General features: G+C 34.6%; 50 protein-coding genes (1 of these 50 running past the window's edge). 25 read left to right on the forward strand and 25 right to left on the reverse strand.

The window, feature by feature from the left end; genetic code table 11:
- Window positions 1-97: 97 nt before the first annotated feature.
- Together EKM79_RS00805 and EKM79_RS00810 are read right to left on the reverse strand one after the other, a co-directional pair.
- Window positions 98-1981 (reverse strand): LTA synthase family protein, encoded by a 1884-nt coding sequence (locus EKM79_RS00805; protein WP_125565234.1) that lies wholly within the window; start codon window positions 1979-1981, stop codon window positions 98-100.
- A gap of 83 nt (window positions 1982-2064) precedes the next feature.
- On the reverse strand, window positions 2065-2757 hold the full coding sequence (locus EKM79_RS00810) for a FadR/GntR family transcriptional regulator (RefSeq protein ID WP_164505963.1): 693 nt from the start codon (window positions 2755-2757) through the stop codon (window positions 2065-2067).
- A 166-nt stretch (window positions 2758-2923) separates the two neighbouring features.
- On the opposite strand from EKM79_RS00810, the gene EKM79_RS00815 reads away from it, so the two are divergent.
- The 3 genes from EKM79_RS00815 to EKM79_RS00825 are packed head-to-tail and all read left to right on the forward strand — an operon-like array spanning window position 2924 to window position 5882.
- Window positions 2924-4453 (forward strand): phytoene desaturase family protein, encoded by a 1530-nt coding sequence (locus EKM79_RS00815; RefSeq protein WP_125565236.1) that lies wholly within the window; start codon window positions 2924-2926, stop codon window positions 4451-4453.
- Window positions 4453-5652: an iron-sulfur cluster-binding domain-containing protein gene (locus tag EKM79_RS00820; RefSeq protein ID WP_125565237.1), complete on the forward strand. Its 1200-nt coding sequence runs from the start codon at window positions 4453-4455 to the stop codon at window positions 5650-5652. Before EKM79_RS00815 ends, EKM79_RS00820 begins: the two co-directional genes overlap by 1 nt.
- Before the next feature lie 23 nt (window positions 5653-5675).
- A complete protein-coding gene (locus EKM79_RS00825; RefSeq protein ID WP_125565238.1) occupies window positions 5676-5882 on the forward strand; it encodes a metal-sulfur cluster assembly factor in 207 nt (68 codons plus the stop codon).
- 122 nt (window positions 5883-6004) lie between these two features.
- On the opposite strand, the gene EKM79_RS00830 is transcribed toward EKM79_RS00825, so the two are convergent.
- The 4 genes from EKM79_RS00830 to EKM79_RS00845 all read right to left on the reverse strand — a co-directional run bounded on the left by EKM79_RS00830 (window position 6005) and on the right by EKM79_RS00845 (window position 10937).
- Window positions 6005-7114 (reverse strand): amidohydrolase/deacetylase family metallohydrolase, encoded by a 1110-nt coding sequence (locus tag EKM79_RS00830; protein WP_125565239.1) that lies wholly within the window; start codon window positions 7112-7114, stop codon window positions 6005-6007.
- Window positions 7115-8206, reverse strand: coding sequence for a DUF871 domain-containing protein (locus tag EKM79_RS00835; RefSeq protein WP_125565240.1), 1092 nt, complete (start codon window positions 8204-8206; stop codon window positions 7115-7117).
- Window positions 8207-8331: 125 nt separating this feature from the next.
- Window positions 8332-9024, reverse strand: coding sequence for a GntR family transcriptional regulator (locus EKM79_RS00840; protein ID WP_125565241.1), 693 nt, complete (start codon window positions 9022-9024; stop codon window positions 8332-8334).
- Window positions 9025-9152: 128 nt separating this feature from the next.
- Window positions 9153-10937: a heavy metal translocating P-type ATPase gene (locus EKM79_RS00845; protein WP_425454012.1), complete on the reverse strand. Its 1785-nt coding sequence runs from the start codon at window positions 10935-10937 to the stop codon at window positions 9153-9155.
- Window positions 10938-11184: 247 nt separating this feature from the next.
- On the opposite strand from EKM79_RS00845, the gene EKM79_RS00850 reads away from it, so the two are divergent.
- From EKM79_RS00850 to EKM79_RS00865, 4 genes are all read left to right on the forward strand, one after another.
- Window positions 11185-11544, forward strand: a complete 360-nt coding sequence (locus EKM79_RS00850) for an ArsR/SmtB family transcription factor (protein ID WP_125565243.1) — start codon at window positions 11185-11187, stop codon at window positions 11542-11544.
- A 163-nt stretch (window positions 11545-11707) separates the two neighbouring features.
- Window positions 11708-11977: a hypothetical protein gene (locus EKM79_RS00855; RefSeq protein WP_125565244.1), complete on the forward strand. Its 270-nt coding sequence runs from the start codon at window positions 11708-11710 to the stop codon at window positions 11975-11977.
- 112 nt (window positions 11978-12089) lie between these two features.
- On the forward strand, window positions 12090-12740 hold the full coding sequence (locus tag EKM79_RS00860; protein WP_125565245.1) for a TetR/AcrR family transcriptional regulator: 651 nt from the start codon (window positions 12090-12092) through the stop codon (window positions 12738-12740).
- A 203-nt stretch (window positions 12741-12943) separates the two neighbouring features.
- Window positions 12944-14662, forward strand: coding sequence for an SLAP domain-containing protein (locus tag EKM79_RS00865; RefSeq protein ID WP_125565246.1), 1719 nt, complete (start codon window positions 12944-12946; stop codon window positions 14660-14662).
- Between the two features lie 118 nt (window positions 14663-14780).
- On the opposite strand, the gene EKM79_RS00870 is transcribed toward EKM79_RS00865, so the two are convergent.
- A complete protein-coding gene (locus tag EKM79_RS00870; RefSeq protein ID WP_125565247.1) occupies window positions 14781-15734 on the reverse strand; it encodes a LysR family transcriptional regulator in 954 nt (317 codons plus the stop codon).
- A 155-nt stretch (window positions 15735-15889) separates the two neighbouring features.
- Between EKM79_RS00870 and EKM79_RS00875 the strand changes: the two genes are divergently transcribed.
- Window positions 15890-17905 (forward strand): FAD-dependent oxidoreductase, encoded by a 2016-nt coding sequence (locus EKM79_RS00875; RefSeq protein WP_125565248.1) that lies wholly within the window; start codon window positions 15890-15892, stop codon window positions 17903-17905.
- Between the two features lie 105 nt (window positions 17906-18010).
- On the opposite strand, the gene EKM79_RS00880 is transcribed toward EKM79_RS00875, so the two are convergent.
- The 8 genes from EKM79_RS00880 to EKM79_RS00915 form a co-directional block, all read right to left on the reverse strand.
- Window positions 18011-19708 carry a glycoside hydrolase family 13 protein gene (locus tag EKM79_RS00880; protein ID WP_164505967.1) on the reverse strand — a complete coding sequence of 566 codons (1698 nt, stop codon included), beginning with the start codon at window positions 19706-19708 and terminating at the stop codon, window positions 18011-18013.
- Window positions 19698-20111, reverse strand: coding sequence for a PTS sugar transporter subunit IIA (locus tag EKM79_RS00885; RefSeq protein WP_125565250.1), 414 nt, complete (start codon window positions 20109-20111; stop codon window positions 19698-19700). Before EKM79_RS00885 ends, EKM79_RS00880 begins: the two co-directional genes overlap by 11 nt.
- Before the next feature lie 11 nt (window positions 20112-20122).
- On the reverse strand, window positions 20123-20935 hold the full coding sequence (locus tag EKM79_RS00890) for a PTS system mannose/fructose/sorbose family transporter subunit IID (protein ID WP_164505968.1): 813 nt from the start codon (window positions 20933-20935) through the stop codon (window positions 20123-20125).
- On the reverse strand, window positions 20928-21734 hold the full coding sequence (locus tag EKM79_RS00895) for a PTS mannose/fructose/sorbose/N-acetylgalactosamine transporter subunit IIC (RefSeq protein WP_125565252.1): 807 nt from the start codon (window positions 21732-21734) through the stop codon (window positions 20928-20930). The genes EKM79_RS00890 and EKM79_RS00895 overlap by 8 nt, the downstream gene beginning before the upstream one ends.
- Before the next feature lie 14 nt (window positions 21735-21748).
- Window positions 21749-22216, reverse strand: coding sequence for a PTS sugar transporter subunit IIB (locus EKM79_RS00900; RefSeq protein ID WP_125565253.1), 468 nt, complete (start codon window positions 22214-22216; stop codon window positions 21749-21751).
- A gap of 73 nt (window positions 22217-22289) precedes the next feature.
- The gene (locus tag EKM79_RS00905) at window positions 22290-23294 is read right to left on the reverse strand and encodes a LacI family DNA-binding transcriptional regulator (RefSeq protein ID WP_125565254.1); all 1005 of its coding nucleotides are present in this window, start codon (window positions 23292-23294) and stop codon (window positions 22290-22292) included.
- 233 nt (window positions 23295-23527) lie between these two features.
- Window positions 23528-26593 (reverse strand): beta-galactosidase subunit alpha, encoded by a 3066-nt coding sequence (ebgA, locus tag EKM79_RS00910; protein WP_125565255.1) that lies wholly within the window; start codon window positions 26591-26593, stop codon window positions 23528-23530.
- A 2-nt stretch (window positions 26594-26595) separates the two neighbouring features.
- Complete coding sequence (locus tag EKM79_RS00915) at window positions 26596-28089, reverse strand: amino acid permease (protein WP_281273189.1); 1494 nt, start codon at window positions 28087-28089, stop codon at window positions 26596-26598.
- A gap of 146 nt (window positions 28090-28235) precedes the next feature.
- Between EKM79_RS00915 and EKM79_RS00920 the strand changes: the two genes are divergently transcribed.
- On the forward strand, window positions 28236-29066 hold the full coding sequence (locus EKM79_RS00920; RefSeq protein ID WP_125565257.1) for an AraC family transcriptional regulator: 831 nt from the start codon (window positions 28236-28238) through the stop codon (window positions 29064-29066).
- A gap of 38 nt (window positions 29067-29104) precedes the next feature.
- Here the strand turns inward: EKM79_RS00920 and EKM79_RS00925 are convergent, their stop codons facing one another.
- Window positions 29105-31342 carry an alpha-galactosidase gene (locus EKM79_RS00925; RefSeq protein ID WP_425454013.1) on the reverse strand — a complete coding sequence of 746 codons (2238 nt, stop codon included), beginning with the start codon at window positions 31340-31342 and terminating at the stop codon, window positions 29105-29107.
- 87 nt (window positions 31343-31429) lie between these two features.
- On the reverse strand, window positions 31430-32479 hold the full coding sequence (locus tag EKM79_RS00930) for a D-alanine--D-alanine ligase (protein ID WP_125565259.1): 1050 nt from the start codon (window positions 32477-32479) through the stop codon (window positions 31430-31432).
- A gap of 176 nt (window positions 32480-32655) precedes the next feature.
- On the opposite strand from EKM79_RS00930, the gene EKM79_RS00935 reads away from it, so the two are divergent.
- Both EKM79_RS00935 and EKM79_RS00940 read left to right on the forward strand, forming a co-directional pair.
- The gene (locus tag EKM79_RS00935) at window positions 32656-33606 is read left to right on the forward strand and encodes a DUF1002 domain-containing protein (RefSeq protein ID WP_125565260.1); all 951 of its coding nucleotides are present in this window, start codon (window positions 32656-32658) and stop codon (window positions 33604-33606) included.
- Between the two features lie 168 nt (window positions 33607-33774).
- Window positions 33775-35916: a mucin-binding protein gene (locus tag EKM79_RS00940; protein WP_125565261.1), complete on the forward strand. Its 2142-nt coding sequence runs from the start codon at window positions 33775-33777 to the stop codon at window positions 35914-35916.
- A gap of 274 nt (window positions 35917-36190) precedes the next feature.
- On the opposite strand, the gene EKM79_RS00945 is transcribed toward EKM79_RS00940, so the two are convergent.
- Window positions 36191-36871, reverse strand: coding sequence for a ribonuclease H family protein (locus EKM79_RS00945; protein WP_125565262.1), 681 nt, complete (start codon window positions 36869-36871; stop codon window positions 36191-36193).
- Between the two features lie 68 nt (window positions 36872-36939).
- On the opposite strand from EKM79_RS00945, the gene EKM79_RS00950 reads away from it, so the two are divergent.
- From EKM79_RS00950 to yaaA, 6 genes are all read left to right on the forward strand, one after another.
- Window positions 36940-37689: an alpha/beta hydrolase gene (locus EKM79_RS00950; RefSeq protein WP_125565263.1), complete on the forward strand. Its 750-nt coding sequence runs from the start codon at window positions 36940-36942 to the stop codon at window positions 37687-37689.
- Between the two features lie 99 nt (window positions 37690-37788).
- A complete protein-coding gene (locus EKM79_RS00955) occupies window positions 37789-40503 on the forward strand; it encodes a YhgE/Pip domain-containing protein (protein WP_281273192.1) in 2715 nt (904 codons plus the stop codon).
- The gene (locus tag EKM79_RS00960; RefSeq protein WP_125565265.1) at window positions 40503-40937 is read left to right on the forward strand and encodes a hypothetical protein; all 435 of its coding nucleotides are present in this window, start codon (window positions 40503-40505) and stop codon (window positions 40935-40937) included. The genes EKM79_RS00955 and EKM79_RS00960 overlap by 1 nt, the downstream gene beginning before the upstream one ends.
- 6 nt (window positions 40938-40943) lie before the next feature.
- A complete protein-coding gene (locus EKM79_RS00965; RefSeq protein ID WP_125565266.1) occupies window positions 40944-41645 on the forward strand; it encodes a zinc metallopeptidase in 702 nt (233 codons plus the stop codon).
- A 138-nt stretch (window positions 41646-41783) separates the two neighbouring features.
- Window positions 41784-43280, forward strand: coding sequence for a cardiolipin synthase (cls, locus tag EKM79_RS00970; RefSeq protein WP_125565267.1), 1497 nt, complete (start codon window positions 41784-41786; stop codon window positions 43278-43280).
- A 64-nt stretch (window positions 43281-43344) separates the two neighbouring features.
- Entirely contained in the window at window positions 43345-44094 is a 750-nt protein-coding gene (yaaA, locus tag EKM79_RS00975) for a peroxide stress protein YaaA (RefSeq protein WP_125565268.1), read from the forward strand.
- Window positions 44095-44142: 48 nt separating this feature from the next.
- On the opposite strand, the gene EKM79_RS00980 is transcribed toward yaaA, so the two are convergent.
- Both EKM79_RS00980 and EKM79_RS00985 read right to left on the reverse strand, forming a co-directional pair.
- Window positions 44143-44523 carry a VOC family protein gene (locus tag EKM79_RS00980; RefSeq protein WP_125565269.1) on the reverse strand — a complete coding sequence of 127 codons (381 nt, stop codon included), beginning with the start codon at window positions 44521-44523 and terminating at the stop codon, window positions 44143-44145.
- A gap of 326 nt (window positions 44524-44849) precedes the next feature.
- Entirely contained in the window at window positions 44850-45140 is a 291-nt protein-coding gene (locus tag EKM79_RS00985) for a hypothetical protein (RefSeq protein WP_125565270.1), read from the reverse strand.
- Window positions 45141-45423: 283 nt separating this feature from the next.
- Between EKM79_RS00985 and EKM79_RS00990 the strand changes: the two genes are divergently transcribed.
- Window positions 45424-47760 (forward strand): ABC transporter ATP-binding protein/permease, encoded by a 2337-nt coding sequence (locus tag EKM79_RS00990; RefSeq protein WP_125565271.1) that lies wholly within the window; start codon window positions 45424-45426, stop codon window positions 47758-47760.
- 48 nt (window positions 47761-47808) lie between these two features.
- Here EKM79_RS00990 and EKM79_RS00995 read toward each other — a convergent pair whose 3' ends face one another.
- Window positions 47809-48147, reverse strand: coding sequence for a DUF6483 family protein (locus EKM79_RS00995; RefSeq protein ID WP_125565272.1), 339 nt, complete (start codon window positions 48145-48147; stop codon window positions 47809-47811).
- A gap of 126 nt (window positions 48148-48273) precedes the next feature.
- On the opposite strand from EKM79_RS00995, the gene EKM79_RS01000 reads away from it, so the two are divergent.
- Together EKM79_RS01000 and EKM79_RS01005 are read left to right on the forward strand one after the other, a co-directional pair.
- Window positions 48274-48846: a helix-turn-helix transcriptional regulator gene (locus tag EKM79_RS01000; protein ID WP_125565273.1), complete on the forward strand. Its 573-nt coding sequence runs from the start codon at window positions 48274-48276 to the stop codon at window positions 48844-48846.
- A 73-nt stretch (window positions 48847-48919) separates the two neighbouring features.
- On the forward strand, window positions 48920-49579 hold the full coding sequence (locus tag EKM79_RS01005; protein WP_125565274.1) for an endonuclease III domain-containing protein: 660 nt from the start codon (window positions 48920-48922) through the stop codon (window positions 49577-49579).
- On the opposite strand, the gene EKM79_RS01010 is transcribed toward EKM79_RS01005, so the two are convergent.
- Window positions 49541-50143 (reverse strand): TetR/AcrR family transcriptional regulator, encoded by a 603-nt coding sequence (locus EKM79_RS01010; protein WP_125565275.1) that lies wholly within the window; start codon window positions 50141-50143, stop codon window positions 49541-49543. The genes EKM79_RS01005 and EKM79_RS01010 overlap by 39 nt on opposite strands.
- Window positions 50144-50376: 233 nt before the next feature.
- Here EKM79_RS01010 and EKM79_RS01015 point away from each other — a divergent pair, with 233 nt between their 5' ends.
- Together EKM79_RS01015 and EKM79_RS01020 are read left to right on the forward strand one after the other, a co-directional pair.
- The gene (locus EKM79_RS01015) at window positions 50377-51288 is read left to right on the forward strand and encodes an ABC transporter ATP-binding protein (protein WP_125565276.1); all 912 of its coding nucleotides are present in this window, start codon (window positions 50377-50379) and stop codon (window positions 51286-51288) included.
- A 5-nt stretch (window positions 51289-51293) separates the two neighbouring features.
- On the forward strand, window positions 51294-52916 hold the full coding sequence (locus EKM79_RS01020) for an ABC transporter permease (protein ID WP_125565277.1): 1623 nt from the start codon (window positions 51294-51296) through the stop codon (window positions 52914-52916).
- A gap of 42 nt (window positions 52917-52958) precedes the next feature.
- Here the strand turns inward: EKM79_RS01020 and EKM79_RS01025 are convergent, their stop codons facing one another.
- Complete coding sequence (locus EKM79_RS01025; protein WP_125565278.1) at window positions 52959-53426, reverse strand: hypothetical protein; 468 nt, start codon at window positions 53424-53426, stop codon at window positions 52959-52961.
- A gap of 187 nt (window positions 53427-53613) precedes the next feature.
- Here EKM79_RS01025 and EKM79_RS01030 point away from each other — a divergent pair, with 187 nt between their 5' ends.
- On the forward strand, window positions 53614-54978 hold the full coding sequence (locus EKM79_RS01030) for an Nramp family divalent metal transporter (RefSeq protein WP_125565279.1): 1365 nt from the start codon (window positions 53614-53616) through the stop codon (window positions 54976-54978).
- Window positions 54979-55229: 251 nt separating this feature from the next.
- A complete protein-coding gene (locus EKM79_RS01035) occupies window positions 55230-55973 on the forward strand; it encodes a TerC family protein (RefSeq protein ID WP_425454014.1) in 744 nt (247 codons plus the stop codon).
- A 62-nt stretch (window positions 55974-56035) separates the two neighbouring features.
- Here the strand turns inward: EKM79_RS01035 and EKM79_RS01040 are convergent, their stop codons facing one another.
- Window positions 56036-56875, reverse strand: a complete 840-nt coding sequence (locus tag EKM79_RS01040) for a helix-turn-helix transcriptional regulator (RefSeq protein WP_125565281.1) — start codon at window positions 56873-56875, stop codon at window positions 56036-56038.
- Window positions 56876-56938: 63 nt separating this feature from the next.
- Window positions 56939-57304 (reverse strand): DUF488 domain-containing protein, encoded by a 366-nt coding sequence (locus tag EKM79_RS01045; RefSeq protein WP_125565282.1) that lies wholly within the window; start codon window positions 57302-57304, stop codon window positions 56939-56941.
- Window positions 57305-57382: 78 nt separating this feature from the next.
- Between EKM79_RS01045 and EKM79_RS01050 the strand changes: the two genes are divergently transcribed.
- Window positions 57383-57671, forward strand: the beginning of a protein-coding gene (locus EKM79_RS01050) for a betaine/proline/choline family ABC transporter ATP-binding protein (RefSeq protein ID WP_125565283.1). 914 nt of this gene lie beyond the right edge of the window; the window shows 289 of its 1203 coding nt (coding positions 1-289); its start codon is at window positions 57383-57385; its stop codon lies beyond the right edge, outside the window.

The raw sequence follows: 57671 nt of genomic DNA on the forward strand, positions 1-57671 counted from the left end.
GTGCATAAAAATAGGCATCCTCATTGAGGATGCCCATAGGCCAAAAATCATTCATCAATACTATTTGACAAAGAGCCTTTTTTATTCGTGCGTTTTATCATTTAGTAAATCCAGCTTTGGTGCTGTATCCCTTACCGGCTGTTAAATCATATTGAATAAGCTTGTAATCACTTAGTAGATGTTTTTGCTTACTACTCAAGTTCTTATATTCAACTTGCTTACCGGTCTTCTTATCAACATAAAGACTCTCTGAACTACCAACCGTGCTCTTTGCCATAGCCGGAGTATCCTCTTGTATTTTCGTCAACATTGCATAGAACGGTGTAACTTTTTGTCCCATTTGTTTGTATGCCAAAGCTATAAACCCATTAGGATCAGTAATCTTTGTATTACTATTCAACTTCTTAGTGGCTTTATCATGCTCAACCGCATATTTATTACTGTAAACAAAATATTCCGTTTCGTGTTGTACGACATTATACTTTTGCATACTGTTGCCATCATAAATACCTGGTAAATGGTCACCATACCAAACAACTGTGATTGGTTTGTTTATCTTATCTAAACTATCCAAGAACGACTTGGTAGATACATCAGTCAAATTTAACCCCTTAGAGAAGTTAGCTACTTGTCCTGCATTCTTACCTGCTCCGCTGCCACTCGCCTTAAACTCATTACCTTTGTACTTATTAGTATAAGGCATATGATTTTGCATTGTGACCAAACTAATAAATTGGCCATCTTTTACATTATTTACTTGCCATAAAGCATCTTTATAAGCAGATTCATCACCAATGTATTGTCCACCATCTGCCGGTGCAGTATATTGAAGTGCCAAATTTCCAGATGTATCTATATTTCTAAAGGTTTGGAATCCAAACTTCTTATAAACACTAGCACGACTGTAAAAATTACCAATATACGGATGGATGGCAGCTTTAGTATTGAATTGATTAGTAATATTTTCAGGATTATCCTGTTTCTGAACTAGTTGAACATATGGCGATTGTAACGACTTAGAGAACTGATTGAATGCTAATCCAGTGAAAGTCATATACTCCATATTAGCTGTTCCACCACCGTATCCGGAACTTAACATTAAGCCAGAAGTATTATCTTTCATGGTTTGACGAATATTCGGAATGGCATCTTGATTGATTTTGACATTTGGAACCCGACTTGGATCAGCGAAACTTTCACTTAAAACAAAAATAAGAGTTTGTTTATTTATATCACTGTTAGGTCGGTCCTGATTAATATCATCCGCAACATTTTTATACTCTTTAACAATGGAATCAATCTTCGCTTCACTGTAACCTTTTGGCTGATCCATCACTTTGACACGAACATTAGTCAAAAAAGTAATCAATGGACCATTACTATTAGTTTCCCAAATCAAATTAGCGGTAAAGTCTGAACGACCAGCTTTTGCCAAAAGCTTATTTGTGAGTGAGCCTTCATCATTTGCCGAATAAAAACTTCCTAAACTTAAAATTGCTAATAACACAAAAATAACTCTCGTAGGCCATTTCATACGCAATAATGACTTACCAAATCTTCTTTCTAGGAAGATGCAAATTGCAATACCAATGAGTAATGCTACAACAATTTCAGCTACTAATTTCAAACTAACCATCGTTAATAATTCTTTTATATTACTCAAAAACATCAAATCACTTGGCAGTACTGGCTCTGTTCTATAGATAACTTTTAATCTATTTGCAACTGCATATATAAGGAAGAAAACATAAAAGACAGCTGTCGAATAAAAGAATCGATTTATTATCCCATACAAGCCAAGATAAATTAGCAACATAATTGCTGCTGTAACTAAGTACATACCTGGATATGTCTGTGTAATAGTGGAGAATGCATACTTAACACTGCCGATTTGTGAATAACTCAAAACAAATCCCATCAACAATGCTGATAGAATTATAAAAACAAATTGTAATATGTAAATTTTATTAAATCTTTTCATTGTTAATAACACCTTATTATTTCTTAATTAACACTTCTATATACTAACCTAAATTTTTTGAAAATGGGAACCAAAATTGATCATTAATAGTCAGAAAGTAATTCTGATAAGCAAAAATCAATCAATTTATCGTTACAATCTCTAGCTTTCGGAAAATCTCGTTCGTTCAAATAATACACAACGTAATCGCGAAGATTTTCAATTTTTTTGAGATTATGTGATTGAATCATCCATTTGCCTAAAGTTAAGTAGATAGACTTAAAGTTTAGGATTAGTAATGGATATACTAAATTACCTGAAGATACAGCCAGTTCATGATAAAAATCAAAACTCATTTCTGGTTTTTTGTTAAGATTAACTTCACTTTTGAATTTATCATAAAAAAGATTCAACTTAACAAAAGAAGTATCTGGATCGCATTCCATGATCATATCATCTTCAAATAGTTTACGGGTATGAAAAATCGATTTGAGTAACGATGGACGATAATTGCCACCATTAAAATTGATAATTATATTGAATGTTTCTAAATTACCATTTTCGTTGAACTTGGCGATGTAATTACCTTGTCTCGGAACCACTCGAATGAATCCTAAACGTGCCAATTCTTTAAGCCCATTGTTAACGACTGAGCGGCTAACTCCAAAATTCTGCGCCATGACACGTTCACTTGGTAATTTATCTCCAATTTTTAATTCTCCAGTCAAAATTTTCTTTTCGAAAAAATCAACTAATTGATCTACTTCTGACTTGGATTGGATTGTTTCAAACTTCACGATTATCCTCCTTTTGGTTCTGGATTAACCAGATACCACCAATAAGATACCTGCCCAATTCCAGTATATCGCTTGTGAATTTATTTACAAAATAATATTAATGTTCGATACTACAGTTAAGAATTTCATTGATCAATGAAAACTTAATTAATAAGGAGGCTTCATCGTGAAAACTGACTATGATGTTATTGTTGTCGGAGCAGGAAATGGTGGCTTAATTGCTGCTGCAAGTTCTGCAAAAATGGGACATTCTACACTGCTGATAGAAAGACATAATTTACCTGGTGGCGCTGCCACTAGTTTCACAAGAGGTAGATTTGAATTTGAACCATCACTACATGAATTGGCAAAATATGGCTCGGCAGACAATCCAGGTAATATTCGAAAAATATTTGATTGGTTAGGTATCGATATTGATTTCAAAGAAGTTCCCGACGCCTATCGCGTGATCAACACCGGCAAAGATGGATTCGATGTCTCAATGCCAACTGGTGTGCCAGAATTCATCAAAGCTATGGCACAGGCAGTACCAGGAAGTGGAGAAAGCATTGGTAAGTTCTTCAAAATAGCCGTCGAAACTGCTCAAGCCTTTTCTGAGATGACAACTAATCCTGAACAAATTGACATGAAGAAAATTGCAAAGAAGTATCCATCATTCATGAAATATGGAACTGTACCTTACCAAAAAGTACTCGATGAACTGCAGATACCAAAAAAAGCACAAGAGATTCTCATGGCATACTGGTGCTACATTGGTATTCCTGGTGATGAATTCGAATTCGGTTACATGGCAGAGATGGTCGTCTCCTATGTCGCCTTATCTGCTTATATTCCTGTAAATAGGTCACATGAAATTTCGACAGCTCTGATCAACTCTCTCCAAAAAAATGGTGGAAAGGTTTGGTTCAATACTGAAATAAATAAGCTTATTGTGGAAGATGGAGCGGTAGTTGGTGTTCGTACCGCCGACAAAGATATCTACGCCAAGCAAGTCATTATGAATGTTATTCCTGATATTGTTTACAGCAAAATGCTGGATTCTAAAGACATACCAGTTCAAGAAATCAAAAAGTCTAATGCTAGAAAAATCGGTACTAGTGGTCTATTAGTTTACTTGGGACTAAACAAATCAGCTGAAGAACTTGGAATCAAAGACTACAGTACTTTTATTGATGATAATTGGGATTCGCACTATCAGTTCGATCATATGAAAAATATCAAGGACAACGGATTCTTTATTATGAATTGTCTCAACGTGGCTAATCCTGGATGTTCACCAGTCGGCACATCAATTCTCTATGCAACGCAACTATTCTTTGGTGACTCATGGGACAACATTTCACCATCTGAGTATCCAAAACTAAAGGATAAGATTGCTGAAGAGTTGATTACACGTTACGAAAATGCCACAGGAATAAATATTCGTGACAATATCGAAGAAATTGAGATAGCTACCCCAGAAACATTTGCTCGCTATTTGCGCGGACCCGAAGGAGAAATATACGGATACTTTGGTCAACCTTGGGATCAAATGATTGCCCGTACAATGAGTTTTGTCAAAGAAGATGAGCCGATCAAAAATCTACACTTCTGTGGCGGACATGGGTACTTACTCGATGGATATAGTTCAGCATATCAATCCGGACTTTCAGCAGCCAAATTAGCTAACAAAAAACTATCAAAGGAGACAGTCTAATGGATAATTTTGAAAAGCAAATTGCTCCGTTCAATAAATTGCTCGATGAGCGTAAAGAAAAAATTAATTCTGGATCCACCAAACCACTTGCTAAAACCTTTCCCGTCAATCAATTAGCTGAAAGGCTTCATCCTGAAAAGCAATTCTTACAGATTTATAAAATAATCGAACATGGTAATGAATCTAAAAGTTTTTATTTCAAACCAAATAAAAATCTTGGAACTGAACACTTGGCTTACTTTCGTGCTGGTCAGTATCTATCATTACGCATGCACATTAACAATAGCTATGTAACTCGCCCATATGCGATCTGTTCTTCTCCTTCTGACGCAATGAATGATATATATGTACTTACTATCAAACTTGTTAAAAACGGATTCGCTACGCCTTACATTTGGAACAATTGGGAAGTTGGTACAAATGTCGAAGCTTCAGCTCCAGCAGGAAATTTGTATTATCAACCCCTACGTGATAGCAAGTATATCATTGCTATTGCTGGCGGTAGTGGCATAACACCGTTTTATTCGATGGCAAAGTCAATTCTTGAAGGTACTGAAGATACTAATTTAACAATTATTTACGGAAGCAGAACTCACGACAATATTCTATTAGGTGACGAGCTTGAAGATATTACCAAAAAAACAAATAAAGTAAAGCTTGTTAATGTTTTGAGTGACGAAAATATAACTGGTTATGAACATGGCTTTATTAGTGCTGAAATCATCAAAAAATATCAACCAGCTGATGATTATTCAATTTTTATTTGTGGTCCAGATGTAATGTACAAATTCGCCAACAAAGAGATTGCAACGCTGAACCTACCTGCTGGTAAGATTCGTCACGAACTGAGTGGGAACTTTGGTACGCCATATAACGAATTGGATTATCCTGAATATGCAAGAGATAAAACTTTTAACCTCACCGTCCAAGTTAGAGATGACAAGCGTATAATTAAAGCTAAAAGTAACGAATCATTATTGATTGCTCTGGAACGAGCGGGAATTGAAGCTCCGTCAATGTGTCGTAGCGGTGAATGTGGATTTTGTCGTTCACAATTAATTAGTGGCAAAGCATTCACACCTGATTCTATTGACGGACGCAGAATTGCTGACAAGGAGTTTGGTTATATACATACTTGTGCCGCCTATCCTTTAAGTGATTTGACTATCAATGTTCCAATTCATGATTTAGCCAATTAATTTAGTTAGAGAGAAAGTATAATATGGACGACAAAATCAAAACCATTAGAAAGCATCTATTTGATGTTATCGATCCAGATATGAAAATAGACATAATCAATCTTGGATTAATATACAATGTTGAATTAAATGATGGTATTTGTAACATCGAAATGACCATGCCAACTAGAAGCTGCCAATTTGGTGAATCTATGACGCAAAATGTCATTAATACAGTTGAAAAAAATTGATTTTGTAGATAAATGTAATCTAACAATGGTTTGGAGTCCCGTCTGGACTAAAGAACGTATGTCAAAATTAGCTAGAATGACTCTGGGAGTCTAAAAAAGTCACCTCGTAAGAGGTGGCTTTTTTAAACTGAATATACATTTCCATTAATAATACTGTACTTAGGTAAGATAAGTTCATCGGTAGTCTTTGTATTTCCATATGAATCTGTCAATTCTTTACTACCTTTTTTAATATCAAATATTGTAACATCAGCATCATATCCAACTTCTAATTTTCCTTTACTACTTAAGCCAAAATTCTTAGCCGGACGTACTGTTATCATAGGAATGATCTCAGAAATTCTGTATCCAATAACTAATAATTTTTCAATACATGTAGACATATCATAAACTGGTCCATTTTCACGATTTGAACGATGAATATCGGTACTCAAAGTTTCTGGCGATAACTTGTAATCCTTCGCTACTTCAGCTGTATGGAAATCAAAGCTGTCGGTACCATGACCCAGATCAAATACAATTCCATGCTCATATCCATCTTGAACGAAATCCTTTATGTCACCATTCTCATCAAGGATACCGTTACTCTTACCATTGAAGCAATGTGTTAGTATATCCCCACGATCCAACACCGCAATTACTTCCGATAAGTCTGGTGGATTGGAGCCAATATGCACCATCAACGGAAGACGCTGATGTAATTTCATTTGAATGTATTTAGCTTCCACTAACGGATTAACTCCATTGTTAACCACTACCGACTTACTTACTCTGGCTTTTATTCCCACAATGAACTCCGGATATTTATCAACTGCTGCTTGCAGATCCGAAAGGCTGATTTGATTCATGTCCTCTAACTCATTTTGAGAATTCATTCCTGATTTAGAAATATTGATCATCGCATACACATTGGTTATTTTATCTCGAGTTACCTCGTAAAAATCATCAATATCATTGGCACCAGTAGACCCTGCATCAATCACCGTTGTAACGCCGGTTTTGTATCCATCTTCATCAGGATCGTCGGAAAATCGCTCTAATTTTTCATAACAATGTGTATGATCGTCAATCCAACCAGCGGTTACGAATGACTTCTTTTCTAAGTCGATCGTCTTATCAGCGACTACATCGACTAGTTCAGCTCCTACCTGCTTAATCTTTCCATTCTCTATCAATAGTTCAACTGGCTCAGAGTGTTCATTCAAGCCATTCTTTATATACAAATCAGCCATTCAAATCGCCTCCAGTTTAAATTTTGACCATGGTGTCACGTAATCCAATAGGAATAATTCCTTCTCAGAAATCTCAGCAACTAAATTTTTTCGGGGATCAATATGAGGTTCTAATACTATTTGTAACTCATTCTTATATCTACCAAATTCATCATTTCCAATAACGATAGCCCCACGACGAAATTCATGAGTTCCTGAACTCTTAGGATTATCATTTGGACCGTATTTTCTACGCACTTCGGTCGATCTAATAGCCAAGTCCGCAATATCTCCACGTCGAAAATGTTGATTATCGAATAAGATTTCTTTCTCAACCTCGTTTATGTCCGATGACAATTTGACCCCCAGACTTATCTGATAACGATCTAATCTACCCAGTTCCATCAGCTCTTCATCCGACGCATGGGCGTTACCAATAATTACACAATCAATTAATCCTGTCGCAAACAAATGCTTGGTTTGAACCAAAATTGGTAAATCACGATGCATTTCTAACGTTGGCAATCCATCATTAACATTCCAAGGCCCCATATTTCCAGATTGCGAAGTTACAAAAGCAGCTGTTTCGATATTCTCATTTCTAAAACGTTTTGAACATGAAATGAAAAAGTCTAACGGTAATCCAGTACCTCTTTGCGGATAAAAATTGTGGCAACCGTAAATAAACGGTCTATTTGCGGAATATGACAAAATATTGTTCAAGTATGCAACGTCATTACTCATATTCAATTCTATATTTATAAGCTCAGGATTATATGAAATCATTGCTTCAGTTTGTCCATCAAATCCTGTATCTAATCTAATTGAATCAGTTCCCAATTGTGAAAAAAAACTTAGGTCGTGATACGAGATTCCCAGTTGTTCAAACATATCAGGCGCAACATCTAATGTAACGCTGTAACCTAATAATTTGGCATAAGATATTAAATTGTGATACTTGTGCATAACTTGTTCTTTGCCGGCATCAACTTCCAGCATACTCATGAAAACTCTAGTGAATCCTTGCAAAGCTGCCTTAGCTAAATATTCCTTATCCTTTTCAATGTCGCTATGATCTGGATATACCGAAACTCCCAAAGTGCGCTTGGTCATACTCTATTCCGCCTTTCAAATTTTGGATATGAGTAACTAATTCATCAAATTTTCTATTAAATATCTCTCAAATTTCACAAAGATTATAACATTATAATAATATAATGTAAACGCTTATACAAAGCCTAGACTTCGTATTCGATTTCATAAGGAAATTTATTAGTATCGTATCTCGCTAATGAATATTCAATAAGATGACCAAATCTATCAAACCCACGTCTGATACGATTTATTGCCAAAGTATCTGATTTGTTTAATAACTTTTGATCTTCATCATTCAGATTAACTGCTTTGAACTCATCTTTGAAACTAGCAACATCTTGTCCACTATCTTGCAAAATTTTATACAGGGACTTATGACGCAAATCTTTTAATTCACTCTTAATTCCCACATTTGGTAAATAGTGTTCAAAAATAATAAATGGTTGCTGATTCAACAAATAAAGTCGCTTAATATATAGTACTTCTTGATTTCCATCTTCTTTGAACGGTGTTCCATCCGGTGCAACTAACTTTATTTCCAGTATCTTCTTGTCCAGATCACCATTTTCATCAACAATTGAAGAAAAAGATCTGGCCTTGGACAACTTGTTAAATAAGCTATTACTAATAACTGTTGTACCTATACCACTCTTCTTAACTAAGTACCCTTCTCCAACCAATAATTGTACGGCCTTACGAATTGTTATCTTACTTACCTTATACATTTTTTCTAATTCATTTTCAGTTGGAATTAATTTACCAACTGGATACTTGCCAGACAAAATATTCTTCTTAATATCTTCGGCAATATTCTGATATAAAATTCCTGTCATCATAACGCTATCTCCGATAGTCTATATTATCTACTTATTAATATATTATAATATAAATTATCTTAAATATTCCTATATTGATTGTAAATTGGGTATTAAAAAAGAGAGTAGCATAATCTACTCTCCAATGATTATTTTAGAAACTGTAATCTAACAGCATTTAGAACCGCTATAACGGTCACGCCCACATCAGCAAATACTGCTTGCCACATACCGACAATACCGAATGCACCTAATATTAAGAATAATACTTTAATGCCAATAGCAAAACTGATATTTTCCATAACAATTTTTCTAGTTACCTGAGCAATTCTTATCGTCTTAGAGACCTTAGAAGGTTCATCACCCATAATAACTATATCAGCTGCTTCAACCGCAGCATCACTGCCAAGACCACCCATTGCAAAGCCGATATCAGCCGTTGTCAATACAGGTGTGTCATTAATACCATCACCAACAAAGGCTACTTTTTTATTATTTTTTCTAGATGATGCTAACAGTTCTTCTACAATATTTACCTTATCTTCAGGCAACAAACTAGTATATACCTGATCCAATTTTAACTTTTTAGCAATGGAGCGACCTACGACTTCATTATCACCAGTTAACATTGCACTCTTGATACCACGTTGATGCAATAATTCAATGGCATCACTAGCATCTGTTTTGGGTTCATCAGCGATTACAATACTACCCATAAAATCACCATCTGAACTTACGTAAACTACCGTACCAATGTCCCTATTCTCAACGAAATCAATCCCTGCCATGGCCTTGTTATTACCGACAATAATTTGTTTACCATTCACTACTGCACTTAAACCATGACCAGCATGTTCATTTGATTCAGAAATCTCAAATTTACTAATATCGCCGTTATAAGCTTGGACAATGGATTGTGCAATTGGATGAGTTGAGTTTTGTTCGGCAGCTGCCGCAACACCTAATAGTTCTTGTCTACTAATACCATTAACAGGCACTATCTTCACTACTTCAAATTGTCCTTTAGTCAAAGTACCAGTCTTATCAAATGCAACTGTATCTACATTATTCAATGCCTCTAGGTAACTGCTTCCCTTAACTAAAACACCTTGTTTAGAAGCCGCACCAATTCCACCAAAGAAGCTTAAAGGAACTGAAATGACTAATGCACATGGACAAGAAATAACTAAAAATACTAGTGCACGTGATATCCATTCACTCCAATTGCCAGTAAATAGTGGCGGAATAACAGCTAGAGCCGCTGCCATTGCGACAACGATAGGCGTATAAATTTTGGCAAAGCGAGTTATGAATTTTTCTGCCGGTGCTTTTTTGCTACTAGCATTTTGAACCATATCCAAGATCTTAGCAACAGTCGAATCACTATAGACTTTGGTTACTTTGATTTCCAAAGTACCGTTTTGATTAATGGAACCGCTCATTGCCATATCGTTTTCTTTAATACTACGTGGCATTGACTCACCGGTTAAAGCTGATGTATCAACCATAGATTTACCAGAAACAACCGTACCATCCAGTGGGATCTTCTCTCCAGGTTTAACAACAATTATCTGACCGACTTGAACTTTACTTGGATCTACTTTTTTTGTGCCTGCAGCAATTTTGATAGTCGCAAATACAGGCTTAACTTCTAATAATGCTGAAATAGATTTTTTAGAATTATTAGTAGCAATATCTTCAAATAAATTTCCCACCTCATAGAAGAACATAACCGCAACAGCTTCCGGATACTCCCCTAATATTAGAGCACCGACCGTAGCGATAGTCATTAAGAAGTTTTCATCAAAAATCTCACCGTGAAATATATTCTTAATTGCCTTAAAAACAATACTTCCACCAATCACAAAGTAACCAACGAAGTATAATGCAATATTAATTGATTCATCAAAAGATCCGACAAATCCAGTCACCATAAAAATGGCTGAAATCACTAATTTCCAAATTCGTACTCTGGACTCTTGATCCAGCCTCTTGGATGATTTCGTTTTCTTATTTTTAACTTGATATTCAGATTGGACATTGTATGATTTCATTTAGAACATCCTCCCTACAATTGTGTAAGTGTTTACATGAATATATGAGCATTCATTCATATTTCATCTATAATATAATATATCCAACAGGGAAATTCAATGATTTCTAAGAAAAAGGTGAAGTATTATGGTAGAAAAAGATTTTTCAGAGCAGGAACATCAAGATGCTCTCAATCATTTGAAGGAAAGCATTCCCGCTAATGAAGAACTAGAATCAATGGTCAACATTTTTAAGGCTTTTGGCGATATGACCCGGGTTAAGATCATTTTAGCATTGTCAAAAACACCTTTGAGTGTTGGTGAAATAGCTGATACCTTAGATATGAGTCAATCATCAATTTCCCATCAACTAAGTCTGTTGCGCCAACTTAATCTAGTTACTAGCGTGCGACATGGAAGAAATATTCATTATAGACTGAGCGACCAGCATATTATTACCATCTTTGGTCAAACAAAAGACCATATTATTGAAGACGAGAACGACTAATTATACTAACTTTCAAGCATTAACTTGCTTGGAAGTTTTTTTATTCAAAAAATAGATTCTTAGTGTTGACTTTAAATTTAGTAGAACTATAATGATCCATGTAATCAAGAAAGTGAGTACTCACTTTCTTGATAGAACAAAAGTTTTTAGAGGAGCTGATATTATGTTTACAACAATGTTTTGGATTCTAGCAATTTGGTTCGTAATTAACGTTATTTGGATGTACGTTAAAAGGGATGATCAGCAACTTCAAAAAGCCCTTGGCTGGGTTAACGTTATTGCTGTCATCGCGGGATTTTGGACATACTTTGGTGCAACTCAAGTAGCCGGTATTGATAATTGGTTCAATATTTTGAATTATGTAAACATTGTCCTTGCGGGAACACAGTTATACTTGGGTTACCGCAATGGTCATAGCGTAAAACACGCTTAATTTTAATATTTTAGATTCACCCCTGATTGAGCTGAGACAAAAGCAATTTTGTCCCAGCTTTTTCGATGCCATTGAATTACAATTGAGTTAATAATAATTTTGAGGAAAAAATATGAAAAGTCTAATTGAAATTTATAAAGAATCACCTGAAACATCAGGACTTACTGATAAGCAACTAAAAATTTTTCAAGCAGCGATAAATTTATTCGCAAAAAAAGGCTACAAAGATACTAGTACTAAGGAAATAGCAAGAGAAGCTGGAGTATCTGAGGGCAGTCTATTCAAACGATTCAATAATAAAGAAGAATTACTGTTATCTATTCTAAAGCCAATGTCTCGCGTTATTTTGCCAGAAATATTAAATGAATTCTCAGAAGAAACTATGAAATCAGGCTACCCCACCCTTCACGACTTCATAAACGTCATATTGCGTAATAGAATGGAATTTTTCAAAGCAAATATTGACGTATTGCGAATATTTATCGATGAATTTATCTATGATGAAAATATCAGACAAGACATGATCGACGAAATACCATATGAATACCTGAAGAATATCAATGAATCTTTTGACAAATTAAAATCGGATAATTTATTAATAGATTGGAATAACGTCGAAATATTTAGATTCATTTTCTCAACTATTTTTGGTTACCTTGCACAGCATTACTTCCTATTTAAGTCTCCTAATTGGGATGAGGAAGAAGAAATATCTCACCTTGTTGATTTCTTGGTTAAAGGATTAACTCCTGACGATAAATAGAATATTTTACGAGAGTGTGACAAAACACGTTTACGCTGCAAACTTAGTGAATTTTATCGTTGTGTCACAATCTTTTTTCTTGACTTCCAAAAAATGGCTTTCTGAAACTTTACACGAAATTTACATGAAATTTACAGGATATATACAATAATCCGATATCATTATCTCGTTCTTAAATTATTAGACCCTTGAGGAGAGATTTTATGAAAAAAAGTAAGTCCCTTGTAATTACGAGTTTATTATTTAGTACTATGATTTTGAACCCAAGTATGATTAATGCTGTTGTTGTTAATGCTGCTGCCAATAATGTAACAGCTGGAACAACTAACCCAAACCCCATTCCTACAGATACCATTCAAGGAACCCCTGATAAAACAACAACAACAATTACCGTTAAATTTTTAGATTCTACAAACAATCTTAAAAAATTTGATGAAAAAACAATAGAGGTACCTAACGGCACTAAAGAAGTCAAAGGTTCTACCATAACAGCACCTAATGGATATATTGTTACTGGACGTGAACTAATCGAAATAAAAAATAATGAAATATTAGTACATATTAAACCAGAAGATTCAAATACTGGACATGAGGTAAGTAAGTCTGACGTCATTGTGAAATATATTAATGATGGCAAGAAAAACGGTAAAATTCCTGATGGAGTTATTAAAGATTTAGAGGACAATGCCACATCCGTTGATAAATCACGTGTGCCAGTGCCATCTGGATATAAATTAGTCGAGAACCAAAACTTCAAAGTTAGTTACGGAATGGTTAAAGTTCATGTTATTCCTGTAGATAAAACAACGACAACAATTACCGTTAAATTTTTAGATTCTACAGACAATCTTAAAAAATTTGATAAAAAAACAATAGAGGTACCTAATGGTACTAAAAAGGTCAAAGGTTCTACCATAACAGCCCCTAATGGATATATTGTTACTGGACGTGAGCTAATCACAATACAAAATAATGAAATATTAGTACACATTAAACCAGAAGATTCAAATACTGGACATGAAGTAAGTAAGTCTGACGTCATTGTGAAATATATTAATGATGGCAAAGAAAATGTCAAAATTCCTGATGGAGTTATTAAAGATTTAGAGGACAATGCCACATCTGTTGATAAATCACGTGTGCCAGTGCCATCTGGATATAAATCAGTCGAGAACCAAGAATTTAAAGTTAGTTACGGAATGGTTAAAGTTCATGTTATTCCTGTAATAGATAAATCACCAACAGGTAAGCCATCAAAACCTAACAAAAAACCAGGTCATTCATCATCAACAGATACAACAACATACACAAACAAGGTACAATTCATTGATCAAGCTACAAACAAAGAAATTGGGGCAATGAAAGTCTCTGGTCTTAACGGATCAAAACATAAACTTGTTATTCCCGAAGGTTATGAATTAGTCAGGAATGAAGCTTCAGAAGTTAAAATCGATAAATCTCAAAAGGCATATCACGTAACTGTTATTAAGAAAAATGTAACAGTTGTAAAACCAACGGTAACTGCTCACAAGACTACCTTCAGAACAAACAAAACTACTCAACTATTTAACATTGAAGGTAAAGCTGTAAGAAATCGTGCCTTAATGGCTAATACTAGCTGGGCTGTCGATAAACAAATGACATTAAATGGTACAACTTATTACCGTGTTGCTACTAACGAATGGGTAAAAGTTTCCGATGGTGCAGAAATTACTATTACTGAAAGTGCAGTAGTAAATAGAACGGTTAGAACATCGGGTAACTCAGCAAAACGCTTATACACATCAACTGGTCAATTAGTTGGTAATCGTGCTCTTGCAGCCAACACTCCTTGGTTCTCAGACAAATCTGCTGTTATTAACGGTCAAAAAATGTATCGCGTTGCTACTAACGAATGGGTTTCAGCAAACGATCTAGCTTAATCAAACCTTATTATCTCCTTCCATACTCCCATATTTTTCCTCAAACTTAACAAAACCACTCAACATGAAAAACCGACGACTGTCCTCCAATCAGCCGTCGGTTTTTTGTATACAAGTTTTAAATCATTATTGGCTCAATATTCTCTCTAGTTAAATCAATAAGTAACTGTATAGGATCAGACATCCCTTGAAATTTTCTGTATGTAATCCCCACATCCGTTCTCAAAAGATCATTTGGTATTTTGAAAACATTTAAATTTCTTGTTGGAAAAGCAAAATTCTCACTTACTATCAATGATGATACAAAAGCACAGCCAACTTGCTCTTTCGCCAGCTGGGCAGCAATGTCCATATTAGCTACTTCTGTTACTACGTGTAAATTAACTCCATGATCAATAAAGAAATGATCTAGTACTTCCTGATAATGTGAATCCTGTCTAATACTAATAATATCCTCACCGTTTAACTCACTTATTGAATATGGAAACTCAGGTGGATAACTTCTTGAATCGTCGAACAATAATGAAGTTTTTGGAATTAAAGCATACACAGAATCAAATGATATTTTTTCATAATTTAGTTTTCGATTATAAATGGGCATTCCAATAAAAAAGTTTATTTCCCCGGTCAAAAGAAGCTTCTCAGCTTGTGTAGTTGGCAACTCTATTAATCGAGTCTTTATATCTGGATACTGTTCTCTAAACTTAGGCAATAATTTTGGGAAAAAGAATCTACCTAATGGTTGATTAGTTGCTATTACAATTTCACCGTGAGCATACTTTGCCAAACTATTCATTTCGCTCTTTAAAGTTGAATATTCATTCTTCTCCTTATGTAAATAATCTAATAATAATTTACCAGCGTATGTTAAACGAATAGGTTTGACATTTCTATCCAACAACTCTACTCCATATTTTTTCTCAGCTTGATGTATCGTTTGACTAATATAAGGTTGTGTAACAAATAGACTATTAGCAGCCTTAGAAATTCCACCATTACTAACTATTGCATCTAAAAACTTCATTAACTTATCGTCAGAAATAATAACCACCCCCCATACGTAATTAAGCATCTATATATTATTACTATTATGTTTATATCAACTATTGGAATATAACATTTTTGTTATATTAAACCTCTACAATACTAATACAATACTAATTGTACATACATTGTGACATGATACACAATATAAATGTAATAAATAATTGTTGGGAGGAGAATTTTATGGTTGTAGTTACAGATAATGTTGAAAAAAGAAATGTTTCTCGCCTCTTTGAATCCGCAAAAATAGGTTCATTAAAGATTAAGAATCGTACAGTTATGGCACCACTAGGATTAGTTGGATATTCAGATAGTGAGGGTGGCTTTTCTAAAAACGCTCAAGATATGTATATTCGTAGAGCCAAAGGTGGAGTCGGATTACTAACAGTCGGGCTAGTAGTTTGTAGTTATGATGACTTCGAAAAAGGTAGCGCTCCATGCCCTATAAATAATCCTTTTGATTTCATGAATACCTCTGCAGAAATGTTGCAGCAAATTCATTCTTACGGAACAAAAGCAATCTGTATGATAAGTGCTGGATCTGGACGTTCTTCATTTCCTAGAGCATCAAAGAAAAAATGGGCTCCTTCAGAAGCAACTAATAGATTTGACCCTAATCAAAAACATCGTGCAATGACACATGATGAAATTGAAAAAACAATAAGTGACTTTGTAAAAGGTGCAGCAATTTGTAAGGCAAGTGGATTTGATGGAGTAGAAATTCATGCTGTTCACGAGGGATACTTATTTGACCAATTCGCAATGAGTTTGTTTAACCACAGAGATGATGAATTTGGTGGAGACTTGGAGCACAGATTAAAGGTTGTTACAGATATAGTTAAAGGTATAAAAGCGCAATGTGGACAAGACTTCCCTGTATCAATTAGATACTCTCTAAAGAGCTTTATTAAAGAAATAAGAAATGGTGCTCTACCTGGTGAAAAATTCCAAGAAAAAGGTAGAGATATATCTGAAGGATTGGAAGCAGCCAAAATACTTGAGGCAGCTGGATACGACATGCTAAATGTAGATGCTGGAACATATGACGCATGGTTCTGGAATCATCCACCAATGTACTTCGATAAAAAAGGCATTTATAACACCTTCGGTGCACAAGTTAAATCTGCCGTAAAAATACCAGTAGCTGTTGCTGGTAGAATGGATGACCCAGAAGTAATTAATAATGCACTAGATCAAGGTATTGATTTAGTAGAGTTCGGACGGCCTTTATTAGCTGATCCAGATTTACCAAATAAAATTAAGGCTGATGACTGGGAAGACATAAGACCTTGCATCTCCTGCCAAGATGGTTGTCTGGCCAGACTTGAAAAAGGTTTACCTTTCTCATGTACTGTAAATCCCGCAACTGGTAGAGAATCAGCATACAAATTAACTGCTCCACTCAAAACTAAAAATGTTCTAGTAATTGGTGGCGGTCCCGCAGGACTTGAAACAGCTTGGATATGTGGAACAAGAGGACACAACGTTACATTATTAGAATCACATTCTGAATTAGGTGGAGAACTAGTTCCTGGATCAAAACCTAGTTTTAAGTCAAATGATCATGAACTTGTATTGTGGTATACTCGTCAATTATCAAAAATGAAAAATGTAACTGTTAAACTAAACACTTCTGCAACAAAGAAGGATTTTGACAGTAATGATTATGATGCCGTCGTTGTTGCTACCGGATCTAAACCAATAATTCCAGACTTCGGTAGCGATAAAATGGTTACTGCATCTGACGTATTAACTAACCATGACAAAGTAGGACAAAAAGTTACTGTTGTTGGTGGCGGACTTGTTGGATGTGAAACAGCATTGTGGCTAGAACGTAAAGGAAAAGATGTCACGATTGTAGAAATGTCAGATGATATTTGCGGTGGTCCGCATGCACAATCATTTGCTAACTATCAAATGGTGAAAGAACTATTACCTTATGAAGGTATTGATGTAAAATTAAATACCAAAGTTGAATCAATAGAAAATACAAATGTTAAAGTAACAAATTCAAATGGTAATGATGAAACGATCCCAGGTGATGACGTCGTTTGTACCCTAGGATATACACCTAATAATCCATTTATGCATTTACTGGCAACAACCGATAAAGAATCATATCTAATTGGTGATTCTCATAATGTTTCTAACATAATGGGAGCAATTTGGTCAGCTTATGCAGTAGCTAAAGACATATAAAATAATCCACAAAAAACGTCTGGCAAAAGTCAGGCGTTTTCGGTTTTATACTTTTTAGTATTGATGAATAATCAATACTAGTTTTTTTATTCATTTCTTGTATGGTTAAGTTTTACTACTGAACAAATAAACCACTGTACCATAAGGTGGTAAATCTAAATTATCACCATTGAATTTATTAGGTGCAGAGAAATTACTGATTATCTTTTCCCCATCATCATTAAACTTAGGCAATTTCACAGTTTGATTTTCGACAGTAAAATTACCAGCTACAAACAATGTTTCATTCTCGCCTTTTCTTAAATAACAATAAGTATCTGGATTATCTTTATCTAATAATTCATATTTTCCCGTAGTTACAATCGGTAAATCATGCCTTAGCTTAATTAGTTTTTGGTAATAATAAAATACCGAATCTTTGTCGTCTAATGCATTCTTAACATTTATTTCTTTATAATTTGGATTCATTTTTATCCAGGGCTTGGATTCTGAAAAACCAGCATTTTCACTTCCATCCCATGGCATAGGTGTACGTGCATTATCACGAGATTTTAAGTATATGCTACGCATTGTAAATTTTTTGGAAAGATTATACTGGTCAATAAATCTATGATATGTATTAAATGTCTCCAGATCAGTATAATCATCAATTGAATTATATTTAGCATTAGTCATTCCCAATTCTTCACCTTCAAAGACAAAAGGTGTTCCTTGTTGCATATGCAAAATAGTTCCTAGCATTTTAGCCGACTGAGTTCTATATTCCCCATCATCATCACCAAATCTTGTAACTGGTCGAGCTTGATCATGGTTACTCCAATATAAGCTATTCCAACCGTTATGCTCATACATTGCATTTTGCCATTCAGTAAGTACTCTCTTTAAATCCACCAATTTGAACCTTTTATCAGAATACTTACCATATTTACCGTAATCCAAATGCATATGATCAAAATGAAAAACCATATTCAATTCATTTCTAGAAGCATCCGCATATAGTACTCCTTCTTTTGAAGATGTGTGTGGAGTCTCACCAACAGTCATCACATTGTACTTACTTAAAACTTCACGATTCATTTCTTGCAAATATTCATGGACTTTTGGCCCATTAGCTGCACCTGCATAATAACTTCCTAATTTTCTGTTTTGTACAAGTGGACCGTCTGGATACTTAGGATCTTTGGAAATCAGAGAAATGACGTCCATTCTGAACCCATCGATTCCCTTATTAAGCCAAAATTTCATAATATCGTAAACATCTTTACGAACTTCGGGATTTTCCCAATTCAAGTCTGGCTGTTCTTTAGCAAACAAATGCAAATAATACTGACCTAATTTATCAACATACTCCCATGTCGTGCCGCCAAAAGATGATCCCCAATTATTGGGAAGTTCACCTTTTTTACCATTTTTCCATATATAGTAATCATGATACTTACTATCTTTACTTTTAATTGCATCTTTGAACCAAGGGTATTCACTTGAAGTATGGTTAACAACCAAATCTAAAATGATTTTAATACCTAATTTATGTGCACTCTTAAGAAGAGTATCGAATTCTTCATCTGTTCCAAGAATAGGATTAATTTTTCGATAATTACTAATATCGTATCCATTATCTATTTGTGGAGACATATAAATTGGATTCAACCAAATAATATCTACTCCCAGTTTTTTTAAATAATCTAACTTTTGATTAATACCCGGAATATCACCGATTCCATCATTATTAGAATCATTAAAACTTTTTGGATAAACTTGATAAACTACACTTTTTTGCCACCACTTAATATCATTCGTCATCATCATCAACCTCAACTTGCATGGTATTTACATAAACGATAGATTCTTTTGCTTGGCTAATTAATTTTTCAACTCTTTCTTGAGTTAAATATTTATCAGATGGCTCCATAGATATGGACAATGCTAATGGTAAATTCATACCGCTAATAATATGAGTATGTGGTCGAGTACGATAACTAAAGAATTTTTGATTAACACTACCAGCCGTCATATCAGTCAAAACTACGATTTCTGTATCAGATGATTCATCCATCATTTTACTTATTTTATCTTCAATTGGATCATTATCCATATAAGCAGATAAGACACTAAGTTCAACCAATCCACCTGTAATAAAGTTCAGTGTATCTGCCATGCCATCAGCCAATTTATGATGAGATGCTAATATAATTTTACGTTTCATTTTACATACTCCTAAGCTTTAAAAATACCTAAAAATGTTCCTACAAGTGATATTGCAATAACTAACAAAATAACTCTAGTTGGTGTCCATTTCTTATTGCCTAATAATTTAAAAATCAACAATGTTAATAATGCTGGTAGCAATGCAGGCATAATTTTATCAAATACGCCGGTTTGAAGATTAAGTGCGACTTTACCAAATTGGAATTTCACAGGTGCTGAAATTTTGACAACCGTAGCAATAAGGCCACCTACAACACTTAAGCCCATTATTGAGGCCGCTTCTGTAAAAATAGTTAATTTATTTCCTAAAGAAGTAATTAATCTTGTTCCTGATGTATAACCAACATCAAATAATTTTAATTTAACAAACCAGAAAATAATATTAGCGATAAACCAAACAATCGCACCTAACGGATTCCCCTGTAATGCCATATATCCAGAAATAGAACCCATAATTGTTGGCCATAATACCCAAACTAAAGTATCACCAACACCAGCTAGAGGACCCATCAAACTGGTTTTTAATGATTGAACAGCATCCTTAGCCTTTATTCCATCACGTTCTTCCATTGCTAATGTTGCACCAAGAATCATTGATGACATTACGGTTGTTGAATTATAGTAATTAAAATGATTATTCAATGCAGCTTTGTATTCATCATCATTCTTATAAATTTTGCGTAATACCGGAGCCATTGACCAAGCAACAGCTGGTCCCATTTGAGATTCATAATTAAATAAATTACAAGCCATAAAGTTATAGCGGACCGCTGCTCTACGTCTATCTTTTTTTGTAACTTTATATTTATCTGTATCACTCATCATAGTCGTCTCCCTCATCATCTGGTACCTCGCCTGATACTGGTGATGCCTCAGCATCAGTTGCCTTTTTAGATTCGCTAAAGAAGTACCAATATGCTGCTGCAAATCCAATTAGAGCTATACCCAATACTCCAACTTTTAAATAAGCGGCAAGTACAAAACCAACAATTATGTATGGTAAGAATTTTTTTACAGGCATGTAATGCAGCAACATACCAATACCTACAACTGGTAGCATTCCACCAGCAACAGTTAATCCGTCTGTAACCCATTTTGGAACAACCTTCAAAATGAAAGTTACTACTTCTGGGCCAAAGAATACGATCAATGCAGCCGGTAAAGCAGTTTGTAAACTAAATAGAATCGGTCCAAGCCATGCTTCAACGTTCATTTTCTTCCATGCATTCTTATTATTATCAGATTGCATTTTGTGTGCTAAAAAGTTCGCTATAATACGTGCAACAACTTCCAGTTGTATAGCTAATAATCCAACTGGTAAACCAACTGCAATCGCAGATTTGATACCTGTACCTGTACGCGTTGCAATAAATACACCGATAATAGTTGCTAATCCATAATTAGGAGCCGATGCACCACCTAAAGCCGCAACACCCAACATCATTAATTGAAAAGTACCAGCAATTGTTAATGCAGTTGTCAAATCTCCCATGATAATTCCGGCAATGGTTCCGACAATAACTGGGAACCATGACATAACAACAAGACCATTCTGATCAATTGTCATATAACCTGCTAATATAATAATCAATATATCCTGTAATAATTGAATACCCGACATGATCAAATTTCCTCCTATTCGTTATATGGTTCCTCTGTATCAGTTGGTACATATTGAATTACAATTGGAATATTTTTGTCCTTAATTGCCTTCAAGTCTGTACGTTCCTTATCATTTAATGCAACAAATTTTGTTACAGGTTCACGACCATCTTCATTGAATATAATTCCTAAATCAACTTTGGGAATATCCACTCCACCTTCAATAAGTCTTATTAAGGTTTCAGGTTCTTTAACTAATACAAACACTCTTTGTGTATCGTATTTACCACTATTGAAATTTGTAATTGCCTTATTAGTGTCAATAATTGACATTCCAGTACCAGCTGGTTTTGACATTCTCATACTTGCTTTGATATCTTCATTTTTACTTATTTCATCATCAACAACCATAAATCTTTTTACCTTTAATGATTGGGCCCATTGATTAACAATCAATCCATGTACTAAACGTTGGTCAATTCTTGCTAAAACTACTGTCATAATTTTATTCCTCCATTTTTGGTATCGATACCATTTTTAATCTTAAAAAAAGAATATATAATATATTCGATTTTTAGGCTGAATTCCTTGATATAACTTTTAAGTCTAATGGTTTTATATTTCTTTCAATATCACCATTTAATTCTGCAATCATGAGCTGAGCTGCTTTCACTCCCATCTCATTTACTGGCTGTCGAATTGTAGACAAAGGTATGTTCAACTTTGAGGACATAGGTTGATCATCAATTCCTAATACACCCAATTGAGAAGGTACCGAAATTCCATTATTTCTGGCTGCTTCAACTATTCCAGCTGCAACCTCATCACTACCAGCAATAATTGCATCTGGCTTATTTGTCATATTCTTGATTTCCATTAGTATTTCATTTCCATCTTCTTCAGTATGCGCATCGTAAAACAACCAATTAGAATTAAAGCTTAATTTGGCCTCTTGTAACGCATCTTGAAATCCATGAAATCTATCTGAATCAAAGTCACTGCCCAGGAGCGCAATTGACAACTTTTTTCTACCAGTTGCATACGCTATTCTACTAAATCCCTGTTTAAGTAAATACTCTGTTCCTGACTTTAATCCTTTATACTGGTTCGCATATATCATTGGAATAGGTAAATCTTTCAAATATTCATTAGCAAGTACAATTTTTCCATACTTTAAATATTCTTTGATAACCGACCATTGATTTTCTATTGAACAAAGAATTACTCCATCAACTTGCTGCTTTTTGAGAAGCTCAAGAGCACCTAACTCTTGATTCTTATTACCAAAAGTTTGAACGATAATCGTATTAAATTCCGCATTAATCAACGTTCTTTCAATTGAATCTATTAAATACGAGAAAAACGGATTTACAATTCTAGGTACAACAACTGCAAGTGACTTCGAGCTTGATCCTCTTAGTTGACGAGCTGCAGGCAAAGGAACATAACCCAGTTGATCCATTGCTCCCTTTACTAACGCTCTTTTCTTAGGAGAAACATGCGGACTATTATTTATTACCCTTGAAACGGTCGAAACAGACAATCCAGCTAATTTTGCAACGTCCGAAATAGTTGCCAATTGTATTTCCCTCCTTCGTTGAAACCGATATCACAACAATATGATAGCAACCGCTTACACAATTGTCAATACATTTTGGTATCGATTTCATAAAATTACATTTATAAATATAATTTAAAATACCTCAAAACAAAAAGCAGTAATTGTCATACAACAATTACTGTTTTTTGAATCTAAATATGGCATGCACTACATATCATATCTGGGGGAGTGATTTTAAATAAATAATCTCATTACTTTTTTAGGTTCTCATGTGCAATAGCTTTATCACTAACCTCCTTATTATTAAACGGAGTAATTCTAAAGTTTATTTCAAAGGGTTCAACTTTAGCTCTGTATTTTTCCAGTTGCCATTGTCCACATGAATATGTTCCTAGAGCATTCTGCTTATAATCAATATTTAGAACTACATGATCTGCTTTCGTTAAGTCACATGTATGTTTTGCTTCGTCCAATGTTTTTTCATCATAATATGAAGTACTGAAATTAAATGAATTTGGAGTAGAAAATACTAATCCCTGTCCTCTATCATCAGTTAACGAAACCCATTTTGTATCCATATGGTTGCCGTTAGCCTGAGGAACCACGTAGTTAGTAAACATCCCTTCAACGGTATTTGTATACAATCCCATCATACCTGCTTCTTTTGAATCAGCGTAATTTTCTCCGGGTCCACGACCAAAATATCTTACTTTTCCTAGGGATTCATTTAAATCCATTGTTAAACCTAGTCTTGGTAACATATCCGGTACCGTGTCTAGCTTTCCGCCTGGAATCCCTTTAACATCAACTAGAATATCCCCTGTAGCATAAATTGTGTAATGATACTCACAATTAAAATGCCACGAACTATTTGTTGTGCCATGCAAGGTTCTAACAATAACATTCAAATGGCCATCTTCAACTTCATAATTAAATGACTTTACAACATCGTGTTCCAAATGGAGAAATTGAACTTTCTTCATTTCGTCAATAATCTCCATATCATTGCTAATTGGCGCTCTCCAAAAAGTAAATTTAGGACCCTGATCCATAAATTCAATTCCATCACGAGTCAAACTAGTTATTATTCCCCTTACAGTATCAAACTTAACTTGAAAATTATTTCCAATGGCTGTTAAACAAGCCAAACTCTCATTAACTTCTATATTTCCTTCAGGAATAATCTTGATTCCATCAACATGTATTGGTAACTCAATTTGAGCCGTTGCTAATTCATATCCAGCACCTGCATATCTAGTGCTTTCTTTTAATTGATATGAAATATTCAACAAATACTCTGATCCGGGTTTAGGAACAATATGAGAATTATAAGGAATTGTCATATCTCGCTTTTGTCGAGCTGGGATAGAAGGTAAGTCTATTGATCCACTCTCTAATACAATGTCATCTTCCATAACCGTATATACTAATTTAAATCTATTTAAATCAGCAAAATCATAGCGACTCAATAACTCAATTTTTCCTTTAAGTGCATCAATTACTGTAGTTGTAATTGGTTCGATAACTTTCTTATATTCATGCAATCCTGGTGACGGCGTACGGTCAGGCATAAGCATACCATCAATACAGAAATCCTTATTGCTTGGATCATCACCAAAGTCACCGCCATAACGATAATATTTCTTTCCATCATCAGTGTATGATTCGATTCCATGATCAAACCATTCCCAAATAAATCCACCTTGTAATTTATCATGATCATAAAATAAATCTTGATACTCTTTTAGATTACCAGGACCATTTCCCATCGCATGTCCATATTCACATAAAATATGGGGCTTCTTTGAGTCCGCAATAATATTTTTCATCAATAACTTCTTCTTAGGATTTTCCAACCATGTATACATAGTTGAATAAACATCAACTACTTCGGCATCAAAATCTCCCTCATAATGAACCAATCTTGTCGGATCCATCTGCTTAGCTACTTCAGCCATTTTTCTAAAATTACATCCAAAATCGGACTCGTTACCTAACGACCAGAACAATATAGATGGATGATTTTTTTCTCTTGAAATCATTCTAGTCATTCTTGTTACATATGCCGTTTCCCACTTAGGATCGTTAGTAATCCAGTCGTATTTTTTTGTCAATTCAAAACCATGACATTCCAAATCAGTTTCGGCAATCAAATACATACCATATTCATCACATAAATCATACAAATAATAAGAATTTGGATAATGACTTGTACGTATAGCATTAATGTTATACTTCTTCATTAGCTTAATATCTGACTCTATCTCTTCTTTAGCCACAACACGGCCATTCTTAGGATTATAATCATGTCTATTTACACCCTTAATTTTAATGGCAACACCATTAACAAGGAAAGTATCTCTTTCTACATGAATATTCCTGAAACCAACATTTTGCGGTATAACTTCAATAACCTTATCGTTCTTTTTAACCGTTACAAGTAATTTATAAAGATTTGGAATTTCAGCTGACCACTTCTTAACATCAACAATTTGAGATTTTATTTCAGCCTTTCCATCTTCTACATCTACAGAATCATCAAGTACTGATTTTCCACTATTATCCAATAGATTTATGAATACACTTTGACCATCATCTTGCCTAAATTTTAGCTTAATATCTAATAACCCATTTTTATAAGTATTGTCCAAATCAGCAACAACAGTAATATCCTGCAATCCATTCATAGGAACGCCAAGTAATTCAACATCACGATCAATTCCACTTAACCACCACATATCCTGATCCTCAAGATATGTCCCATCAGACCATTGATATACTCGAACTGTTAAATCATTGCTCTCATTGAATTTGACTAAATTAGTAATATCAAATTCCGCTTCATTACGTGCGCCTTTGCTATATCCTACTTCTTCACCATTTACCCAGACATTATAGGCAGAATCAACACCACCAAATCGTAAAATAATTTTTTTATTCAAAAAGTTATTATCGACAGTGAATGTACGTTTATATATCCCAGTTGGATTCTCTGTTGGTACATATGGTGGATTAATCGGGAAATTGTACCATAAATCTGAGTAATGCATCTTTCCATACCCTTGCATCTGCCAGCATCCCGGCACAGTAATCTCATCCATCGAATCGGTATCAAAGTCAGCTTTGTAAAAACCTTCAGGACTATACTCTGGAGCATCCAAAAACATGAATTTCCAAGTTCCATTCAGATTCTTAAAAGCGTGCGTATAACCATTTTCATTTAACAGTGCACGTTCCTTATTTGGAAATGTTAAAAAATGAGATCTAGCTGGTTCTCGATTAATATCATCAACTTGATAATTTTCCCACATTTTCATAATTACTTAGCCACCTCTTCAACGTCATTATCTTCTGTAAGATTTTTATTTTTCTTTTCATATCTTGCCCAGAATATCCATGCAAATCCCATGAATATAACTAATCCAAGCAAATTATAGATTAATGTCCCTATAGGACTAGCAATACCCTTAGGTAATTTACCATCAAGTTCCTGAGCTATTAATGATGGATCGGGAACAGTTGACATAAAGAATATAAAGATAAAGACAATCAATAAGAATATTCCTGCTGTTAGTCCAAAAGTTCTGTTACCAAATCTGAAATCTCTTGGCATATCATCCTTTTTAAGTCTCAATCCAATATAAGCTATGAGAATGAATAGAACAGGTAACAATGAGGTTGAAGCAGTCATGTTGATTAAGGTCTCTAAGAAACTATCCATATCTCCAATACCCAATGCTGGAATTATAAGTAAAATTGTAACGATAATTCCTTGAACGATAAGAGCATTTGTTGGGTTCCCTTCATCATTTGTGCGAACTAGCCATTTACCAAATACACCTTCAGGTATTTCAGAAAAGAATACCTTTACCGGTGCAGCAGTCCAAAGTGCTAACGAACCTAAACTTCCTAGGAACAGGATAATACCAACTAAACGTACCATTGCACCACCAGGAATATTAAAATGCGTTCCTAAGATCTTAAATATATCAAATATCCCATTTGAGAAATTTCCTTTTAATACAGATGTAGGAACAATAAAACCAACCGCAACAGCGCCAAGAATATACATAATACCAACAAAAATAGTGGCACTAATCATGGTTTTAACAAATGTCTTGTTACCACCTTTAACATCCTTGATATAAACACCAATACTCTCCCCACCACCTACTGCTTGCAAAATCCATGCCATAGTCATGAAGAATGTCCAGTTAAACGTTGGAGCAATACTTTTTACAGAAAAATCTTGTGCTGGAGCCTTGCCGAATCCAAAAACTACAACAAAGGCTAATACCACAAAAATTATTCCCATAAATAAACGTGCACTTCCGGCTAAACTAGTAACTGTTGAAATCCATGAGACTCCCTTAATACATACCCATGTCATAAGCCAGAACAAAGCTATAGATATAAGTGCAATAATTACGGTTCCATTATTACCGCCAAAAACGTTCTTACCTAAAAAGGCATATGAACCATAAATCAACGTATTAGGTAATAACGAACAAAAGAAAAATAAATTAACAAAGAAATAAGACCATGCACCTAAAAAAGCCCACTTAGGTCCCAAAACACTTTCAAGCCAACTATGTACACCTGATTCCTTGTTTGAATTTGCGGATGCAAACTCAGCAATCATTAATATGAATGGCAAGAAATAAAAAACCGATCCAAAAATATATCCCGGTATTGTAGCTAGACCAATTTGAATACTATTATTAACAATACTAGGGAATGCAAATACGGCCGAAAAGGTCATTAGCATTAAGGCTACCGATCCTAGTCGTTGTCTCTTATTAGATTCCTCCAAAGTTATCATCCTTTCACTTCAATAGTTTGATACTCTAAATATAGTCTCTACTTAAATTTTTAAAAACATAAGATGATTCCATATTATTGTAATTATGTTGACTACAAACAAACGAAGACAATATACTCATGATGGGGGTTATATAAATGAAAAAGGAAGAACAAGCAGATGTAGTAATAAACAATGAAGTGTTAAGTAATGACTTCAGCATTTGTGAAGCTGGGTTCGAAAAATGTCGTCCATCAAAACCCGTTGAATATATTCCCATCAACTACTGGGTAATTCATTATTGTATCGATGGTGAGGGATACTTTTCTTTAACTAATTCACCCAATGAGCACATCAGCGCGGGAGATATATTTATGATTCCAGCACATTGTGGCAATAGGTATTACCCAAAGAAAAATACCCCCTGGACATACAGATGGATTGGATTATCAGGAAATAAAGTAACAGAACTCCTAAAAAAATGTAATTTATCAACTAACGATTATGTCATTCATGATGCATTTGATGAAAATATTAATAAAATATTTGAAGAAGTATACCAATACTTCAAACGCAACAATACATTCGGCTCCCTAAGTTCAGTATTCTCATTGTTTGAATATCTTTCGTCCAAAGAATTACTACCAGAAGAATTGGGAACAAAGGAACACTTGTTATTACAAATAACTAATTATATAAAAAGGCATTATTCTGATGATATCTCAGTCGATGAAGTTGCTAAGGTGCATAACATTGATAGATCGTACTTATTTAAATTATTCCAAAAATATAAAAAAATTACTCCTAGCCATTACATACAAAACTTAAAACTACAAAAAGCTTGTTCTTTATTACGGAAAAGTTCGTTATCGGTCACTGATATAAGTTATGAATGTGGTTTTACTTCTCCTTCATATTTTTCCAAATTTTTTGTTGATAATATTGGTATGACTCCTTTAAAATATCGAAATCGTTTTATTATAAAATAATCCACAAAAAAACGTCTGGCAAAAGTCAGGCGTTTTCTTTACATCTTCTTAAAATGATAAATCTTACTTTGAAAATCCCCATTAAAATCAGGAATATATATTCCCAAGTTCATTAGTTCATCCCCAAAGTAAGTTTTTCCCGTATCAACATCACGATATTTATAATCAGGATTTAATCCCTTCAAAAATATCTCATGAAATACTGGTTGACCAGATGACAATATTCGACTGACAAACATTAATACATCAGTCTTTTCGTGATTAACAAACATCCAAGATGCAATATTAGATTCAAAGGGACTCTTAAGTCTAATATAATCACCGTATTGGACTAGTTTGCGCACTTTTTTGTATTGGTCGACTTGACGTTTAATCTCAGCTTTTTCATCATCATTTAACTTGGTCAAATCCAATTCGTATCCTAAAACACCACTCATCGCGACATCACCACGGGTCTTCAATGGTGTAATTCTACCAGTTTGTTGATTAGGAACAGCTGAAACATGCGCCGTCATACTAGAAACTGGATATGCCAGACTAGTTCCATATTGAATCTTCATTCTTTCAACAGCATCAGTATTATCACTGGTCCATGACTGCGGCATATAATACAACAATCCGGCATCAAATCTGCCGCCACCGCCGGAGCATCCTTCCCACAGAATATCCTTGTACTTAGTAGTTAGATGATCCATTAATTCATAGACGCCAAGGATATATCTATGTGAAGCTTCTCCTTGGTTATGTTTATCAAGAGCAATTGAATATACATCTGACATATTGCGATTCATATCCCATTTGACATAGTCAATATCAACCGAATCTAATAGCTTAGTCATCTGCATTTCAACATTTTGACGTACTTCTTTACGTCCCATATCAAGAACAAACTGATCACGCGATGGTGATGGATCACGATTAGGCTCCTGCATCAAGTAATCAGGATGTTCACGATACAACTTGGAATCAATCGAAATCATTTCAGGTTCAAACCACAGACCAAATTTCATCCCTTTTTGATGGACGTAATCCGACATACCCTTTAATCCCATTAGCAATTTATGCTTATATTCAAACCAATCACCTAGTGATGAATTATCAGTATTACGGTGTCCAAACCAGCCATCATCTAAGACAAACATTTCGATTCCCATATTGGCTGCTTCATCAACAATTTTTTTGATTTTTTCATCAGTGAAATCAAAAAATGTAGCTTCCCAATTATTAATGACAATCGGACGTTCCTTCATCTTGTAATTACCACGGGCAACACGCTCACGTAACAGGTGATGGAATGTGTTACTCATATCATTGAGTCCAGTGTCTGAATAAACCATAATAACTTCCGGCGTCTGAAACTCTTCACCAGATTTTAGATTCCAGCTGAAATTATAAGAATTGATACCAACCAAAACTCTCAATTGATTTATTTGATCTTTTTCCAATTCAAAATCATGATTACCAGAATATACAAAGTTCAAGCCAATCGCCGGTCCAGCGAATTCACTTGTATCATGATTAAGCAAAGTTATAAAACTGTTCATCTGATGACTTGATTCACCACGACGGCTTTGAAAGCTTCTGATTCCAGAATTAATATCTTCACGATTAATCTGACGCTCATGCATGTGGGCACCCGGCAATGAAATAACTTGATCATAAACACCATTATTAGTTAAATCCAATTGCATAGAGGATATCTTCTCTAAAGCAATCGACTCACTTGTTTTGTTCGTTACTTTAGCCGAGCGTGTAATAACTGCCCGATCGTGATAGATCGTATAATACAAATCAACATATATTTCTTGAAATCTATCTTTTAATGTAATTATTAATGTCGTTGCTTCATCAGCTGACTCCACGTATGACTGTGGCAATCCTACCAAATTAGGTTTTCCTGATTCAATTTTGTAATCATAATATCGCAAATCATGAATATTAGAACCATTCTCGCGTCGGATTATCGATGCTGGAATACGATAATCCATCGAACCATGACTAGAATATTCTTGCGGCAAAGTATCTTTTGAATATCCACGTTCAGGATTTCCCGGTACATTTCCAGAGAATCCACGATAGCGTCTAGGATATGATTTATTACCGCTATAACGCTTAATTGCTTTACCGAAGTATAAGTGATTCAAAACATTATTGTCTTCAATTTTCATTAGATACGATATTTTATCGTTATGTAGATGAAATACCTTGTCTTCTTGATCAAATGATACATATGAATCTTCCAAACTGCATCTAACCTCCAATTCAAATTTATTCATCAATTCCTTTATAGTTTTCATAAAGTTAATGGTCAAGTAAAAGCAAAAAAAAACTCCCCATCTATTAAGATAAGGAGTTTAAAATTATTATTTTTCGTCGTAAATACGTATTTTACTTTTGATGATACTCTCACATAAGTCAGCATAAGAAATACCTGCAGCTTTAGCTTCACGAGGCATTAATGACAATGGTGTCATACCTGGCAATGTATTAGCTTCCATAACGTACAATTCACTATCACGTAATAGGAAGTCAACACGTCCATAATTGCTCATTCCTAAAGCTTCAAATGTGTCTTTTGTCATTTCTTGCATGCGAGAATGAGTTTCATCATCCAAATCTGGAGGAGTGATGAAATGTGTAACGTTATTTTCAACAAACTTGTGTTGGAAATCATACCAACCTGTATCAACTGCAATTTCAACAGCTGGTAAGGCGTGATTATCAACCATTGCGACTGAGAATTCTCTTCCCTTAATGTATTCTTCAATCAAGACTTCTTTGTCAAATCTTAATGCGTCAGCAATGTTTTCTTCGAGTTCAGACTCATCGTTGATAATATGTGTACCAACACTAGAACCACCATTAGATGGTTTAACTACCATTGGAAATCCAAAAGGAATATCTTCGGCTGAAATCTTGCTTGTAGTCGTTGTTGTATAATCAGCAGTTTGAATATTGTTTTGAACAAAGACTTCCTTAGAGAACTTCTTATCCATAGCAATACCAGAAGCTAATGAACCACTACCTGTATATCTAATATCGAAGACATCAAAGACAGCTTGCATCTTACCATTTTCACCATCTTCACCGTGAAGCCCCATGTAGACAATATCGGCGTGTTGGCAAATCTTCAATACGTTCTTTCCAAGTAATCCAATAGTATCGTCAGTACGTAAGGCGTTGATCTTTTCGTCTGTCAATACTTCATCACTGATGATCAAGTTAGCTTCATCTTCTGGTTCTGTAGTGAATAGATCATCGATCTTATCTTCAGCTACATCTACTCCAAGAAATGAATCGACATATGCGACTTCATAACCCTTACTTCTTAATGCGTTTGTGATCTTCACACCTGAAGATAAAGAAACGTTTCTTTCGGTACTTCTTCCACCTGAGAGGACAACGATTTTCATTGTTCGTTTCACCTATTCTTTCTTTTTTTATAAATCAAAGCGAGTTCCTAGAACCTATAGAATACCACAATCAACATTGGTTGACTATTTTTAGAGTTTACAATTTGGTATTTTTTCCAAAATTCTCGAATTATTCATAATTGTTTGGTTTAATGTAGACAAGGAGGATTTGACTCGTGAAAAAGTTAAATATTGTTTTACTTAGTTTAGTATCTTTAATCACATTGGGTATCTTTACTACTCAAAGTGTTAAGGCAGATAGTTTAAGTGACCAACCCGTAATGACGTTGGGAACTTCTTTAACAGATAGCCAAAGACAAGGTACGATTGATGCCCTATCTTCACAGATAAGTGGCAATAACAACAACTACAAGACCGTTACCGTAAATGGCGACACATTGGTTAAATATTTGAACCCTAGTGGTAGCTCATTTACAAGTGGTTCTGGAGTCTGGTCATCAGCCTTGATTCAAAAGACCTCATCTGGTTCAGGTATTAACGTCAAAATCGTTGACTATAATGGAAAGAACAACATCACTACTATTACCGCTGATCAATATAGAAACGCTGCCGTTACTGCTGGTATCAGTGATGCTAATATTTACGTAACATCAGCTACACCAATAGATGGTTCTGGAGCCTTAGCAGGTATTTATGCTGCATATGCAAGTACAGGTGATTCATTGAACCAAAATCAAGTTAATGCAGCCCAAAATGAAATGGGTGTTTTAAGTGGCATTACAGACGCCAACAAAGGAACTGATGGTTATTCCGATAAACAACTGAATAACGCTGTTGCTGGTATGAAATCAGATATTGCTCAAAAAGGTGACAATATCACAGTTAACCAAATAACAACGATTGTTAACAACAACTTACAAAAAAATAACCTACAAAACATCATTAATGATAATCAAAAACAAAAGATCATTAACTTAATGGTACAAATCAGAGACTCTGGTGCCTTGAATAATTCTAACTTCAAGGAACAGGCTACAAAATTAAGTAATGATATCATGAGTAAAGCCAAGAATATCTTTAACAACTTGAATACTCAAGAAAATCGTAATTTCCTACAAAGAATTTGGGACAGTATTGTTTCATTCTTCCAAGGATTATTTAATTAAAAACACAAAATAATATAATAAAAAGACTGGAAATTAATAAATTTTCTAGTCTTTTTATTTATATCAATTTAATTATAAATATAAGCCTCTCTAATACAAAAAACGTCATATAATGTCATTAGTAGCAATACTAATGACATATATTTTTTACCGAGGGGGGATTTTATTATGCCATTCAAATTTAAAAATTCATTTACCACTGAAAATAATCAATTTTACAAAGTGGGCAAATATTGGATATACACTAACATTGCAGCTTTAGGATTAGGGCTTTCGTTAACTACAACATTACACCCAGTTCTAGCTTCTGAAGATGGAAGTTCCCCTACAACTCAAGTTGCCTCTAATGAGGATAATTCCAATAGTCCCCAAAGTACTTCTACATCTGATAATACAAAGTCAGACACAAACTTAAATACAAGTTATGATGATACACAAAAGGCAATTAAATATAGCAACGATTCAGCTACATCAGCGAATAATGATTTTAAAACAATCAAAAGTGAATTAGCTAGTGAAGACCTTCAAAATAAATATAGAGTACAAATACCTAACCAACTCAATCAATTGAATAATGATATTTCACTTGTAAAAGATTCTCAAGCTGGACTAAATAACAGTATTAATTCATATCAAAATGATATTAATTCATCTATCGATGATAAGCCCAATGCTATACGAAGTATTACCCAAAATGGCGTACTTAAAGGTACGACATTAGATGACTACAACACACTCTTAAAGGAATATAACAACGATGAAATTCAACACAAAATAAGCGTTTATTCAGCAGCCGCAAGTGTCAATAATAGTCAATATGTATTAAAAAACTACACAGACCAATTGAACTCCAAAATAGGCTCAGGATCCACAGATTTAGCAACTGCAAAACTATACTACGCAGCTGCGTTGGATGACTATAACAGGTTCATCAGTTCATACAATCAGGAGTCTGGTGCCACCTTACCCACAATCAATAAATCAATACTTTCTGATCTGTCAATAAAGGAGTATCCAAGTGGTAATCCAATAGAAAATAACATCCAGATAGACCTTCCAATAGCTCCGTTAATAAACATTAATCAGGCAGCTACCATCTCCGTTACAGTCCCCACGCCCGAGGGAAACAAAACCATTAATGTATCTGGAATGGTCGGTAGTGATGTCACTGTAAAATCACCATCTATTACTGGATTCAGTAGTACTTCCCAGCCATTAACTATCAAGATCAGTAAGGATGATATTAACAAGCCTATATCATACAATGCTACATATACTGCAAATAAGGAAAGTGCCAACATTAATTTTGTTGATAAAACAACAAATAAAATATTGAAAACGGATAATACCATTGGTGATTTTGGAACCACGGATAAATACAATCCTCAATCAATTATTAATGAGTATATTAAACAAGGCTATTTATTGAATAACTCCAATTTTCCTACAACGGGAATTGTCTATAACAAGGATGGTGTAGTACAAGAATTCAATATTACATTTACACACGGTTCAAACAAATCTACCGATAATAAATCAGTTACTGAAACAATCCATTATCAAACTCAAAGTGGTAATAAATTACACGACGATACAATCAATACAATAACTTTTACTAGAACAGCTAATAAAGATTCAGTTACCGGTAAAACTTCATACACTGATTGGATTGGTAGTGGTGATCATTTTGATAGTGTGACTCCATTAGAAATACCAGGATATTCCACAATATCTAAGCCCATAGGCACGATATCTATAACCTCAGAAAGCCCGAATAAAGAATATACTTTTGTATATTCCAGAAATTCACATTCATCTTCATCCGGGAATACCTCTAATATCGATATTTCTAATAATCAGGCTGACAATAATAAGCCTAGCCAAATAACTAAACCTAACGGCAATAACAATGTTGATATTATCGCTGATAATGGAAAACATGAGTCAAAGCCAAACACTAATAAATCAGAAAATAATGATAGTAAAAATATTATTCCAACGACTGATAAAAATAATGATATAAGTAATATTAGGAATAACAACAAACAATCCGAGATTCAAAATAATTTTAAAAATTTAGATAAAACAAAGCAAAACTTACTTATTCAAAAAGAAGATATTAACGATGTCTTTACAAATAAAACTACTAATTCCAACGATAAATCAAATATACAAAAAGTAACGACACCTACTATCCCTCAATTGGGTGAAAACAATGATCAAAATATTCTACAATTAATAGGTTTGAGCATTACTTTTTTACTTGGATTAATTGGAATAAATATTAAAAATCGTAAACATAGCCGTTAAAAAAATTAAGAGTGAATAAACCCCAATTCTACTGGGATTTATCTACTCTTATTTTATATTGCTTATCAAAACTAGCCGGAAAAAGCAAGAAAATTGGGCCGCTATGAAGGTGGTGTTAGGTCGGTGGTTCTCCGGCCTTACACCACGGGACGAATTTTGAAATTCGCGTACTTAGCGAAGTTCAAAATCGAGACCCGAGACCGCCTTATGGCTCGGGTAGATCCCCATAGCGGCCTATTTTTTTGCTCCTGGAGGCGGCCAAAAACTTTATAGACTACATCTTATCCATAGTCTCATTAAGCAAAGCATCAACCCTATTATTACCAACATTAGTAGCATGACCCTTAGTCCATTCAAAAGTCTTATCTTCAATCGTTGGCAACAACTTATCTAATTCACGCCAAAGTTCCACATTAATTGGAATTTGACCATCAGCTTTTTTAAATCCACGACGCTTCCAGCCATTCAACCATCCCTTAGTTATGGCATTAAGAACGTATTGCGAATCCAAAACGAAAATAATCTTCCTATTATTAAGCTTCAAATCATTTAATCTTTTGAAACTCTCAATCAGAGCCATAATCTCCATTCGATTATTAGTAGCTCCAAACTCACCGTCAGTTCCCTCATAGATTTCTCCAGAAACATCGATATGATATGCCCAAGCCGCACGATCATCACTTCTAACATGTCCACCTTTGACATTACCATGATTTCTAGATCCACCATCAGTGTATACAACAACATCAAAATCTTTTAGATCACTAGTTTTATTAGTACTTTTTTTCTTAGTAGTGTAATTATCTTTATCAGTTAAAAATTTTTGAGCTTCTGCCTCAGTAGTGAAACTTTTATAACGGGCATTAGTAAATCCATCTACTTGCGCCTTACACTCAGCCCAAGTTCGATAGATTCCAGGAGTCTTTCCACGTCGTACCGCATAATATTTTTGCAATGTCTTACCTCGATTAGTTATAATTTATTACTTTTCATTATATAATAGGTTAGTGTTGGGGTGAATTTATGAAAAAAAAACAGTGGCCGATACTTTACATCCACGGCTTTCGCGGTGGGGATTACACGACCGAAAAAATGATTGATTCAGCGTTAAAATTCAATCAAAAAGACAAGTATCTTAAGGCCGTAATCAATTGGCGCGGTAAAATTACGTACGAGGGAAATTGGACGAACGATGCTCATCCAATTATTCAAGTTGTCTTTCAAAACAAATACGTTGGAAGCAATCAAATCTCCTACTGGTTATCCAAACTGCTTTTTGATCTTAGAACCAAGCACGACTTTGACACTTACGATGCCATTGGACATTCACTCGGTGCCGTAGCTTTGGTTCTAGTTAATTTAAAAGAAAAACTACATCCCTACATGCCACGATTAAAAAAATTAGTTCTTATAGCCGGTCCATTCAATGGAATTATTGGACTAGGCGATCTTCCAAATGTTAACCGCATCAAACCTGATGGCCGTCCCGCCTTCATGAGTCCAACATACTTTCGTATCTTCATGGGACGGAACAGTATCTCCAACGACCTACGAGTTTTGAATATTTACGGCAATGTAGAAGATTATTCAAATAGTGATAAATATATTTCTGTTACGTCAGTTAAATCAATATCGTATATTCTTAAACCAAGAGTAAAAGAATATATTGATTATCCGGTCAATGGCTCCAAGGCAGAACACTCACTAATGCATGATGATTCTGAAATATTAAAACGCGTTAACAATTTCATTTATTCTAATCCATTAACATAATGGTTTATTTAATAGTGAATTTATGTTAACTTATCTTGTTAGGAAACGAACCATTGAGGAGGGCACATCATCAAATCCTGGGAATTATTTAGAATAGATATACAACGAACGCTTAAATCAAAGCCAGCAACACTTTTAATGATAGCTTTGATCATTTTGCCTTGTCTATATTGCTGGTTTAACGTATGGGCATTATGGGATCCATATTCAAACACCGGTGACTTGAAAGTGGCTGTCTATTCAGACGACCAATCTGTCAAACTCAAAGGTGAAAAGATTGAAATCGGTAAAGATTTAATCGGTAATTTAAAAAAGAATAAAAAACTTGGTTGGGTCTTCACTGACTCCAAGGAACAATTAGATCAAGGTGTTAAGTCTGGTAAATACTATGCTGGTATTTACATTCCTAAGACCTTCTCAAAAGATATTATGAGCTTTGCTTCAGGAGAAATTAAGAAGCCTACCCTAGTCTACTCGGTTAACCAGAAGATCAATGCCGTCGCGCCGAAGTTAACCGAATCGGGAGCGACGACTTTACAAAACACCATTTCTGATGAGTTTATCGGTAAGATAAGTAAGACTATTGCCACAGTCTTGAACCAGTCAGGTGTTGAATTGGAGAACAACCTGCCAATGTTACGGCGCCTATCTACTTTGTTAATAACCACTGACGAAAATCGCGATGAACTTCAAAGCATTATGGACAAAGTTAAAACGGCTAACACTCTTATTCCAGATTTAAACAACAAGCTGGATGAAGTTAATAATATGTACGGCTACATTCCGGAATTAAATGCAGACGCACAAAAAATCGTTAACTTAAACAACTTCTTGCCGCTGGTAGACGAAGGTGGAACTGCTGTTAAGCAACTACAAACAAAGATACCGGAAATAAAGAGTGCGGGATCACAGATCAATACTATTGATAATGATTTCGGACAAATATCTAACTTGATGGATAGTAGTATCACTCAAGTGGATAATGGTATTAAAGTTATAACGCAGGTTGAAAATGTCATGCCAGACGTTACAAGATTAGGTAACGATGCCGAAACGGCTATTAATAACGCCAATACTAATTTAATACCTAAGATTCAAAACGCCTTACCAGTGATTAAATCAACAATTGATACTGGACTATCAATGATTTACAACTTAGCTAAACAAATTAGTACTTCCGCAAGTAACATCAATACTTTAATCGATAAAATTAAAGCTGATCCTAAAAACACAGAATTAAAGGAACAACTAAAGACCGTTATCCAAAATATGGCTGATAACGCCACTCAATTAGCTACTGTCAGTCGTCAAGTTGCTTCTACATTAACTGATTTGCAAAATCTTTATAACAAGCTAGCAGACCAGTTTGGTCATGATCAAACTACGATCTTCAATACACCAATTAAACATTTAAATGACTTAGCCGCACTGAACGATACACTTGCAGATCGCGCAAATGCCATCATTGAAGACTTCGATAATTTGAGTACTGATCAACTACAATCTAAGTTAACTGATTTATCTAATCAGTCTGATAACATTGCCGACAAGGTAACTGATATTAAGAACTTAAAGATTATTGATTCTGTATCAAACAGTATTAATGACATCAAAACTTTATTAACTGATGCAAGCAAGACACTTAGTGAAGTTAACACAAATGTTATTCCTGCTATTCCTGGATTACTAAGCAACACCAAAGGAATCCTACAGACAGCTCTAACATACTTACAAAAGTATCAAAAACAATTACCTGCTGTTGGTAACGAAATTCACGATGCCAATACACTATTAAACGGCAATATGGGGAATATCATTACTGGTATTAATCTCGCAAATGACTTCTACAATAATGATTACCCTAACTTGAAGAACAAGCTGTCAAAGGCAACATTCTTTGTTCAATATCAATTGCCAGAAATAGAGAATCAATTATCTACTGCACTGAACTTAGTCAACTCTAAGACTCCAGAGTTAGAACAATCACTATCTGCTGCTAACGACTTTGCCGAAAACGACTGGCCACAGTTGAAGAAGGACATTCACCATTCGGCTAAATTACTAAAAGATGGTGAAAAAGAAGTCGATCTCTCAGCCATTATCAAGTTGATGAAGGCTGACGCAAATACAGAATCTGACTTCTTCTCTAATCCAGTTAAGTTGAAACAAAACAACTTATACGATGTTCCTAACTACGGTTCTGCCAGTGCACCATTCTACTTAGCACTATGTGTCTGGGTTGGTGCGTTACTACTATCAAGTGTCTTCACTGTTCACTTCAAGCTGAACGATAGACAGAAGTATCGTTACAACTTCAAACAAAGATTCAACGGTCGTTATTTAACCTTTGCCTCCTTGAACATATTCCAAGCCGTAGCGGCTGCTCTAGGTAATATTTTCTTGATTCACACTTACGTTAAGGACAAAGTAGCATTGATATTATTCATGATGCTGGTAAGCTTCTGTTTTATATCAATTTTGTATTCACTAGTTCAAATGTTCGGAACGGTTGGTAAGGGTATTGGTATTATCATTCTGGTGCTATCGATTTCCGGTGCCAGTGGTAACTTCCCTGTTGTCCTATCGGGCGGATTCTTTAGATTAATTAACCCATACCTACCGTTCACATATGCCGTTAATCTGCTGCGTGAAGCCGTGGGTGGAATTTACTGGCCGAATGCATCCAAGGACATCATAATTCTTGCGGCATTTGGTATTGGTTTCTACCTACTTGGACTATTATCAACTGAGAAGTTGAAGCCATGGATCAACAAACTTCACAAGAGTGCAAAGAAGAGTATGATAATCGAATAATGACAAAATTAAAATTTTACAGACCATTTATAACTAATAACTTTTTGTGGGAATTTCCTTCTCACTTCAAACTTAAAGAAGCTAGTGAATTTCTAAATTTGAGTATTGCTCAAACAACGGACTTCATTAGTCATACTGCCAAGAGTATTATGCGAGATACTAGTATTTATTGGTTCTTACAAAATAAGCATACTAAAACTATTGCGGCTTTTATTTCTATCGAAAATATCAGTGATTCTATTGGTAATTTAACCGTTCTATTGCCTGATCTTACAAACGAAGAAAAAAATGAAATCGCCGAAAGATTAGTTATGTTTGTTAAAGATCAAATTAATCTAAATACTTTGCAATTTGTTACTTTGGATAGCGTTATTCAAGAAAAATTCACAAAGAATGGATATAATATAGGCAACAAAGAATTAAAGAGGAGTTAACAATAAATGTACGGATATTACGGATATGGATTTGACCCCACTTTCATCTTAATTATTATTGGTCTAGTTATAAGTCTGTGGGCATCGTGGTTCGTTAAGCACAACTTTAACAAATATGACCAATATGACAGTCGTCGTGGTACTACTGGTGCCGAGGCAGCTCGATACATTCTTGATCAAGCAGGATTACAAGATATTCAAATTAATCGTATCAATGGTAATTTAACTGATAACTACAATCCTGGTGACAAGACATTGAACTTGTCTGAATCAACTTATGGTTCTACTTCTGTTGCTGCAATCGGAGTTGCTGCTCACGAATGTGGACATGCAATTCAGGATCAAAAGAGCTATGCACCAATGCGACTAAGAGCTGCATTAGTTCCAGCAGTTAATCTCGGATCACAAGCATCGATTCCGTTGATTTTTCTTGGTATGATTTTTGGGATGAATCATACTCTTATAACAATCGGTATTTGGTTATTTGCCTTAGTTGTTCTATTCCAAGTTGTTACACTACCAGTAGAGTTCAACGCATCAGGACGTGCAATTAGAATTCTGAGTTCTGGCGATTTACTTGAAAGTGACGAAGTTCCAATGGTTAAAAAAGTCCTTGGAGCTGCTGCTTTAACTTATGTAGCTGCCGCCATTTCAACAGCATTACAACTATTACGTTTGATATTAATATTCGGAAACAATCGAAATTAATGGTTCTATAAAAATAGCCATCCAAAATTTGGATGGCTATTTTTTGTACGGTAAATCTCAATATCACCACTCTTGAAAATAGATTTTATTCAGAAATTGAGATAAACTCTTTAATATGAAATAGAGGGGAATTTATATATGATTGACGTCTGGATTATTTGGCTAATATTAATTATCTTATTACTTAATACAATTTCAGCACTAATAACTGTCTTTCACAGGCCTAGAAACATCGTTACTACTTGGGCTTGGATTTTAGTTCTAACACTGTTACCACTCATTGGCTTTTTAATCTATGCATTCTTTGGTCGCGGAATTGCTCAAGAAAAAATCTTCAGTATCAGTAACCAAAAGCACGTTGGATTAGATCAATTGAAACTAATGGAATTGGCGGACGATGCTAAAAGAAGAGCCATCGAACGTCAAAATAAGGAAAAAGACTTTAACAATCGCTCTGACCAAACACACTATGCTGATCACATAATCAAATTTTTCAATGAGACAGAAGAAACTCCTCTGACTCGCCACAATGAAGTCGATTTAGTATTCGATGGCAAAGAAAAATTTCAAAAAATGTTTGAAGATGTTAAAAATGCTAAAGAAACAGTTCATGTCGAGTATTATGCCTTCATAAAAAGTGATATTGGTGAACAATTCCTAGAATTACTGACTCAAAAAGCTAAAGAAGGACTAGAGGTTCGTTTACTCTATGATCCATGGGGATCAAATGGTACTCGAAAGAGCTGGTTCAAGGATTTTGTCGCCGCTGGTGGTGAGGTTCTCCAATTTATCACCTCTAAGAACGTTATTGCTAAGACTCGATTAAACTATCACTTGCATAGAAAAATCGTTGTTATCGACGGATGTATTGGTTGGACAGGTGGATTCAACGTTGGTGACCAATATGTCAATGTTACCGACAAGTTCGGATACTGGCGTGATACTCACGTTAGGATAAAAGGTGTCGCTACTTTACTTCTACAAGAACGTTTCTTCCAAGACTGGAATGCATCTATCGAAAAAAGAGAAGAAGCACTATCGTTTGAAGAAAAGTACTTCCCTTCTGACAGATTCAATATCGATGCTAACTTGCCTATTCAAATAGTGACTGATGGACCTGACCGACGTGAAGAAGTTCTTAAGGATGGATTCATCGATATGATAGTCAGTGCCAAAAAGAGTGTTTGGATTCAATCTCCTTACTTAGTACCTGATGATCCAATGTTCACCGCCCTAACTATCGCAGCTAGATCCGGAGTCGACGTCAGAATTATGATACCTTGTATGCCTGATCATCCGTTCATCTACCGTGCAACTCAATATTACTCTAACCTATTAACCAGTTACGGAATCAAAATTTACAGCTACCAAAAGGGATTCTTACATGCAAAGGCTAGTGTCTTTGATGACAAAATATGTACTGTTGGATCTATGAACCAAGACTTCAGAAGTTATTCATTAAACTTTGAGGCCAATGCCTTCATTTACGATGCAAAAATTGCTCATAAGATCTCTCGTGCATTCGAAAACGATATGAAGGACAGTCTGTTAATAACTCCAGAAGTTATCAAGAGTCAGGGTCACTGGTTACACTTCAAACAAAGATTCTCTAGATTATTGTCACCAATTCTGTGAAAAAGCAAAGAATTCTCGTATTTACGTAGTAAATGCGAGAATTTTGTAGTTAAAAGGAAAGTTTATGAAAATTATAATTGCACCAGCTAAAAAAATGATTATCGACAACGATACTTTTGAATACGAACAATTACCGAAGTATCTGGATCAAACTGAACAACTACTACAAACTATGCGTCAATTAACCTATTCCGATGCAAAAGAAATGTGGAATTGCAGAGATAAATTAGCAGAGCCTAATTACGAATGGTTACAGACAATGGACTTGAAAAGTCACTTAACTCCGGCCCTCTTAGCATTCAGCGGTATTCAATATCAATACATGGCACCAGACTTGTTCACCGAGCCAGCTTTGAATTACGTACGGAATAATTTAAGAATATTATCTGGTTTTTACGGCATTTTACGTCCCTTTGACGGCGTTGTTCCCTACCGTCTCGAAATGCAATCAAAACTAAAGCTGCCAGGGCATCGCAACCTATATGAATTCTGGAACTCAAAAATATATGACGCGCTCATTGACAATAATTCAAAACTAATAATTAACCTAGCTTCTACGGAATACGCTAAAACTATTACTACTTATTTAAAATCGAATCAAAAATTTATTACGGTAGTATTTGCAAGTATGGTAGACGGAAAGCTAAGAACCAAAGCTACTCTAGCAAAAATGGCTCGTGGTGAAATGGTTCGATTTCTAGCTGAAAACAATGCGACTAATATTTCCACAGTCAAAAAATTCAATCATCCCGATTGGAAATATTCTCAAGAAGCCTCAACAGATGATCAAATAGTTTTTATATATCAAAAATAAAAAGATAGTGGGAAGAATCTTCATTCAATCCCACTATCTTTATTTTATTTAATCATTTTCAACTATACTACCAACTGCAAAATAGTGATCTTCTGGGTCTGAAAAATTAAATACCAATTGATCCCCTTGTGCAGATATTTCACTTACTGTATTAGCGTACATTTCAATTCGATCATGAAGATCTCTAATATCATTGCTTAAAAACATCAATGATGGCATTTCTAACGAAACGGCTGGAGAATATTCCTTAATAAATTCTACATCATATAAATTGATATTAACTTGATCTAAGATACTAAGTTTTAATTCCAAACTACCATCGATCATTTTTGTTTCTTTAATCAATTTAGCACCTAATGCATCTTGGAAAAATTTGGAAATAAGATCTACATTTTTTACATACAACATAACTTCAAGCTTATTTAACATATTTCGCCTCCAAAAAATAGGGTACACTACATTGAAAGTATACCCTATCTATGAAAGGAAATGTAACTTTTCATTACTTACAAACGGTCAATAGAGGAAACGACTTTAGCAATGCGAAGTATACAAAGGAGGGAGTCTTCTTCATGATAACAACAGTCATCACGACGACTTCAGAATATAGGATTTAAGGTACAGCTCCCTAAATCCACCCACATTATGTAACCTACACGAAATAAATTCCAATAATTGAACCACAAAAAGTCCTCGCATTTACTACGTAAATACGAGAATTCTTTAAGTTATACTCAGAAGTTAAACGTACTTTATTACGCTCTCGTTCCTTCATATATTTGTTTAGCAATTTTTTTGATTGTTCTACGATGATACAAGTCATTACCTTGTCCCCAAAAGATAAAACTCAATGACACATATAATGCTGAAACCAAAATATCTAGCAGATCGAAGCTCAATTGCTTAGAAACTAATAACCATAGAATGAATACGATGGATACTACAGGAACAATCGCTCCCAACCAGCTAATCGAATTATTGGCTAAGACATATTTTTCAAGCAGCAAGACCAATAATGATCCTACAACAAATAAAATCTCTCTCATGATACGTCCTCCCCTAAGTAACATATTTTTACACCATTAAAAATGTTACCATAACTATTTTCAGAAAATAAGTAATAACACTTACGTAAACGTATCCATGCTTTTTAGTAATCCACTTGTTATTTAACTAATGATACATCGTCATCCGTGCAACAATTTGCATCAGTATGTTACACTTACAACTAATTATTTATAACGGATTATCGTTTTTTAAATAAATATTTTCTGTTATATGAAACACAATGTTATCAAACATTGAAAATACAATAAAGGGATTAATTAAATGCTGGAATTAAAACATATAAAAAAATACTTCTACGTTGGTGACTCAGTTACTAAGGCCTTAGACGATGTGTCAGTATCATTTAGGCCAAAAGAATTCGTCGCTATATTGGGACCAAGTGGTTCTGGTAAAACTACTATGCTGAATGGTATTGGTGGACTAGACATATACGACTCTGGAGATTTAGTTATAAAAGGAAAATCTACCAAAGACTTCTCCGAATCAGACTGGGATGCTTATCGTAACAATTCTGTGGGATTCATCTTCCAAAGTTATAACATTATCGGACATTTGAGTATTTTGGACAATGTCGAAATGGGAATGACTCTTAGCGGCGTTCCAAATACTGAAAAGAGAGAAAAAGCTGTTAAGGCCTTGGAACGTGTTGGCTTAGGACCACATATGGATAAAAAGCCTAATCAGCTATCCGGTGGTCAAATGCAACGTGTTGCGATTGCTCGTGCAATTGCCAATGATCCTGAAATATTGCTATGTGATGAACCAACTGGTGCTTTGGATACTGAAACCAGTGTTCAAATTATGGAATTGATCAAAGAATTATCAAAAGAACGCTTGGTAATCATGGTCACTCACAATCCTAAACTTGCCAAACAATACGCCAGTCGTATTATAAATTTTGCTGATGGTAAGATTCAAGACGATTCTAATCCCTACACAGAGGATGAGAACAAAGATAAATTTGAACTAAAGAAAACTAAAATGACTTTTTGGACCGCATTAAAGTTATCGTTCACAAATATCAAAACAAAAAAGGCCAGAACCTTCCTAACCGCCTTTGCCTCAAGTATCGGTATTATCAGTATTGCCATCGTGTTAGCTCTCTCATCTGGATTTCAAAAGCAAATCGACAAGACTCAGTCAAATACACTGGCACAATTTCCAATTACCATTTCACAAGTAGCTTCTAGTCAAACTGCTCCAACCACTAAAAATAACAAACTGACCAAGGATAAAAAGACTAAGGTCACCGCAAAAATGAGTCAGGCGGATAAATCGACTCACATCAACAATATTAATAAGAAATATATGAACTACATCGACAATATTGATCCTAAACTGAGTAAAACTGTTACTTACACATTTTCCACTGGAATGAACTTATTAAGTGACGTCGATGGAAAAATCAAAACAGTTCAATTTTCAAATGTCGACAATAGCAAGGCTAACTCCGCCAGTGCCATGACTAATGCAATGGCATCATCAACTGGTATCGGTGGCTCTGTTTATCCTGGAGGAAAAAGTGGTAAAGCATTTCTAAATAAACACTACAAAGTTGTATCTGGATCTATGCCCACGACTGCTAACGATATCGTATTAATTGTTGATACAGATAATTCAACTAACATCAATGCCTTAAAGAACTTAGGATTATCGGTTAAAGATGGTCAAAAACTCGATTTTAATAAGCTCGTCGGCAAAGAAATAAAATTAGTTAACAATAATAACTACTATAAAAAACTAGAAACTGGCACTTTCCTACCGAATTCAGCTAATGAAGAACTTTACAATAATAATTCAAATACAACTTTGAAAATTTCAGGTATTTTGAGAGTTAAATCAAAATCATCCGAAAATATTCTAGCTTCAGGTATTGCTTATAGTGACCAACTAACAAAGAATATCATTAGTGAAAATAAGAACTCTGATATTGTCACAGCTCAAAAAAATAGTAATACAAATGTTCTAACTGGTGCTAGCGTTGATGATGCAAAAACTAAAGATACCTTGGTAAATTACTTAGGTGGTTCAACGACTCCTTCAAGCATTATGATTTACCCTAATAACTTCAAGAATAAAGATAAAGTTCTTAAGTACTTAGATAAATACAATAGCGGTAAAAAGAAATCAGATAAGATTATTTACACAGATATGGCCGGATCAGTTTCTAACTTAACTGGTGGCCTAATGGATGCAATAACATACGTATTGATTGCATTCGCCGGTATTTCATTGGTAACAAGTATGATAATGATTTCGATTATTACTTACACTTCTGTTTTAGAACGTACTAAGGAAATTGGTATTCTGAAGGCTCTAGGTGCAAGAAAGAAAGACATAACTCGTGTATTCGATGCTGAAACAACTATTCTAGGTGTTGCATCTGGACTACTGGGTGTAATAATTGCCTATCTAGCAACCTTCCCTATTAATTCAGTTTTGAAGAGTATGACTGACTTATCTAATGTTGCACAGTTAAATCCTGTTCATGCCATTATCTTAATTATCGTAAGTACGATATTAACGGTAATCGGCGGACACATTCCAGCTCGAATGGCTGCTAAAAAGGATGCTGCTACTGCATTACGTTCGGAATAAATATAATAATTAAAAAATAATTCTAAGTTCGCATTTACGGACTTAGAATTATTTTTTTACAGACATTTTATCAATCGAATGTTTTAACTCTATTTTTAATTTTTCATTAACATCACTATACGAATTTAATTTAACCATCAACCACTGTGCTAGTTTCAAATATGAATCACGTTCCAAAATAAATTTCTGTTCAAAAACTAATTTAACCGCAAGATCATATTTTCCTTTAAACAGTAACTTGTTTATTTCAGTTTCTATCGTTCCTGATTGTCCTTGTTGCTGTTCAAAGACAACTTGTGATTTACTACCATCCTTATTATTCAACACGATTCCCAATCCCTCTGCGAATGATTTAATTTGATGCATGATGAAATCATTGTCATCCATGGTGAATACCTCCATCTATGTTTGAATCTATTGTACTATGTATACAGAGGAATTGATTCCTAAAGAACCTAATGTAAAAGCATTTTGACATCGTTATAACGATAATTCAAATGAAAGGATAAATAAATGAAAATCAATCAAAAATTGATTTATTATCGTCATCAAAATAATTTATCACAAGAGGCTCTAGCTAAGAAAATGTACGTTTCACGTCAAACAATTTCTAATTGGGAAACAGGAAAAACTTACCCAGATATTCAGAATTTGATTTTACTATCAAATATTTATCAAATCAAAGTTGATGATTTGGTTAAAGATGATATTGACCTAATGCAAAATAACTTATCTAAATTTAAAATACGTGAATTATCAGTTGGCTTAATAGCTACTTTGATTGCCGTATATGCATCATTCATCAGTATTCGTTGGTTACCGATATCAATTGCATCAATGCTAGTAGCCACCTTTACCACCTTAGGCGTACTAACTTCTATAACTTTAATCAAGCTTAGCAACAAACTCCATTTACAAACATTCAAACAAACCATGGCATTCTTAAATGGTAAATCGGTTGAACAAATTAAATATGATCAGAAAAGGCGACGTCACATTTTGATTATTTCAGCCTTTATAGGAATATTTCTCGGTTCCATCCTTACTTATTTGATTGCTGTAAACTTCCTAGGATGGACGTTATAACGTTTCCCGTGAAACAATTTGAGACATTTTTAATGTTTTGTTGGATAATGGATGTCCTGGAGGAGGGAACGTTTTGTACAAAGAAATTACTATTAGACAATTATTCGAATTACTAAATAACCAATTAGGTCGTCAAGATTGGTGGCCTGCTCATAGCACTGAAGAAATGCTTGTTGGGATGGTATTGATTCAAAATACTAATTGGAAAAATGTTGACCGTTCACTGGCAAACTTACAAGATGCAACTGGATTCGATCTTGATAAGTTGCTAGCATTACCACTAGAACAGTTGCGTGATTTAATTCAACCTAGCGGATTTTATAAAAACAAGTCAATTTATGTACGCTCATTATTAACTGCATATCGTGAAGACTTTGATGATTGGAAAAGATTCTCAACTCCAATCTTACGTAAGAGATTACTTAATCTAAAGGGTATTGGAAATGAAACGGCTGATGTTCTTATACTATATTATTTTCACCGTTCCACTTTTGTTGCAGACAATTACTGCATGCGACTATTTCAAAATTTGCATGCATTTAATGAGAAGCCCACATACATGCAATTAAAAAATTCCGTCCAAGCTGATTTTGATTTCACACCTGACGAGGCTAGTGAATTTCACGCATTAATAGATGAATTTGGAAAATTAAAAAGTGACTTTTTTGAAGGTTACAAGCTAAAACTTCCACACTCACTTACCCAAAATTCCAAAAAAGAAAACATGGGCTAATCCATTTGTATATTTCTTAGTGACAAGATCTTTTGTTTTTTGTGCTTTATTAGGATTCATGAAATATGTCAAAATCATATCTACATACATCATAATAACTTCATCTTGGATATCGTCACGAATCATCCCCTCAGCTCGACCCTGTTTGATAATTTTACCCCAGAAGCCCTCCTTACCCTTGTTATAAACTTTCATAACTCGATCATCACCGTTAGCACCCTGGAACTCATCAATCATAAAATCCATAAAATCATTATTTATGACATTAACTTGAGTGGCACCGAAATTTAGAATACCTTCTATTTTTTCTTTAAAACTCATATTAGACTGATCCAATCTATCATCATAACTGGCATAACCATCAACAATCATTTTAATAGTAACTTCACGTGCTAATTCTATTTTGCTAGGAAAATATTTATATAAAGTTACTTGTGACGAATCGGCCTCTTTCGCAATTTCTGCGACAGAGGTCTTTTTGTATCCATTCATAACAAAGGTTTTAGTTGCAGCATTTATGATATCTTTTCTCTTCTGTTCTTTACGTTTTTTATTAGTCGCCATAACTTCCTCCAAAAATATTTTTAGTGATATTTCACTTTTTTTAGCGTCATATCAATATAGTTATTTTTGTATCCTCAGATAGTTCATATTGCTGATATTTTAAGGTTGACACTTCATATCAGCACAACTAATATACTCTTTGATAAATGAACTATTCAAGAAAAATATTTCATTTTATTATTGTTAATTCAAGTTTATTGCTCAATAACTCGAATGTATGTAAAGGGGATAATATGATGCAACAAAATAATAATGTTATTTTACATATTGATCATCTACAAAAAAGATTTGGAAAATTTCAAGCTTTAAAAAACATAACTTTTGATGTCCACTCCGGTGAGGTCTTTGGTTTTATTGGACCTAACGGTGCTGGTAAATCCACAACAATTCGTACACTCCTAGGAATATTACGTGCTAGTGGTGGAACTGCAACGTTGTTCGGAAAAGATGTTTATAAAGATTCTGTTTCGATTCATAAACGTCTAGCTTATGTACCTGGTGATGTTTATCTATGGCCCAATCTAACTGGTGGTGAAATAATCGATCTATTTCTTAAACTGGGAAATACAAAGCATAACCGCAAAACAGATTTAATGATCAAACGATTCCAGTTAGATCCAACTAAAAAAGCACGAACATATTCCAAAGGTAATCGTCAAAAAGTAGCTTTGATTGCCGCCTTCTCCACTGACGCAGATTTTTATATCTTTGATGAACCTACCTCTGGACTTGATCCACTAAATGAAGAAATATTTCAACAATCAGTTATGGAATTGAAAAAAGAAGGAAAAGCAATTCTATTATCTAGCCATATCTTATCCGAAGTGGAAAAGATGTGTGATCGCATTGGAATCATTCGTAATGGAGAAATCGTCGAGACCGGATCATTATCAGACATGCGACACCTTACGAGAACTGTTATTGAATATCAAACAATGCAACCGACTCCTGAACTACAAACTTTGCAAGGAGTTCACAATGTAACGACTAGTACAAATGGTCTTACGACGTTCTCAGTTGATTCCGATCAAATTAGTTATGTTATGGATTATTTAGCTTCTAAACAAATAGTTTCTCTTCAATCAACTCCTCCAACCTTAGAAGATTTATTCATGAGATATTACAGTTCAAATGAAGGGAGATAACAGTTATGGAAAATCGTAATTTTCATCAAACTTGGTTTCTAACACGTTTTAGTCTAAAACGTGATTGGTTAAAGTTGGCACTTTGGTCAGTAACAATGGTTGTCCTATTCGCGGCCATCGCTGCTAAGTTCACTGCTATCTATGATTCGCAATCAGCAATTGATGAAATAGTCAAAACTCTAAAGTCTCCTTCCATGATTTCACTATTCGGTAAACTTTCGGGTACTGCCCCTTACACAGTAGCGGATGTATTTGCTGGTGAAATGACTGTCTTTATGGCAATGATGGCAGCAATTATGAACTTTTCAATTATTATTAAGAACACACGTGGTGAAGAAGATTCAGGATTATTAGAAATAATTCAATCACATTCTGTTGGTAAATTATCCAATCTAGCCTCAGCTTTAATAGAATTATTCATCATAAATCTACTAATTGGATTATTTTATAGTCTCGGACTTCAATTTGCTAATCTTAACGGAACAGATATAAATGGTAACTTTCTATTAGGACTTGGTCTCGGAGCATCAGGATTCATGTTTGCTGCCATAGCAGCATTTTTGGCTCAATTGGTCGACAATTCACGATCAGCAACCATACTGTCCTATATCGTGTTTGGAATCATGTACATCGCTAGAATGTCAACGGACGTTTCTAATCCAAAAGCCACTTGGCTCATCCCATTTGGTTGGGTAGAAAAATTTTCAACTTATCAAGAGAACAATTGGTTACCAGTATTTCTAATGATAGGATTGTCCATAATCCTCTGCATAGCGGCGCTATGGATCAATAATTATCGTGATATCGGCTCTGGTATTATTGCTACCAAACCAGGACGTGCAAAGGCGTCAACATTCCTTCGTGGTCCAATAAGTTTATTTTGGCGATTACACCGCACAACTATTATCGTATGGGTTATCGGTCTACTAATTTTAGGTTTCACCTACGGCTCTATCTTTAATACCATAGGTGATATATTAAAAACTAACCCTGCAATGGAAAAAATCTTTGGTGCAGCGGCTGTTAATAAAGCAAATATTCTAATCATTAAAAATTTCGTAGCAATATTAATGATTGTGCTTGGAGTACTAGCACTATTCCCAGGAATTCAGATCATAAACTACCTAAAAACTGGTGAGAGCAAAGGATATCTAGAATTAATTCACTCAAAACCAATCAGCCGTAATTATTTATTCACAAGTGTATTAATACTAGGAATCTTAACTAGTATCGCCGCACTTTTCGCTGGAATATGGGGCTTACAGCTTGGAGGAGCATCTGTAATGAAACATCCAGTAGAAATGTCAGTATTTCTTCGTGGATTCTATGGATATATTTCTCCAGTAATCTTAGTATTAGCTATATCCGCATGTATAGTGGGCTGGATTCCTAGACTATCCGTTTTCGGTTATTTATATTCCGGTTTAGCATTATTCATCGGATACTTCGGTAAACTAATTGATTTACCAAAATGGTGTAACAAACTGACTCCATTTGGATATATCCCTAAGGTTCCAGTGGATAAGGTCGACATGGGAACAATGTGGTGGCAACTAGCACTAGCAGTTACATTAATAATTATTGGATATATCGGCTATCATATTCGTGATCTAAAGAGCGCAAACTAAAAAAAACACCCTCATCTCTACTTATGTAAAGATGGGGGTGTTTTATATTTGTCCAACTTCAACTTGAACACCAGATGATAGTTTTTTACTTAGATAATCCTGAATTGTCTTATAAGAAGTATTAAAACTCATTTGTATTTGTTGTGGGCGGCTTGTATTAAATATTACCGCTACTTTTGGTTTTTGTTGAGGAATTTCAATAGGAATCAACGTTACATGAACAATCTGTGAATAATCTAATACTCCAGAATAAAAACCATTCATAACAACCTTCTTCTCTCCAATACCCCCAACACCATTCATAATTGTTAGAGTTACAAATGCAGCCACCATAATAATATAAGGTAAATCATTAGAGGCAGAAACGAGTAGCCAAGCACCGATAAAGGCAGCAAAAATTAATGACGATACCTTATATACCGACCGAATTTCTATTTGTGACTGCCAATAAATATTAAAAATGGCACCGGCTAAAAATATTACGTCTACTACGATTATTATAAAGTCCATATGGCCTCATTCCTTTTTAAATAATTGTAGGTTAGTATAGCAATTTTTACAAACTTTTACTTTGATTTACATCAATATTAATTAAAAAATAAATAAGTTAAGCATCCCTAAATTTATTTTTTATTGGGGTTTAAATATAACTCATAACATGATACTATGTTGAGAGATTAAAAAGGGGGATACAAGCTTGAGTGAAAATAAACAAAAACACGAAAGCCTGATCCATTATGCAAACGGTCCTTCTCTAGAAGAGATTAATGATACCGTTGAAATTCCAAAAGATGCTGGATTCTTCAAGACCTTACTAGCTTATAGTGGTCCTGGAGCTTTAGTAGCTGTTGGATATATGGATCCTGGTAATTGGGTTACTTCCATTGCGGGTGGTGCTCAATTCAAATACAAACTTTTGACCGTCATTTTGATATCTAGTTTAATCGCCATGTTATTACAATATATGGCTGCTAAACTAGGGATTGTAACTGGTCGGGATTTGGCACAATTAACAAGAGATAGAACAACTAAAAAAGTTGGATTTGTTCTCTGGATAGTTACTGAGTTAGCTATCATGGCAACTGATATTGCGGAAATCATTGGTTCCGCAATTGCTTTGAAGCTCTTATTCAATATACCAATACTCTGGGGTGTACTAATAACCGCATTCGATGTTCTATTATTGTTAATCTTAATGAAACTTGGTTTCAGAAAGATCGAAGCCATTGTTGCAGCATTAATCATGGTTATTCTCGCAGTATTTATGTACGAAGTTATCTTAGCGCAACCTAATATGGGACAAATGGTGATTGGATTCGTTCCTGACCCTGTTATCCTACAAAATCAAAGTATGCTTTATATTTCATTAGGTATTGTTGGTGCCACTGTTATGCCACATAACCTATACTTGCATTCAAGTATTTCGCAAGCCAGAAAATATGATCGTAACGATTCAAAGAGTGTTAAACAAGCTGTACGTTTCTCAACTTGGGATTCAAATATTCAGTTAACATTAGCATTCGTTGTTAATACATTACTATTACTTCTTGGTGCTGCATTATTCTATGGAACAAAGAGTGATTTAGGTCGCTTCGTAGACTTATTCAATGCCTTACAAGATCCAAAGATTGCCGGTGCCGTTGCTAGTCCCGTTCTAAGTATTCTATTCGCCGTTGCCCTATTGGCTTCTGGTCAAAACTCTACTATTACAGGTACACTATCCGGTCAAATCGTAATGGAAGGTTTCGTCCACATGAAGATGAAACTTTGGGTAAGACGTGTTATCACACGTTTACTATCCATTTTGCCGGTTATCATTTTTGCTGTTATCTATCATGGTAATGAGGCAAAAATCGAATCATTATTAACGTTCTCACAGGTATTCTTGAGTATTGCTTTACCATTCTCAATTTTCCCCTTGATTGCTTTTTCAAGTAACAAAGATCTGATGGGTGAATTTGCTAATAAGAATTACATTAAATATATTGGTTACGGAATTGCCGTGATCCTAACAATTTTAAATATTTGGTTAATTTATACTACATTTGTACCAGCTGTTTAATACAAAGGAGTTTCAGTTATGAAATTTAACTCATAACTGAAACTCTTTTTTGATACCTTTTATAAATTTGCTAACTTAATTTCCATATTTATTTTAAAAAAAATACATTTTACTAGTTTAGTTGCGTCATCTAGTAAAATATCTAGTAAAATAAAAAGTAAATAAAGATATACAAATCGTCAAAAATCCAGTATCATTTTGGGAAATAAATAATTTGAGGGAGCATATTCTGATTGAATGCACTTGTAAACATGTACGGCCCATTCTTCGACCTGCATAACTGGGCAACAGTTATTGAATCTGGCGAAGATTGGTTAATAATTCTATCTTTGGTAGTTATGGAATGTATCCTTTCTGTTGATAACGCTGTAGTATTAGCTGCGCAGACACAATCCTTACCTAACAAAGTAGAACAAGAGAAATCATTGTTTTACGGATTGTTTGGAGCATATATCTTCCGCTTTCTAGTTATCGGTATCGGTGTCTACTTAATTAACTTTTGGTGGATCAAGGTCTTGGGTGCTGGTTACTTATTCTATCTATTCTTAAAGTATTTCTTCATAGATAGACGAAAAAAAGGAAAAGTTGAAGTTCCTACTGAGAAGCCTCAACCTAAAGGCTGGAAAAAACATATTCATATCTCACAATTCTGGCAAGTTGTTATCTCAATTGAATTGATGGACATTGTCTTTTCAATCGACTCGGTTCTTGCATCTCTTGCTATTTCAAGTAATCCTGTCATTGTCCTAATTGGTGGTATGATTGGTATCCTGGCTATGCGTGGAATCGCCGAATTAATTATGGGACTGATGAATCGCATACCTGAACTACAAGGTATGGCTTACTTCTTGATTTTATTCATCTCAGTTAAGCTATTCTTATCAATTCCAGCTATCGATATCGAAGTACCAAACATGCTATTCGTAGCAGTTTTAATAGCTGCTATTATCGTGACATTGATAATTCATCAAATTAACGATAATTCATCAAATTAACAATAAGAAAAAAAGCATAAAATAAAAAAGTTCCTGATAGATTTTAATCTATCAGGAACTTTTTACTTATTACGGCGAAATTTAGACGGTGTATAGCCAGTATACTTCTTGAAAGTCTGACTAAAATAACTCATACGCGTAAATCCTAATTCATTAGATACATCTTGAATACTTAATTCTGTATCCTTCAAAAGAAACATCGCTCTTTGAATCTTTCTTGCATTCAAGTACACTGAAAAACTTAATTTAGTTTCTTTTTTGAATAACTTACTAAAATAATAATCGGATAAATAAACACGATTAGCAACTTGGTCCAAAGTTAATCGTTTATCCAAATTATCATCTATGAATTCAACTGCTGTAATAATTGCGCGATTAGACGTCGACAACTGTTGTAGTTGTTGTAAAGCCATTGCTTCACTATCATCCAACTCATCAATCATTTCATCGACACTAACTGGCTGCTTTACTAAGAAATCATCGATTCCGCGATTCTCCACAAGTAAACGAGCCATATTTTCAAACAAGTATTTCAAAAATTCTGCTTGTTTTTGTAATCTTTGTAGTAGCAACAAACTTTCTGGACTAGGCTTGCCAGAAACATCGTGAGCAACATACAATTTACCAACCATTTGGTTTATTGTAGAAATACGAATTGGCAAATCAGTTAACTCAATATTGTGCTTAAAACGATCCGTGCTTAATTGAGAAAAGTTCTTAACCTTATCCAAATTAGCTAAAATGCTTTTTTCTGATGGTTCACCTAACGCATTTGAAATCAATTTATCATTATTATCTAACACAAAAATAACCAGATCGTTTGTTCTGGCATAATTTTGCAATACTCGTATCAAAGTTTTCTCGTTGCTGGAAAGAAGAGTTGCCAAATCGAATTCTTCCATTTTCATCCGTCCCGTCTTTTAACTTTACTTATATAATTATAATACGATAGGTATATTCTTCAATTATTTATTAATTTCTTTATTTAAAAATTTAATGAGAACGTCTGCATTATTGTGTTCTTCGTCTTTAGCACCATATAAAATCAGGACATCTTGATCCTTCAACGCCGTTATAACGGTGTCGACGAATTCTTTGGTATAGTCATTATGTTCTATTTCATCCATATATTTCTTTTCAAACTCTGGAAACTTCTCAGGATCATGACTGAACCATTTTCTTAATTCAGGTGAGGGTGCTATTTCTTTTGCCCATAAATCTAAATTGGCACGTAATTTGGACATACCTCTTGGCCATAGGCGGTCAACTAAAATTCTATATCCATCAGGTAATTCCTTGCTATAGATACGTTTGAGAACTATTTTTGACATTTTATCTTCGACCTCTTTTTGAATTAATCTCACTATAATTGTATCATAGCTAACGTTAGTCATTTTATAGGAGGATTTATGCAGTCTGCAAAAGAAATAATATCGTTTCAAAATGTAGCAAAAAACTACCGTGGCGGCAATGATGCCGTTGAAGATATCAACATAACTATTAATGAGGGGGAATTCGTTTGCCTAATAGGAACTTCCGGTTCTGGTAAGACCACAACTATGAGAATGATCAACCGTATGATTGAACCTAGTCGCGGTAAAATCATTTTCAAGGGAAAGAATCTTAAGACATTCGACCCAGTAAGACTACGACGTACAATTGGCTACGTTATTCAGAATAATGGACTAATGCCTCACA

The organism is Companilactobacillus insicii (assembly GCF_003946015.1).
Taxonomy (GTDB): Bacteria; Bacillota; Bacilli; order Lactobacillales; family Lactobacillaceae; genus Companilactobacillus; species Companilactobacillus insicii.

Coding starts and splice junctions, on each gene's coding strand:
- EKM79_RS00835 (WP_125565240.1), bottom strand. CDS start 8,206: ATGACCAAGCGCACTTTGGGAGTTTCGGTATATCCAGATCATAGCGAC.
- EKM79_RS01000 (WP_125565273.1), top strand. CDS start 48,274: ATGAAAATCAATCAAAAATTGATTTATTATCGTCATCAAAATAATTTA.
- EKM79_RS00870 (WP_125565247.1), bottom strand. CDS start 15,734: ATGCTTAATTACGTATGGGGGGTGGTTATTATTTCTGACGATAAGTTA.
- EKM79_RS00805 (WP_125565234.1), bottom strand. CDS start 1,981: ATGAAAAGATTTAATAAAATTTACATATTACAATTTGTTTTTATAATT.
- EKM79_RS00990 (WP_125565271.1), top strand. CDS start 45,424: ATGCTGGAATTAAAACATATAAAAAAATACTTCTACGTTGGTGACTCA.
- EKM79_RS00900 (WP_125565253.1), bottom strand. CDS start 22,216: ATGACAGTAGTTTTAGCAAGAATTGACCAACGTTTAGTACATGGATTG.
- EKM79_RS00860 (WP_125565245.1), top strand. CDS start 12,090: ATGAAAAGTCTAATTGAAATTTATAAAGAATCACCTGAAACATCAGGA.
- yaaA (WP_125565268.1), top strand. CDS start 43,345: ATGAAAATTATAATTGCACCAGCTAAAAAAATGATTATCGACAACGAT.
- EKM79_RS00940 (WP_125565261.1), top strand. CDS start 33,775: ATGCCATTCAAATTTAAAAATTCATTTACCACTGAAAATAATCAATTT.
- EKM79_RS01010 (WP_125565275.1), bottom strand. CDS start 50,143: ATGGCGACTAATAAAAAACGTAAAGAACAGAAGAGAAAAGATATCATA.
- EKM79_RS00980 (WP_125565269.1), bottom strand. CDS start 44,523: ATGTTAAATAAGCTTGAAGTTATGTTGTATGTAAAAAATGTAGATCTT.
- EKM79_RS00855 (WP_125565244.1), top strand. CDS start 11,708: ATGTTTACAACAATGTTTTGGATTCTAGCAATTTGGTTCGTAATTAAC.
- EKM79_RS00950 (WP_125565263.1), top strand. CDS start 36,940: ATGAAAAAAAAACAGTGGCCGATACTTTACATCCACGGCTTTCGCGGT.
- EKM79_RS00825 (WP_125565238.1), top strand. CDS start 5,676: ATGGACGACAAAATCAAAACCATTAGAAAGCATCTATTTGATGTTATC.
- EKM79_RS01045 (WP_125565282.1), bottom strand. CDS start 57,304: ATGTCAAAAATAGTTCTCAAACGTATCTATAGCAAGGAATTACCTGAT.
- EKM79_RS00930 (WP_125565259.1), bottom strand. CDS start 32,479: ATGAAAATCGTTGTCCTCTCAGGTGGAAGAAGTACCGAAAGAAACGTT.
- ebgA (WP_125565255.1), bottom strand. CDS start 26,593: ATGAAAATGTGGGAAAATTATCAAGTTGATGATATTAATCGAGAACCA.
- cls (WP_125565267.1), top strand. CDS start 41,784: ATGATTGACGTCTGGATTATTTGGCTAATATTAATTATCTTATTACTT.
- EKM79_RS00920 (WP_125565257.1), top strand. CDS start 28,236: ATGAAAAAGGAAGAACAAGCAGATGTAGTAATAAACAATGAAGTGTTA.
- EKM79_RS00995 (WP_125565272.1), bottom strand. CDS start 48,147: ATGGATGACAATGATTTCATCATGCATCAAATTAAATCATTCGCAGAG.
- EKM79_RS00850 (WP_125565243.1), top strand. CDS start 11,185: ATGGTAGAAAAAGATTTTTCAGAGCAGGAACATCAAGATGCTCTCAAT.
- EKM79_RS01020 (WP_125565277.1), top strand. CDS start 51,294: ATGGAAAATCGTAATTTTCATCAAACTTGGTTTCTAACACGTTTTAGT.
- EKM79_RS01040 (WP_125565281.1), bottom strand. CDS start 56,875: ATGGAAGAATTCGATTTGGCAACTCTTCTTTCCAGCAACGAGAAAACT.
- EKM79_RS00890 (WP_164505968.1), bottom strand. CDS start 20,935: ATGAGTGATACAGATAAATATAAAGTTACAAAAAAAGATAGACGTAGA.
- EKM79_RS01035 (WP_425454014.1), top strand. CDS start 55,230: ATGTACGGCCCATTCTTCGACCTGCATAACTGGGCAACAGTTATTGAA.
- EKM79_RS00960 (WP_125565265.1), top strand. CDS start 40,503: ATGACAAAATTAAAATTTTACAGACCATTTATAACTAATAACTTTTTG.
- EKM79_RS00965 (WP_125565266.1), top strand. CDS start 40,944: ATGTACGGATATTACGGATATGGATTTGACCCCACTTTCATCTTAATT.
- EKM79_RS00880 (WP_164505967.1), bottom strand. CDS start 19,708: ATGACGAATGATATTAAGTGGTGGCAAAAAAGTGTAGTTTATCAAGTT.
- EKM79_RS00865 (WP_125565246.1), top strand. CDS start 12,944: ATGAAAAAAAGTAAGTCCCTTGTAATTACGAGTTTATTATTTAGTACT.
- EKM79_RS00925 (WP_425454013.1), bottom strand. CDS start 31,342: ATGAATAAATTTGAATTGGAGGTTAGATGCAGTTTGGAAGATTCATAT.
- EKM79_RS00845 (WP_425454012.1), bottom strand. CDS start 10,937: ATGGTGACTGGATTTGTCGGATCTTTTGATGAATCAATTAATATTGCA.
- EKM79_RS00820 (WP_125565237.1), top strand. CDS start 4,453: ATGGATAATTTTGAAAAGCAAATTGCTCCGTTCAATAAATTGCTCGAT.
- EKM79_RS01015 (WP_125565276.1), top strand. CDS start 50,377: ATGATGCAACAAAATAATAATGTTATTTTACATATTGATCATCTACAA.
- EKM79_RS01025 (WP_125565278.1), bottom strand. CDS start 53,426: ATGGACTTTATAATAATCGTAGTAGACGTAATATTTTTAGCCGGTGCC.
- EKM79_RS00885 (WP_125565250.1), bottom strand. CDS start 20,111: ATGAAACGTAAAATTATATTAGCATCTCATCATAAATTGGCTGATGGC.
- EKM79_RS00895 (WP_125565252.1), bottom strand. CDS start 21,734: ATGTCGGGTATTCAATTATTACAGGATATATTGATTATTATATTAGCA.
- EKM79_RS00830 (WP_125565239.1), bottom strand. CDS start 7,114: ATGGCTGATTTGTATATAAAGAATGGCTTGAATGAACACTCTGAGCCA.
- EKM79_RS00840 (WP_125565241.1), bottom strand. CDS start 9,024: ATGATGACAGGAATTTTATATCAGAATATTGCCGAAGATATTAAGAAG.
- EKM79_RS00875 (WP_125565248.1), top strand. CDS start 15,890: ATGGTTGTAGTTACAGATAATGTTGAAAAAAGAAATGTTTCTCGCCTC.
- EKM79_RS00985 (WP_125565270.1), bottom strand. CDS start 45,140: ATGAGAGAGATTTTATTTGTTGTAGGATCATTATTGGTCTTGCTGCTT.